58 protein-coding genes (2 of these 58 running past the window's edge) are annotated in these 56,885 nt (G+C 55.4%); 45 read left to right on the forward strand and 13 right to left on the reverse strand.

What is annotated here, in order from left to right:
* From AC1Z3F_RS02395 to AC1Z3F_RS02405, 3 genes are all read left to right on the forward strand, one after another.
* On the forward strand, positions 1-1,168 hold the 3' portion of the coding sequence (locus AC1Z3F_RS02395; RefSeq protein WP_131089953.1) for a peptide MFS transporter. It extends 341 nt beyond the left edge of the window; only the last 1,168 of its 1,509 coding nucleotides appear in the window; its start codon lies off the left edge, out of view; its stop codon occupies positions 1,166-1,168.
* A 215-nt stretch (positions 1,169-1,383) separates the two neighbouring features.
* Positions 1,384-2,844 carry a PucR family transcriptional regulator gene (locus tag AC1Z3F_RS02400; RefSeq protein ID WP_131089952.1) on the forward strand — a complete coding sequence of 487 codons (1,461 nt, stop codon included), beginning with the start codon at positions 1,384-1,386 and terminating at the stop codon, positions 2,842-2,844.
* Positions 2,845-2,983: 139 nt separating this feature from the next.
* On the forward strand, positions 2,984-4,354 hold the full coding sequence (locus AC1Z3F_RS02405) for a M16 family metallopeptidase (RefSeq protein WP_483566517.1): 1,371 nt from the start codon (positions 2,984-2,986) through the stop codon (positions 4,352-4,354).
* A gap of 75 nt (positions 4,355-4,429) precedes the next feature.
* On the opposite strand, the gene AC1Z3F_RS02410 is transcribed toward AC1Z3F_RS02405, so the two are convergent.
* Complete coding sequence (locus AC1Z3F_RS02410; protein ID WP_131089951.1) at positions 4,430-5,176, reverse strand: alpha/beta fold hydrolase; 747 nt, start codon at positions 5,174-5,176, stop codon at positions 4,430-4,432.
* A gap of 81 nt (positions 5,177-5,257) precedes the next feature.
* Positions 5,258-5,656, reverse strand: a complete 399-nt coding sequence (locus AC1Z3F_RS02415; RefSeq protein ID WP_131089950.1) for a hypothetical protein — start codon at positions 5,654-5,656, stop codon at positions 5,258-5,260.
* A gap of 207 nt (positions 5,657-5,863) precedes the next feature.
* On the opposite strand from AC1Z3F_RS02415, the gene dapB reads away from it, so the two are divergent.
* Both dapB and AC1Z3F_RS02425 read left to right on the forward strand, forming a co-directional pair.
* The gene (gene dapB / locus AC1Z3F_RS02420) at positions 5,864-6,622 is read left to right on the forward strand and encodes a 4-hydroxy-tetrahydrodipicolinate reductase (protein WP_131089949.1); all 759 of its coding nucleotides are present in this window, start codon (positions 5,864-5,866) and stop codon (positions 6,620-6,622) included.
* Positions 6,619-7,071: a tetratricopeptide repeat protein gene (locus AC1Z3F_RS02425; RefSeq protein ID WP_131089948.1), complete on the forward strand. Its 453-nt coding sequence runs from the start codon at positions 6,619-6,621 to the stop codon at positions 7,069-7,071. The genes dapB and AC1Z3F_RS02425 overlap by 4 nt, the downstream gene beginning before the upstream one ends.
* Positions 7,072-7,129: 58 nt before the next feature.
* Here the strand turns inward: AC1Z3F_RS02425 and AC1Z3F_RS02430 are convergent, their stop codons facing one another.
* From AC1Z3F_RS02430 to AC1Z3F_RS02445, 4 genes are all read right to left on the reverse strand, one after another.
* A complete protein-coding gene (locus tag AC1Z3F_RS02430) occupies positions 7,130-8,062 on the reverse strand; it encodes a sugar phosphate isomerase/epimerase family protein (protein ID WP_131089947.1) in 933 nt (310 codons plus the stop codon).
* Positions 8,063-8,201: 139 nt separating this feature from the next.
* Entirely contained in the window at positions 8,202-9,401 is a 1,200-nt protein-coding gene (locus AC1Z3F_RS02435) for an ROK family transcriptional regulator (RefSeq protein WP_131089946.1), read from the reverse strand.
* Between the two features lie 513 nt (positions 9,402-9,914).
* The gene (locus AC1Z3F_RS02440; RefSeq protein ID WP_396267960.1) at positions 9,915-11,003 is read right to left on the reverse strand and encodes an ABC transporter permease; all 1,089 of its coding nucleotides are present in this window, start codon (positions 11,001-11,003) and stop codon (positions 9,915-9,917) included.
* Positions 11,000-12,520, reverse strand: a complete 1,521-nt coding sequence (locus AC1Z3F_RS02445) for a sugar ABC transporter ATP-binding protein (protein WP_131089945.1) — start codon at positions 12,518-12,520, stop codon at positions 11,000-11,002. The genes AC1Z3F_RS02440 and AC1Z3F_RS02445 overlap by 4 nt, the downstream gene beginning before the upstream one ends.
* Before the next feature lie 152 nt (positions 12,521-12,672).
* Between AC1Z3F_RS02445 and AC1Z3F_RS02450 the strand changes: the two genes are divergently transcribed.
* The 3 genes from AC1Z3F_RS02450 to AC1Z3F_RS02460 all read left to right on the forward strand — a co-directional run bounded on the left by AC1Z3F_RS02450 (position 12,673) and on the right by AC1Z3F_RS02460 (position 16,005).
* Complete coding sequence (locus AC1Z3F_RS02450; RefSeq protein WP_131089944.1) at positions 12,673-13,716, forward strand: substrate-binding domain-containing protein; 1,044 nt, start codon at positions 12,673-12,675, stop codon at positions 13,714-13,716.
* Between the two features lie 90 nt (positions 13,717-13,806).
* The gene (locus AC1Z3F_RS02455; protein WP_207306520.1) at positions 13,807-14,955 is read left to right on the forward strand and encodes a Gfo/Idh/MocA family protein; all 1,149 of its coding nucleotides are present in this window, start codon (positions 13,807-13,809) and stop codon (positions 14,953-14,955) included.
* A 48-nt stretch (positions 14,956-15,003) separates the two neighbouring features.
* Positions 15,004-16,005, forward strand: coding sequence for a sugar phosphate isomerase/epimerase family protein (locus AC1Z3F_RS02460; RefSeq protein ID WP_131089943.1), 1,002 nt, complete (start codon positions 15,004-15,006; stop codon positions 16,003-16,005).
* 74 nt (positions 16,006-16,079) lie between these two features.
* Here the strand turns inward: AC1Z3F_RS02460 and AC1Z3F_RS02465 are convergent, their stop codons facing one another.
* A complete protein-coding gene (locus AC1Z3F_RS02465) occupies positions 16,080-17,333 on the reverse strand; it encodes a heparan-alpha-glucosaminide N-acetyltransferase domain-containing protein (protein ID WP_483566518.1) in 1,254 nt (417 codons plus the stop codon).
* Between AC1Z3F_RS02465 and dapA the strand changes: the two genes are divergently transcribed.
* Both dapA and AC1Z3F_RS02475 read left to right on the forward strand, forming a co-directional pair.
* On the forward strand, positions 17,332-18,243 hold the full coding sequence (dapA, locus tag AC1Z3F_RS02470; protein ID WP_131089941.1) for a 4-hydroxy-tetrahydrodipicolinate synthase: 912 nt from the start codon (positions 17,332-17,334) through the stop codon (positions 18,241-18,243). The genes AC1Z3F_RS02465 and dapA overlap by 2 nt on opposite strands.
* Positions 18,244-18,262: 19 nt before the next feature.
* Positions 18,263-19,969, forward strand: coding sequence for a ribonuclease J (locus AC1Z3F_RS02475; protein ID WP_131089940.1), 1,707 nt, complete (start codon positions 18,263-18,265; stop codon positions 19,967-19,969).
* 77 nt (positions 19,970-20,046) lie between these two features.
* Here the strand turns inward: AC1Z3F_RS02475 and AC1Z3F_RS02480 are convergent, their stop codons facing one another.
* Positions 20,047-20,418, reverse strand: coding sequence for a hypothetical protein (locus AC1Z3F_RS02480; protein ID WP_262198091.1), 372 nt, complete (start codon positions 20,416-20,418; stop codon positions 20,047-20,049).
* Positions 20,419-20,590: 172 nt separating this feature from the next.
* Here AC1Z3F_RS02480 and AC1Z3F_RS02485 point away from each other — a divergent pair, with 172 nt between their 5' ends.
* The 13 genes from AC1Z3F_RS02485 (at position 20,591) to AC1Z3F_RS02545 (ending at position 33,237) form a co-directional block, all read left to right on the forward strand.
* Positions 20,591-21,415 (forward strand): ABC transporter ATP-binding protein, encoded by an 825-nt coding sequence (locus tag AC1Z3F_RS02485; RefSeq protein ID WP_131089938.1) that lies wholly within the window; start codon positions 20,591-20,593, stop codon positions 21,413-21,415.
* Positions 21,415-22,101, forward strand: coding sequence for an ABC transporter permease (locus AC1Z3F_RS02490; protein ID WP_262198090.1), 687 nt, complete (start codon positions 21,415-21,417; stop codon positions 22,099-22,101). The genes AC1Z3F_RS02485 and AC1Z3F_RS02490 overlap by 1 nt, the downstream gene beginning before the upstream one ends.
* Positions 22,098-22,829: an ABC transporter permease gene (locus AC1Z3F_RS02495; protein ID WP_131089936.1), complete on the forward strand. Its 732-nt coding sequence runs from the start codon at positions 22,098-22,100 to the stop codon at positions 22,827-22,829. Before AC1Z3F_RS02490 ends, AC1Z3F_RS02495 begins: the two co-directional genes overlap by 4 nt.
* A complete protein-coding gene (locus AC1Z3F_RS02500) occupies positions 22,826-23,728 on the forward strand; it encodes an ABC transporter substrate-binding protein (protein WP_131089935.1) in 903 nt (300 codons plus the stop codon). The genes AC1Z3F_RS02495 and AC1Z3F_RS02500 overlap by 4 nt, the downstream gene beginning before the upstream one ends.
* 203 nt (positions 23,729-23,931) lie before the next feature.
* A complete protein-coding gene (mtr, locus tag AC1Z3F_RS02505) occupies positions 23,932-25,332 on the forward strand; it encodes a mycothione reductase (RefSeq protein ID WP_131089934.1) in 1,401 nt (466 codons plus the stop codon).
* A 90-nt stretch (positions 25,333-25,422) separates the two neighbouring features.
* Positions 25,423-25,911: a hypothetical protein gene (locus AC1Z3F_RS02510; protein ID WP_131089933.1), complete on the forward strand. Its 489-nt coding sequence runs from the start codon at positions 25,423-25,425 to the stop codon at positions 25,909-25,911.
* A 107-nt stretch (positions 25,912-26,018) separates the two neighbouring features.
* On the forward strand, positions 26,019-29,027 hold the full coding sequence (locus tag AC1Z3F_RS02515; protein WP_131089932.1) for a DNA translocase FtsK: 3,009 nt from the start codon (positions 26,019-26,021) through the stop codon (positions 29,025-29,027).
* 5 nt (positions 29,028-29,032) lie between these two features.
* Positions 29,033-29,635: a CDP-diacylglycerol--glycerol-3-phosphate 3-phosphatidyltransferase gene (gene pgsA, locus AC1Z3F_RS02520; protein WP_262198085.1), complete on the forward strand. Its 603-nt coding sequence runs from the start codon at positions 29,033-29,035 to the stop codon at positions 29,633-29,635.
* 11 nt (positions 29,636-29,646) lie between these two features.
* A complete protein-coding gene (locus AC1Z3F_RS02525) occupies positions 29,647-30,132 on the forward strand; it encodes a CinA family protein (protein WP_131089930.1) in 486 nt (161 codons plus the stop codon).
* A gap of 193 nt (positions 30,133-30,325) precedes the next feature.
* Positions 30,326-30,739: a helix-turn-helix domain-containing protein gene (locus AC1Z3F_RS02530; protein ID WP_131089929.1), complete on the forward strand. Its 414-nt coding sequence runs from the start codon at positions 30,326-30,328 to the stop codon at positions 30,737-30,739.
* A 111-nt stretch (positions 30,740-30,850) separates the two neighbouring features.
* Complete coding sequence (locus AC1Z3F_RS02535) at positions 30,851-31,075, forward strand: DUF3046 domain-containing protein (RefSeq protein WP_131089928.1); 225 nt, start codon at positions 30,851-30,853, stop codon at positions 31,073-31,075.
* A gap of 240 nt (positions 31,076-31,315) precedes the next feature.
* Positions 31,316-32,368: a recombinase RecA gene (recA, locus tag AC1Z3F_RS02540; protein WP_131089927.1), complete on the forward strand. Its 1,053-nt coding sequence runs from the start codon at positions 31,316-31,318 to the stop codon at positions 32,366-32,368.
* On the forward strand, positions 32,368-33,237 hold the full coding sequence (locus tag AC1Z3F_RS02545) for a regulatory protein RecX (protein ID WP_131089926.1): 870 nt from the start codon (positions 32,368-32,370) through the stop codon (positions 33,235-33,237). The genes recA and AC1Z3F_RS02545 overlap by 1 nt, the downstream gene beginning before the upstream one ends.
* Positions 33,238-33,240: 3 nt before the next feature.
* Here AC1Z3F_RS02545 and AC1Z3F_RS02550 read toward each other — a convergent pair whose 3' ends face one another.
* Positions 33,241-33,468, reverse strand: coding sequence for a hypothetical protein (locus AC1Z3F_RS02550; protein WP_483566519.1), 228 nt, complete (start codon positions 33,466-33,468; stop codon positions 33,241-33,243).
* 236 nt (positions 33,469-33,704) lie between these two features.
* Between AC1Z3F_RS02550 and miaB the strand changes: the two genes are divergently transcribed.
* The 3 genes from miaB to dapF are packed head-to-tail and all read left to right on the forward strand — an operon-like array spanning position 33,705 to position 37,109.
* Positions 33,705-35,234: a tRNA (N6-isopentenyl adenosine(37)-C2)-methylthiotransferase MiaB gene (gene miaB / locus AC1Z3F_RS02555; RefSeq protein WP_131089924.1), complete on the forward strand. Its 1,530-nt coding sequence runs from the start codon at positions 33,705-33,707 to the stop codon at positions 35,232-35,234.
* A 4-nt stretch (positions 35,235-35,238) separates the two neighbouring features.
* Positions 35,239-36,165: a tRNA (adenosine(37)-N6)-dimethylallyltransferase MiaA gene (gene miaA, locus AC1Z3F_RS02560; RefSeq protein ID WP_131089923.1), complete on the forward strand. Its 927-nt coding sequence runs from the start codon at positions 35,239-35,241 to the stop codon at positions 36,163-36,165.
* A gap of 8 nt (positions 36,166-36,173) precedes the next feature.
* Positions 36,174-37,109, forward strand: coding sequence for a diaminopimelate epimerase (dapF, locus tag AC1Z3F_RS02565; protein WP_131089922.1), 936 nt, complete (start codon positions 36,174-36,176; stop codon positions 37,107-37,109).
* 69 nt (positions 37,110-37,178) lie between these two features.
* Here dapF and AC1Z3F_RS02570 read toward each other — a convergent pair whose 3' ends face one another.
* On the reverse strand, positions 37,179-37,784 hold the full coding sequence (locus AC1Z3F_RS02570) for a class I SAM-dependent methyltransferase (RefSeq protein WP_131089921.1): 606 nt from the start codon (positions 37,782-37,784) through the stop codon (positions 37,179-37,181).
* Between the two features lie 421 nt (positions 37,785-38,205).
* On the opposite strand from AC1Z3F_RS02570, the gene hflX reads away from it, so the two are divergent.
* From hflX to AC1Z3F_RS02585, 3 genes are all read left to right on the forward strand, one after another.
* Positions 38,206-39,774 (forward strand): GTPase HflX, encoded by a 1,569-nt coding sequence (gene hflX, locus AC1Z3F_RS02575; protein ID WP_131089920.1) that lies wholly within the window; start codon positions 38,206-38,208, stop codon positions 39,772-39,774.
* On the forward strand, positions 39,767-41,767 hold the full coding sequence (locus AC1Z3F_RS02580; RefSeq protein ID WP_131089919.1) for an ATP-dependent DNA helicase: 2,001 nt from the start codon (positions 39,767-39,769) through the stop codon (positions 41,765-41,767). The genes hflX and AC1Z3F_RS02580 overlap by 8 nt, the downstream gene beginning before the upstream one ends.
* A 92-nt stretch (positions 41,768-41,859) precedes the next feature.
* Positions 41,860-42,915 (forward strand): glycoside hydrolase family 76 protein, encoded by a 1,056-nt coding sequence (locus AC1Z3F_RS02585; RefSeq protein WP_262198074.1) that lies wholly within the window; start codon positions 41,860-41,862, stop codon positions 42,913-42,915.
* 62 nt (positions 42,916-42,977) lie between these two features.
* Here the strand turns inward: AC1Z3F_RS02585 and lexA are convergent, their stop codons facing one another.
* Entirely contained in the window at positions 42,978-43,697 is a 720-nt protein-coding gene (gene lexA, locus AC1Z3F_RS02590; protein WP_131089917.1) for a transcriptional repressor LexA, read from the reverse strand.
* Between the two features lie 257 nt (positions 43,698-43,954).
* On the opposite strand from lexA, the gene AC1Z3F_RS02595 reads away from it, so the two are divergent.
* The 8 genes from AC1Z3F_RS02595 to AC1Z3F_RS02630 all read left to right on the forward strand — a co-directional run bounded on the left by AC1Z3F_RS02595 (position 43,955) and on the right by AC1Z3F_RS02630 (position 50,173).
* Positions 43,955-44,308 carry a LysM peptidoglycan-binding domain-containing protein gene (locus AC1Z3F_RS02595; RefSeq protein ID WP_131089916.1) on the forward strand — a complete coding sequence of 118 codons (354 nt, stop codon included), beginning with the start codon at positions 43,955-43,957 and terminating at the stop codon, positions 44,306-44,308.
* Between the two features lie 81 nt (positions 44,309-44,389).
* Entirely contained in the window at positions 44,390-45,496 is a 1,107-nt protein-coding gene (locus tag AC1Z3F_RS02600) for a histidinol-phosphate transaminase (protein ID WP_131089915.1), read from the forward strand.
* A 22-nt stretch (positions 45,497-45,518) separates the two neighbouring features.
* On the forward strand, positions 45,519-46,139 hold the full coding sequence (hisB, locus tag AC1Z3F_RS02605) for an imidazoleglycerol-phosphate dehydratase HisB (RefSeq protein ID WP_262198073.1): 621 nt from the start codon (positions 45,519-45,521) through the stop codon (positions 46,137-46,139).
* Positions 46,140-46,775 (forward strand): imidazole glycerol phosphate synthase subunit HisH, encoded by a 636-nt coding sequence (hisH, locus tag AC1Z3F_RS02610; RefSeq protein ID WP_131089913.1) that lies wholly within the window; start codon positions 46,140-46,142, stop codon positions 46,773-46,775.
* A gap of 2 nt (positions 46,776-46,777) precedes the next feature.
* A complete protein-coding gene (locus tag AC1Z3F_RS02615; protein WP_165477352.1) occupies positions 46,778-46,927 on the forward strand; it encodes a hypothetical protein in 150 nt (49 codons plus the stop codon).
* A gap of 27 nt (positions 46,928-46,954) precedes the next feature.
* Positions 46,955-47,692, forward strand: a complete 738-nt coding sequence (gene priA / locus AC1Z3F_RS02620) for a bifunctional 1-(5-phosphoribosyl)-5-((5-phosphoribosylamino)methylideneamino)imidazole-4-carboxamide isomerase/phosphoribosylanthranilate isomerase PriA (protein ID WP_131089912.1) — start codon at positions 46,955-46,957, stop codon at positions 47,690-47,692.
* Between the two features lie 221 nt (positions 47,693-47,913).
* Entirely contained in the window at positions 47,914-48,795 is an 882-nt protein-coding gene (locus AC1Z3F_RS02625) for an SseB family protein (RefSeq protein ID WP_131089911.1), read from the forward strand.
* A gap of 40 nt (positions 48,796-48,835) precedes the next feature.
* The gene (locus tag AC1Z3F_RS02630; protein WP_131089910.1) at positions 48,836-50,173 is read left to right on the forward strand and encodes an MFS transporter; all 1,338 of its coding nucleotides are present in this window, start codon (positions 48,836-48,838) and stop codon (positions 50,171-50,173) included.
* 22 nt (positions 50,174-50,195) lie between these two features.
* On the opposite strand, the gene AC1Z3F_RS02635 is transcribed toward AC1Z3F_RS02630, so the two are convergent.
* Both AC1Z3F_RS02635 and AC1Z3F_RS02640 read right to left on the reverse strand, forming a co-directional pair.
* The gene (locus AC1Z3F_RS02635) at positions 50,196-50,732 is read right to left on the reverse strand and encodes a GNAT family N-acetyltransferase (RefSeq protein WP_131089909.1); all 537 of its coding nucleotides are present in this window, start codon (positions 50,730-50,732) and stop codon (positions 50,196-50,198) included.
* Positions 50,733-50,857: 125 nt separating this feature from the next.
* On the reverse strand, positions 50,858-51,223 hold the full coding sequence (locus tag AC1Z3F_RS02640) for a DUF1844 domain-containing protein (RefSeq protein ID WP_131089908.1): 366 nt from the start codon (positions 51,221-51,223) through the stop codon (positions 50,858-50,860).
* A 328-nt stretch (positions 51,224-51,551) separates the two neighbouring features.
* Here AC1Z3F_RS02640 and infC point away from each other — a divergent pair, with 328 nt between their 5' ends.
* The 8 genes from infC to pheT form a co-directional block, all read left to right on the forward strand.
* Positions 51,552-52,208, forward strand: coding sequence for a translation initiation factor IF-3 (gene infC, locus AC1Z3F_RS02645; protein ID WP_242632564.1), 657 nt, complete (start codon positions 51,552-51,554; stop codon positions 52,206-52,208).
* A gap of 166 nt (positions 52,209-52,374) precedes the next feature.
* Positions 52,375-52,569 (forward strand): 50S ribosomal protein L35, encoded by a 195-nt coding sequence (rpmI, locus tag AC1Z3F_RS02650; RefSeq protein ID WP_013348480.1) that lies wholly within the window; start codon positions 52,375-52,377, stop codon positions 52,567-52,569.
* Positions 52,570-52,672: 103 nt separating this feature from the next.
* Entirely contained in the window at positions 52,673-53,338 is a 666-nt protein-coding gene (gene rplT, locus AC1Z3F_RS02655) for a 50S ribosomal protein L20, sunset domain variant (protein ID WP_131089906.1), read from the forward strand.
* 134 nt (positions 53,339-53,472) lie between these two features.
* Positions 53,473-54,342, forward strand: a complete 870-nt coding sequence (locus AC1Z3F_RS02660) for a TrmH family RNA methyltransferase (protein ID WP_483566520.1) — start codon at positions 53,473-53,475, stop codon at positions 54,340-54,342.
* A gap of 2 nt (positions 54,343-54,344) precedes the next feature.
* A complete protein-coding gene (locus tag AC1Z3F_RS02665) occupies positions 54,345-54,791 on the forward strand; it encodes a (deoxy)nucleoside triphosphate pyrophosphohydrolase (protein WP_131089904.1) in 447 nt (148 codons plus the stop codon).
* A 75-nt stretch (positions 54,792-54,866) separates the two neighbouring features.
* On the forward strand, positions 54,867-55,508 hold the full coding sequence (locus AC1Z3F_RS02670) for an LppM family (lipo)protein (protein ID WP_131089903.1): 642 nt from the start codon (positions 54,867-54,869) through the stop codon (positions 55,506-55,508).
* A gap of 141 nt (positions 55,509-55,649) precedes the next feature.
* Positions 55,650-56,729 (forward strand): phenylalanine--tRNA ligase subunit alpha, encoded by a 1,080-nt coding sequence (locus AC1Z3F_RS02675; protein WP_131089902.1) that lies wholly within the window; start codon positions 55,650-55,652, stop codon positions 56,727-56,729.
* A gap of 3 nt (positions 56,730-56,732) precedes the next feature.
* Positions 56,733-56,885, forward strand: partial view of a phenylalanine--tRNA ligase subunit beta gene (gene pheT, locus AC1Z3F_RS02680; protein WP_131089901.1) — the start only. The gene runs 2,388 nt beyond the window's last position; 153 of the gene's 2,541 nt are visible here — the first part of the coding sequence; the start codon lies at positions 56,733-56,735; the stop codon falls past the right edge of the window.

The following is a 56,885-nucleotide window of genomic DNA, read 5'->3' on the forward strand; positions in this document are numbered from 1 at the left end:
CATCGCCGCCGGTCACGTCGCATTGGCCTTCATCTCAGGAATGACCGGCTTGGCTATTGGCCTGGGCTTGATCATCTTGGGTACCGGCGCACTGAAAACCAACATCACTAACATCGTTGGACTCGCCGTTGAAGGCCAAGATGAAGGTCGTCGAGACGTAGGATTTGCCTACTTCTACCTGGCCATCAACATGGGTGCCGTCACCGGACCACTGGCTTCGGGCTTCGCCCAGAACGAGTGGGGATTCCACGTAGGCTTCGGCTTGGCAGCAATCGGTATGTTGGTTTCGTTGGGCGTATATATGGCGTCCATGGCCAAGCTTCCAGCGAAGTCTGGTGTTGTTGAACGCCCCATCGAAAAGTCCAAGCTGGTGCGTCTGAGCATCATTGCCGTGGTGGTCTTGTTGGCCATTATCGTCATCTTGTCTTCGGGATTGCTCCCTGCCTCATCGCTGTCTGCCATCACCACTGTGCTGATTCTGGCTAGCGCCGCGTGGTACTTCATCATGATGCTTGGCAGCAAGGAAGTCACCAAGGACGAGAAGCGTCGTGTGAGCGCCTACCTTCCGTTGTTCCTGGCTGGTGGCCTCTTCTTTGGCCTGCTGTTCCAGCAATCAACCACCATTGCAATCCTGATTTCCGAACGCGTTGACCTCGTCATTGCCGGGTGGAGCGTTCCGGTTGCTTGGATCACCATGCTTGCGCAGTTCGCTGCAGTGCTGATTACCCCATTTGTCACCTACTTCTGGGACAAATCGGGAAACAGCGGTCCGGGTGCACCGTCCAAGTTTGCGGTTGGCATGTTCCACATGGGTTGCGCGTACATCATCATGCTCCTTGTGCTCAAGATGTATGAAGGCGCATTGATCCCGCTGTTGCTCATCGTGCTTGTCATGATGGCTGCCGGTGCTTCGGAAGTCTTCGTTGGACCGATAAGCCTTTCACTGGCTACCCGTATCGGTCCTGAGCGCTTCCGTTCACAAATGGTCGGATTGAACTTCTTGACCCTGTCCCTAGGCTCGGCTTTCTCCGGACTCTTCGGCCAGCTCTACACCGTCATCAGCGATTACTCGTACTTCATCTGCATCATTGGTGCCGGCGTGATTGTCGGTATCGTACTGTGGATCTTCCGCCGGAAGCTACAGGAAAACCTGTACGCCGGGCTCTAAGCATCACAGTCTAAAACCTCCACAGGCTAGAACCACCACAAAGCCCGTTGGATTAATTGATCCGACGGGCTTTGTTGTATCCGCAGATAGTTCGGGTGAAGAACTGCACAGGAATTTTGTCTACTTTTGCTGAGGGGCAAAGGTACGGTTGAAGGCATGGCTTCAGTTGAGAAAGATTGCGCAGCTCTGCGCCCCGGCAGAGGCGGCAGGCTCAGATGATCATTTCTGACCTACTCGCTATGGAAGCCACCGGATGCCGGCTGATCGCAGGATCCGAGGGGATCAATCGAGAAATCCTCTGGGCCCATAGCTGCGAATTGCCAGACCCCTACCGTTGGCTGGGACAGAACGAACTGTTGATGACCATCGGTCACTGTGTACCCAATGATGCGCAGGAACAAGTTGAGTTCATCCGCCGTCTGGAACGCGCTGGCCTTTGCGGAGTGGTGGTCGAGGATAACGACCTAGCACCACAGCTGCATCCCGAAGCACTAGAGACGGCGAACCATCTCGGGCTTCCGGTGATGTTGATGAAACGTGCAGTTCCGTTTGCCAGCATCGTGCGCATGGTCGCGGCAGCCAACAAGAGTAACCAAGCGCAGCAGCTGATGACGCTGAACCATTTGTATCGGGCAGCCCTGGGCGAGTACGAACACCCTTCTGGCTTTGCGCAACAACTGGAGAGTGTCTTCAAGGTTGCCATGACGGCAGTGGATGTAGCTACCGGTGTTGATGTACTTCCTGGATCGCTCACCGTAGATAGTTCAGAGATCAAGAAGTTGGCATCTGAGGTCTTGCCTTATGGGCAAGGGATGATCAACCGCATGGGTTCATTGCGCGGGGGAGAACTTTCGGTGTGGAGCCTTCCGACGCAACGCTCCACGGTGTTACTTGTGGAAGAAAGCCCTGGCTCTATGCTGGATTCTTTCACCATGACCCATCTAAGTCAGGTCATCGCCGGGGAAGTTAATCGCCGGACTCATACCGCCCTTGGATTGGCGCATCAGCGCCGACACTTGCTCCCTGACTCGCTGGAGAGCAGTACTCCGCAAGACCGTTTGGTACGCGATGCCACCCAACTTGGACAACCAGTTCAAGACCTCATGGTGGCCATTACCTCCACGAACAATGAAGAGCTGGTCTTTTCATCCTTGAGCTTGGCCGGTATCGCCCACGCCAGTCATATACAAAATGGTTACTACGCGTCACTCGTACGCTCTGCGGACTTGCCGGTGCTTCAAAGTTTGAGCGAATACCATGGCATTGGAATTGGCATCTCGCCGACCATCACCAACCTTGGTGGGGTCAAAGATGGGCTACTTCGAGCACAGGTAGCCTACGAATCGTCGGACGGCCCGAAAACCGGAATTGTGCGTTATGACGAAGTCAGTTTTTCCTTAGCTCCGAAGTCCGAAAGCCAAGCCAAAGAAATTGTGGAACGCGTCTTGGGGCCGCTACGTCAGGCCGGTTCCTCTGAACAGAGCCTGATCGATACGCTCTGCGCTTACCTCGATGAAAACCGAAACTGGATTGAAACCTCAGCGAAGTTGGGGATCCACCGCCAGACCTTGAGCTACCGAATCGGGCGAATCGAACAGCTGACCGGCAGAAACCTGAAATCGAGTAAAGATCTGGCCGAGTTATGGATCGCAAGAATCGCGCTGAAGCGTAGCTGAAATTCGTGCCGATAGCTGACGTTTCACCGGCAAGTGCACTGCTTGGCGGTTGCTTGCGCCCCACCGTTCTGTGGGAGAATGAGAGCAAAGTTCCAAGCCCTGAACAGGCTTATTTCTGAAGATTTAAGGACGTATATTCGTGGCCATGATTCCATTGCCGTTGCATTCGGTGGAGACAAATCAGTTCTCTCCGACAGACCCGGCGGACCCTACCTTGGTCCACCGCGGAGAGGGCGGCTCTGAAGTCCGGCGCAGTATCTTGCCTGGCGGCGTTCGCGTACTTACTGAAGCCATGCCCGGACAACGCTCAACTACCGTAGGCTTCTGGGTTCCAGTGGGCTCACGCGATGAAGAGGCTGGCCACTACGGGTCAACCCACTTCCTAGAGCACCTGTTGTTCAAGGGAACAAAAAAGCGTTCCGCTCTGGAGATCGCGCAGTCATTTGATGCTGTGGGCGGCGAATCAAATGCCGCAACCGCCAAGGAATCGACCTGCTACTACGCACGGGTACTCGATACCGATCTGCCGATGGCACTAGATGTCATCGCAGACATGGTCACCTCGGCAGTCATTGACCCACAAGAGCTGGAGCAGGAACGCGGCGTCATCATCGAGGAATTGGCGATGGACGCTGATGATGCGACAGACGTAGCCCACGAACGTTTTGTTGCCCGAGTCTTGGGGGAGCACCCACTGGGTCGCCCGATTGGTGGCACCCCAGAAGAAATCAACAACATCAGCCGTGAAGCAGTGATGGAGCACTACCGCGCCCATTATCGTTCGAGCGAACTGATCATTACCGCCGCTGGCTCGCTAGAGCATGACACGTTGTGCACCATGGTGCTTGAAGCCCTGGGTGAAGCTGGCTGGGATCTAGATCCGCTGGCCGTGCCTGAACCGCGACGTGCGGCGCAACCGGCGCAGATCACCTCAAGGGCTGGCATTGAAGTCGTCAACCGTCCAGTGGAACAGGCCAATATCATCATGGGCTGCGCTGGCATCACCGGGCATGACGAGCGCCGTCAGGTTTTGGCCGTCCTCAACGCCGTGCTGGGCGGGGGAATGAGCTCACGTTTGTTCCAGGAAATCCGCGAAAAGCGTGGACTGGTGTACTCAACCTATTCCTTCTCGGCCGCTTACACAGATGCAGGTTACTTCGGCATGTATGCCGGATGCGCACCGGCTAAGGCTGGCGAAGTCATCACGTTGCTCGGTGCTGAATTGGATCGGTTGGCCAGCGAGGGAATCACTGAAGCCGAGCTAACCCAAGCTAAGGGTCAGCTTGCTGGCGGCACTGTACTGGCTCTGGAGGATCCGGGAAGCCGTATGTCGCGTCTTGCACGCGCAGAGATGGTTACCGGCGAATTCCAAGACATCGATGAAGCCTTGGACAAGGTGAACGCGGTGTCCGCCAAGCAAGTTCAAGAGCTCGCTCAGGAACTGGCCGCCAAGGACCGAGTCATCACCGTTGTCGGTCCGTTCGAAGACGAGGCCGCTCTGGGTCTATAGGTCCTATGAAAAACCGCGGTATCCCAGCTAAGAGCAGGGATACCGCGGTTTTTCTTGCTTCAGGCCGTTAGCTAGCTAATTGGCAGCGTCAATAATCCTGGCTATCTCGGGCGCATGAGAAAAATTGAAACCGTGGGCGCCTTGTTTCATGATGGTCAGCTTGGCGCGTTCAATTCCGGCGATCAGACGTACACCAAATTCTGGCGGAGATAATGGATCTCGAGTACCGCAGAGAACATCGATCGGACAGGTGACGGTCTTGAGCAGATTAATGGTGGAGTAACCCAACATCTGCTCGCAACTCTTGGCCCACCACGGAATGCCACAGCGAAGATAGTCAACTAGCAAGATGGCTTTGACCGAGTTCAGCTCGTGAGGAAAGTCTTGGATCAGTCGGCGTGCTTGCCGGAACAGCGTGGCTTCCCGGTCGTAAACCGAGGGGGCTGCGACAAGCAGGTGCTTGACCAATGTAGGCCAGGTTCGCGCAAGTTCGATGGAGACTTGGGCGCCCATTGAATGGCCGAGAACGATTGCCTTTTCAACTTTCAGCTCACGAAGGGCCAGGGCAACTTCGTGGGCAAACCGGGCTACAGTTACCGGACGGCCGTCATCTAAATTCTTGCCGTGACCCGGTAGCTCCGGAACGATGACCCGATATTTCCTCGCAAGGATATTTGCTAGGGGAGTGAAGTATCTGCTGGAAGCTCCCAACCCATGAATGAGAACTACGTCCGGTCCGGTTCCGGCAACCCGAACGGACAGACGGGTATTGAGGGTAGAGGGCAACTGCCCAAAATATTCGTGACGCACGTGGCCTTTCATGGCGCTAGATGTGCGCTCACAAACCTTTAAACAACAGCAGGATTGCTCACCCACCGTTTACTTCATCAACTGCCGCAAAACCTATCCGGTGGCCCCCGTGGCGTGCTGGGTGATGGCCGAACGTAGATCTTCAGGGAAAAGCTTCTCTACGTCCTTCGCATAGTTACCGCCTTCATCGGGGCGACGTAGCTTGTCACCATCGATGCGGAATGGGAAGGCATCTGCCTGGGCGACTGCTTGAGGATCGCTCTCTTCGGCCGGTGCACAGGTGGCCCAGCCATAAGTGGTGGAAGCTTCAATGCGGAAAATTTCGACCTGACAGGATGCGCCATCAATGACGGTTCCCTGCTCTTGAACTACGTTGACTACGTCGGCGAGTTCTTGATCGGACAGCGAAATCGGTTCGGTATCTGACCCGCACGATGTCACAGCGAAGGTGGCAACCAGTATGACACTGATGCCTAGACTTAAACGTCCCATTTTCTGACCCATAGCCCTGCTCACTGTTCGGAGGTTCCTGAAGCTTATTTTTCCCCGAGTTGCGGGGCAAAACAAGCTGGACTGGCCGTAGAGCAGCCACCGATTCAAATTATTTGGATGTTCAATGATCACCGGCATTACGGAATGGTGAGGCGGGCACGTCATTGTTGGCTAGAGGGAGCCGACGAAAACGATAGGCTTAAGCTCATGAGTGCACAGATCAAGGTAGCCGTGCTCGGTGCGGCCGGACGAATGGGAGCCGAAGCGGTCAAGGCCGTTAACGAAGCTGCCGACATGGAATTAGTAGCCAGTTTAGGTCGAGGCGATGACCTCGCTCAGATTCTTGAGGCGGGAGCAACCCACGTGGTTGATCTGTCGGTTCCGGATGCTACCGAAGCCAACGTTCGCTTCGCGGTGGCGAATCACCTGCACGCAGTGGTCGGAACCACCGGGTGGGATGACGAACGCCGGGCTGAGCTTGAAGCGCTACTGGACAAGAGTCCGCAGACCGGTGTGTTGATCGCACCAAACTTCGCTCTGGGATCGGTGCTGGCCAGCGCCTTCGCTGCCACCGCAGCAAAGTACTTTGAATCTGTAGAAATTATTGAATTGCATCACCCGAACAAGGTTGATGCTCCCAGCGGAACAGCAGTGCGTACTGCCGAACTCGTGGCGAAGTCACGTGAAGCTGCCGGAGTTCCAGCCAGCCCCGATGCCACCGAAACTCAGCTTGATGGCGCTCGCGGCTCGGTAGTGGACGGCATCCATGTACATTCGGTTCGACTGCGTGGGCTGGTGGCACATCAGGAAGTACTTCTTGGCGGCCAAGGAGAACAGCTGACTTTGCGTCACGATTCCTTTGACCGTGCTTCGTTCATGCCAGGGGTCTTGTTGGGACTGCGAACCGTAGAGTCGCGCCCAGGACTGACCTATGGCCTAGACGGATATTTGGAGCTCGGACAGTGAAAACCAAGCTTTGGGTCGGCGGGATACTCCTGCTCTTTGCCTTGTACATCGGCATGACCTTCACTCAGGCCTTCCGCTTTATGGGCTCAGGCGTATTGATTGCTCAGCTCATGGGTGTGGCGATCTTAGTCATTCCTGCGCTCTGCGTTTGGATCCTGATTCGTGAAATCCTCTTTGGGCTACGTACCGAGAAGATGGGTAAATCCTTGGCCGCCTCGGGCGAACTGCCTAAGGACCTGCCCCGAAAGCCGTCGGGCCGTATTATTCGTTCCGCTGCAGACGAAGATTTCCCCAATCATCAGCGTGACGTTGAAGAGAACCCAGAGTCCTGGAAATCTTGGTACCGTTTGGCCCTGGCCTACGAAGCCTGTGGCGATAAAGGTCGGGCTCGAACCTCCATGCGCACCGCGATTGGACTATGGCGCGAAGCCGAGAAAGTTAGCAAGTAGCTTTTAGTTTGAAAAGAATTTGGCCAGGCACATAAGTGCCTGGCCAAACGTTTAGCTTCTAGAAACGCAGCTTGCGCAGATAATTGAAACCAACCTCCGCAGTCTGCAGCGGAGTGACATCAGGGCTGTCGTTCTCCACAACAAATTCCTTCGGCCGGTGTGCGGAGAAGATACGCGAGAAGTCGATGGCTCCCGTGCCTAGGTCCGCAAAGTCACCGGAGAGATCGCGGTCTTTGACGTGGTACTGCAACGTCTCTTGCGGAGCCTGCGCAATCGTGTCGATGGCAAACTGGATAGGATCCTTCGCTCCCACTCCGACACCACCGGTCACTGCCCAGTACAGATCAACTTCCAGGTGCACCAGACTTGGATCCAGACGGCTAGTGAAGACATCCCATGGGGTCAGCCCGCCACCAAGGTCGGTGGTGAATTCGTGGGCGTGGTTGTGATATCCGTATTTCAGACCGACAGCTGCAGCGGCAGCTGCTTCCTCATTCATTTGGTCGGCCCAGCGGCGCCAGTCATCTCCATTGCTGGAAACCAGATATGGAACGTTGATGTAGCTCTGTCCCAACGTGAGTGCATCGGCGAGCTTCGTTTCCAGTGCGGCTGGCGAAGCGCTCATGCCGCTGTGGCTGGAGGAGGGCGTGATGCCTAGCGAGTCGAGGGTGCCGCGCAATTGCTCGGCGGTACGTCCATAGAACCCAGCTAGCTCAATTTTGGTGTATCCGTAGTCGGCTAGTGCTGCCAGCGTCTGGTCAACGCCTTCACCATTCATGATTGAACGAAGGGTGTACATCTGGATGCTGATCAGTCCCGGTGGTACTGGGCGGCGCCCGGTCGGTGCCGCAATTGCTGGGGCTACCCCCATTCCGGCCAGACCGATGGTGGCGCCTAGAGCAGCGGCTCCAGTGAGGAATCCGCGGCGGCCCACCTCCTTTTGCTCCAGTGAGCGTTTGAGGGCGGCGGGAGCATTAAATCCGAAGCACATAGTGACGCCTTTCTAGCGTTCCGTAAACGCTAGATGCGACAAGCACCAGCGCATAAATCATGTGACGGAGCTAACACTATTTTTGATCTCTGTCGCCTGTCAAGCAAAAGTTGTCGAAATTCGACGAAAGGTTGTTGATCTAGTCGGACTTAAGTCCGTTGACGAGCGCATCAATATGTTTTGGCGACATGGCATGGTGAATGGCGAGCATGCAGGCACCGAGCACTCCGGCATCGAGCCCGGGTCCTGACTGCACAATACGCAAATGCTGGGTGGCCACCGGGATTGCGCGTGAATAGACCACTTCTCGGATGCCAGCAATAAAGTGTTCTCCGGTAAGGGTCATCGAGCCACCGATGACAATAACTGACGGGTTGATCAGGCTCACGCAAGCGGAGAGAACCTCACCAACGTCGCGTCCAGCTTGTCGTACGGCGTGTACGGCCTCGGCGTTGCCAGAGCTGACCAGTGCAATGACATCGTCGCTGGTGTTGGCGTCATGACCGAGTGCACGCAACTTCTTTGCCACAGCAGGGCCGGAGGCAACGGCTTCGAGGCAGTCTAGATTTCCGCAATGACAAGGGATGCCGGTGCCGTTGTGTACGCGAATATGTCCGATATCGCCAGCAACACCGTCTGCACCACGTTGGAGTCTGCCGCTGGATATTATTCCGGAGCCAATACCGGTGGCGATCTTGACGAAGAGCATGTTATCTACATCTGGCCACGAGGCATTGCGTTCGCCCAGTGCCATGATGTTCACGTCATTGTCTACGAGAACTGGGACGTGGAAGTGATCTTTAAGTAAGCCGGGTACGTCAAAACCGTTCCAACCAGGCATGATCGGTGGGTTGAATGGCCGTCCGGTGCGATATTCAACTGGACCTGGGACGCCCACGCCGACGGACAGCAGATCGTCGGGGGAGTGCTTGGTGTCTTTGAGGAGTTTCTTACCCATCTTTACCGCGGTTTCAAGCACAATTTCCGGGCCCTTAGAAACCTCAATGCTTTGACCATCTTCTTTGAGCCTGTGCCCGAGTAGATCAGTTAATGCCACCCGGACGTGGGAAGCGCCGATATCAATCCCCAGAACAACCTTGCTTCCGGCCTTCAGTGCAATGCGCGTAGAGGGGCGTCCGCCCGTGGAAATGGCATCATCCACGTAACCCACGAGTCCGAGCTCCATGAGGGCTTCGATGCGCAGGGTGACTGTTGAACGAGCCAGCCCCATAATGTCTGCGAGTTCAGTACGAGTGCGTGGGCGCCCGTCGCGAAGGATCTGAAAAAGTTCACTTGCGCCTGAACCGCTGAGGCCACTGAAATTACTTATGTCATTCATCGACTCATTAGACCACGAAAATCGACGAAACACCTCGAAGTCATCCAAAAGTGTCGCCGTAAGTGTTTGCTGAACTACAACCCACGAGTGATCCACCGGCTGCAGGCGCGTCCAAGACAATTGCATGGCTAGCGCGGCTTGCCGCAAACCGAGCCGTGGCACCAGGACGTTAGGTCCGCTAATTGGGCAGGGATGTGTCCATGTATGGGTCTATGACAACGACGGTTTCAGGACTTCAGCGGTAGACGGAGAACTGGCCGAGTGAAGCTGCGCTTAATCCACAACGGGCCAACTAGGGCACGCACTTCCGTGCACGGCGCACCCAGGAACGATTTTTGGACTCGACATTAAAAGGCGCACCACCCACCGACGCATACGCTGGCTGATTCAAGACGTCGCGCATTTGTCGGTGGGTGTATTTGCAGTCCTCCAAGATCCTCGGCCGTTGATCAAGGGCCAGCCCCGATGGCGTGATCGGATATTCCGCGTGGATTGTTGGAAGCCAGGTTGGAACTATACCTTGAGCGGTAGCTTCTTGGCTTTACGGACCTTGCCGGAAGCGAAACGCTGCTGCAGTAGAACTGCCAAGACGATGATCGCTCCCTTGGCCAAGGCCTGAACCGAGGTGTCCATGTTGTTCTGGGTGAACACGTTTGTCAGCGTACTGAAGATCAGGACACCAAATACGGTACCCATGATGGTGCCTCGACCACCCACCAGAAGGGTTCCACCAACAACTACGGCGGCAATGGCGTCCAGCTCGTAGAGGTAACCGTGGGTTGAGGTACCCGAGGTAGTGCGGCCCATCATCATCAGCCCGGCGATACCTGCAGCAACACCAACTAAGACATAGAGCGAAACGATGTGGCGCTTGACCTTGATACCGGCAAGACGCGATGCTTCGAGGTTGCCACCGATGGCTACGGTGCGTCGTCCAAAGGTGGTTCGGTTGAGCAAGAACCACCCTGCGGCAGCCACCAAGGCGAAGATCCACACGAGTACGGGAACTCCGAGGAAGTCCGCGCGCATGAATTTGGTGAAGTCCGTATTGGTCACCAGCAAGGTGCGGCGTTCGGAAATGATTTCTGCCAGACCACGAGCAGCAACCAAGGTCGCCAACGTGGCGATAAAGGCCACCACATTGCCGTAGGCAATGATGACACCGTTGATTAGTCCCGCAATAGCGCCAACAAGTAACGACACCACAACCATGATGAGCCAGGTGGAATCCGAAGCTGCAGCCTGCACCGCGGTGAGGCTACCAACCACGGAGGTCAGGCCCAGTACCGAACCAACCGAAAGGTCAATGCCTCCCGCGGTAATGACAAACGTGACACCAATGCTCAGCACACCAATGATTGATGCGTGCCGCAAGATCACCAACATGTTTTCTGATGAAGTGAAACGATCACCGCTGGTAATCAGGCCGATGAGGACCAGCACTACCAAGGCAACCACCAAGCCTAAGCTCCTGCCAGCCGGTCCGTGCATCAAGTTCTGCACTAGGCCACCTGAACGGTGTGAAGTGCCGGAGTTCTCTGCTTGCTTCTGAGTAGACGCAGCGGTGGGTTGCTCAGCAACCTCGATCTTCTGCTTGCTCACGCGGCACTTCCCTTCATGACGAGGTCGAGCACACCGTGCTCGTCGATTTCAGTTGCTGTTTTTTGTGCGAGAACCTGTCCGTTGTCTATAACCAAGACATTGTCGGAGAGGCCGAGGACTTCTTCAATCTCGCTGGAAATGATGATGATGGCTGTTCCTGCATCGGCCAAGCGTCGGATGAGAGTGTAGATTTCTGCACGTGCACCGACGTCCACACCACGAGTTGGCTCATCGAGCAGTAGCACTTTTGTGCCATGAACTAACCAACGGGCCAATAAGATTTTTTGCTGGTTGCCACCGGAAAGTGTGCGCGCCGGTCGCTGCGGGTCTGCAGGGCGTAGCTCTAGCGCCTCGATTTGTTCGCTGGCCGCACGACGTTCTGCAGCCTCGTCTAACAATCCAGTGCGTGAAAAACGTTCAAACGTGGATAGGGTGACGTTCTTGTAAATGGGTTCATCGAGGATCAAACCTTGGCTTTTGCGTTCCTCGGGGGATAAACCGATTCCCGCTGTCACCGCGGAAGTGACCGAACCAGCTGTCAGCCGCTTTCCATTAACGGTGACCTGTCCGGCGCTGGCCTTTCGGGCTCCGTAGATCGTCTCGATGATTTCGGAGCGTTGGGAGCCGACGAGTCCGGCAAAACCGAGGATTTCTCCGGCGCGTACGCTGAAGCTGAGTTTGTCGAAGTGCCCTGCGAGTTCCAGGTCAGTGACTTCTAGAACCACGGGGGCCGTGACGGAGATTGGAGTGCGTTCCGGGAAGACGTTGGATACGTCGCGACCGGTCATCCGACGGATGAGTTCGGCTTTGGGAGTGTCTGCAACGTCCATGTTGTTGGCGGTGCTCTGACCATCTTTGATCACCGAGATCCGATCACCGATCTCTCTAATCTCTTCAAGACGGTGGGAGATGTACACAACCGCAATGCCTTGAGCGGTTAGTTCGCGGACCACTCGGAAGAGATTCTGGACTTCGCCGGCATCAAGGATGGCGCTGGGCTCATCCATGATGATCAGCTTGGTGTCGCGGGACAGTGCCCGGGCCATGCTGACGATTTGTTTGTTAGCTGCTGAAAGTGTGCCGACTTCGCGCGAAGGAGAGAGGCTGCCGTGGCCCAGTCTTTTTAGGAGTGTGCGGGCAATGGCATTGGCCTTCTTCACATGAAGGACCCCGCCGGTTGCTCGTTCATGTCCTAGAAAGATGTTCTCCGTGATGCTCAGGCCGTCAACGACGTCGAGTTCCTGATACATGGTGGCGATGCCAAGGCTTAGTGCCGCGGTGGGAGTGGAGAGGTCAACCTTTTCGCCGTCCCAGAAGATTTCACCGCTATCGGGCTGGTGTACACCAGACAGTGTTTTGATCAGCGTGGATTTACCTGCGCCGTTCTGTCCCATCACGCAGTGGACTTCACCGGGTAGCACGGACAAGTCGACGCCTTTGAGCGCTTGAACGGCGCCGAATCGCTTTGTAAGCCCGCGAACATCAAGGAGCGGACGTGGATTTTCATCTTTCAGCATGTGATGAAACTAACACATTATGTCGGCAATCGGTAGAAGTTCGTCGATTTTCCCCGAACTTCTGTTATTGTGACACTAGTCACGTTGACGGGCGCCCGAACAGTTCGGTCTGCATGCGGCGTCGACGCACCTAACTCACTGAGGAGATAGACATGTTTGCAGTTCCATCCGGACGGAAAATGCTCGTCACAACCGGTGCCCTTCTGGCGATCGGCGCACTGATCACCGGCTGCTCGTCGGGTTCAGATGGCGAAAGTGCACAGCCATCAAATGCCTCCAGCGAAGGCAACGCCGCAACTGGCGACAAGGTAGTCATCGGTTTTTCGGGTCCGGCTGCGGATCACGGGTGGCTCGGTGCCATCAACTCGGCCGCCATCGCGCAGGGCGATTCCTTGGAAGATGTTGACCTGCGAGTTGCTGAGGGCACCAACGACGCCAACCTGCAGATCAGCCAGGTTGAACAGTTCATCAACGACAAGGTCAACGCGATCGTTCTGCTGCCAACTGACGGCGCAGCACTAACTGCTGTGGCAACCAAGGCCATGGAAGCGGGCATTCCGGTCATCAACGTGGACCGTGAATTCTCCAGCCCAGCTGCCGCTCGCACCACCATCCTGGGGGACAACTACGGAATGGGACGCAGTGCCGGTGAATACATCTGTGAACGATTGGGTGATAAGCCTGATGCCGTTGTCGCAGAAATTCCCGGTGTTGATTCTTTGCCACTGACCCAGGAACGCAGTAAGGGATTTGAGGAAGCACTCAAGGTCTGCGGACTCGACGTTGATAACCGCGTGCCAGCAGACTTCACCGTTGCAGGCGGCGAAGCAGCCGCTTCCCAGCTACTATCAGCCGCACCAAAGATCGACGCTATCTGGAATCACGATGACGACCAGGGCCACGGTGTCCTAGCTGCCATCGACAGCGCCGGACGCGACGAATTCTTCATGGTTGGCGGTGCAGGTTCAAAGAACGCTATGGACCTGATTAAGGGTGGTGAATCGGTGCTTGAAGCCACCGTTCTGTACCCATCCACCCAGGCCGCCGATGGAGTGCGCCTTGCGCGACTGATCGCCCAGAACAAGGCCATGAGCGATTTGGTCGAGGTCGAAGCTCCGAAGCGCATCGTTTTGAACGCTCCGGTAGTTACCAAGGACAACGTCGACCAGTATCTGCCGACCGCATTCACCTCCTAAACGGAGCCCGCAGTGATTCGGGGTGGCTAGCCACAGCAGGCAGGCCATCCCGAACATGACCCCCACAAGATCCATCGCAGGAGGAAGTACATGCCCAACCAAAAAGCAGTCTTAAAAGTAGCCCTGATTGGGCATGGATTTATGGGGGCCGCGCATTCACAAGGGTGGCGCGTTGCGCCTAGATTCTTTGATCTTCCACTACAACCAGAGATGACCCTGCTCGTTGGTCGCAATGCTACGAACGTTCAGGCGGCTGCCGCAAAATGGGGTTGGGCCGAAACCTCTACCGATTGGCGTTCGGCCATTGAACGCGATGACATCGACGTGGTCGACATCGTCACTCCCGGCAATTCTCACGCTGAGATCGCCATCGCTGCACTAGCCGCAGGAAAGCATGTGCTCTGCGAAAAACCGCTGGCCAACACCCTTGAAGAAGCCAAAGCCATGGCCGAGGCTGCGCAAAGCGCCGGCAATGACATTCAGGCGATGGTCGGCTTCACCTATCGCCGGGTACCTGCGGCCACTTTTGCTCGCGAGCTGGTGACCAGCGGCGTCATTGGGCAGGTGCGTCAGGTGCGTGCAGCCTATCTACAGGACTGGCTAGCTGACGCTAACTCTCCATTAACCTGGCGGTTGCAGAAAGAACATGCGGGAACCGGTGCGCTGGGTGATATTGGTGCCCATGCTGTGGATCTATCCCAATTCATCACCGGACAGAAGATCGTCGGGGTGAGTGGTGTGATGGAAACTTTCGTTCACGAACGCCCCCTGCAGGATTCACCGTCACAACTCGGGCAGGTCAGCGTGGATGACGCGGCAGCGTTTACGGCCCAATTTGATGGGGGAGCGCTAGGCACTTTCGAAGCCACCCGCATGGCCACGGGGCGCAAAAACTCGCTACGCATTGAAGTCTCCGGTTCAAAGGGTGCAATTTCTTTCGACCTGGAGAACTACAACTCACTGGGTTACTACGATGCCACCGCGCCTGACACCAGACAGGGCTTCGCCCAGATCATGGTCACCGAGCCAGCGCACCCCTACATGTCAGCATGGTGGCCCACCGGCCACACGCTGGGCTACGAACATGGATTTGTCCATCAGGCCAAGGACTTTATTGATGCCATTGGTGCAGGCCAGCAACCTGAGCCTTCCTTCGCTGATGGCCATCAGGTACAGCGTGTTTTGGACGCGGTCCAGAAAAGCGCGGCCAACAACAGTACGTGGGCAACCACCATCTAGGAATCACTGCAGTACAGTACGACGGAAGCAATCACAAGGAGTCAACGGATGGCACGCGATTTCACTCTATTCACTGGCCAATGGGCAGACTTGCCCTTGGAGGAAGTGGCCCGACTAGCTGCTGGTTGGGGATACGACGGGCTGGAGATCGCGGTCTCCGGTGAACATCTTGACGCTTGGCGTTGGGACGATGATGACTACATTGCCGAGCGCCTTGGCATTTTAGAAAAATATGGGCTGAAGGTCTGGGCGATCTCCAACCATCTGAAAGGGCAGGCGGTGTGCGATAACCCGATCGACTTCCGCCACCAAGCAATTGTGGGTGAAAAGGTTTGGGGCGACGGTGACCCGGAAGGGGTGCGTCAGCGAGCCGCCGAGGAATTGAAGAACACTGCGCGACTGGCCAAACGTCTAGGGGTCAAGACTGTTGTGGGGTTCACCGGATCCTCAATCTGGCAGTACGTAGCGATGTTCCCGCCGGTACCGGCAGAGGTCATCGACGCTGGATATCAAGATTTTGCTGATCGATGGAATCCAATTCTGGACGTCTTTGACGAATGCGGTGTGCGCTTTGCTCACGAAGTCCATCCGTCAGAGATTGCTTATGACTACTGGTCCACCGTCAAGACCCTCGAAGCCATTGGGCATCGTGAGGCCTTCGGGCTGAACTGGGACCCGAGCCACATGGTGTGGCAGGGTATCGATACGGTCGCGTTCATTTCAGACTTCGAGGAGAAGATCTATCACGTGGATTGCAAGGACACCCGCATGCGTATGGGCAACGGTCGCAACGGTGGGTTAGGCTCCCACCTTCCGTGGGGAGACCCGCGACGCGGCTGGGACTTTGTCTCCGCTGGCCGTGGGGACGTGCCGTGGGAAGACGCGTTCCGCGCCCTAACTGCCATTGGTTACGACGGCCCGATTTCAATTGAATGGGAAGATGCCGGCATGGATCGCCTGTTTGGAGCGCCGGAGTCACTTGCAGCGTTGAAGAAGCTGGATTTCCCCGCCTCCTCAACCTCTTTTGATGCAGCCTTTAAGCAAGACTGATACGAAGCAAAAGACCAACCCGCTGTAGCGCCCGACTCACAATCAGAGAGAGTCGGGCGCTACAGCGCTGTTTGTCATTTGTTATTCGGGGTGGACTTCTGTGTCCCGGAAGTGGCATCGGCACCACTCAGTATCCGTATGCAGAATTCCAAAGGGCCCGAAGCTTTGGTCAAGCCCAACCAGAGGCCAAAACCTGCGGTGACGGTAATCAAGATCCACCAAATCACGACCGGTTCAAGGAAATACTGCAGGGCTGGCAGCAACACAATATGTCCCGCATAGAGGGTTAGCGGTGCCCGGCCGGCCCCGGCGAGGATCCTTCCAAGCACGCCAAGGTGAGGGATGACAAGCAAGAGCAGACCAATGACTGCCACGGCGCAGCCGGCCGCATGCAGTGTGGCCAAGAGCGAGTTGCTGTGGCCGGTGGGCAGCCACAGGTAGTCGATGTTTGTCAGGTAGGGATCAAAATTGATCCCCGGTAGCCGGCCTGCCGCGATGAGCGTAGACACGGTCGAGGACGGTGTCCCTACGGCCTGGGAAATTTGCTCTGTATGCCCCAAACTCACTGCACCGCCAACAAGGTAGGTGCCAAGAGCTACGAGGGTGCCAATGATGCTTAGGCTGGCCGCGATCTTTTGGCTACGCAAATTGCAACGAGCTAGACAGATCCCCAGCAACCCGTAACCGAACCAAATCATCAGTGGGTAGTATCCGGTAACTAACAAATCTTGGAGCAGTGGTGCTGGAAGTAGGAGGTCAAAGTAGGTTGGATTATGGCCCAGAGATTGCCCCAGCCAGGCTGCTGCGAGTGGACGCCATAAAACCGGCATAACTATCACCCAAGACGCCGAGACTACCCAAATGGTTATTCTCGGGAGCCTGAGGGCTAGTGGAAGCAAAAGAAACAGTAGCCCATAGTGGACAAGAATGACTGCGATACGTTCATTTGCCGACCCAATTAGCATTCCGAGGCCTGCAATTATTAATGCTCTCCGTGCAAGGACTGAGTAAATCTTAGGGTACGAAAAGCCTTTACGAGCTAGCGATTCATGCATAAGACTCAGTGATAAACCCGCCAGCACCATGAACAAAACTGAAGCCCGCCCAGAAGCCACAGATCCGGTAAATGTAGGGGAAAATCCGCTGTCGCCGTTGGCCTGATAGAGCGCAAAAATGTGTGCCGCAAACATGCCAAGAATGGCAAGTAGACGTGCTGCATCAACGCCTAACAGACGCTGTTGCTTCCCCGAAATTTGCATAAAGTTATCGCACCACGGATTTGTCTGTGGATGCCATCTCAACATGCGCGCGTGTAGATTTAAAACCATGGCTACAAGTGCAATTGATAATCAGGCATACCCATTCGGTACTGTGCTTACCGCAATGATCACTCCCTTCGATGACGCGGGAGAGGTCGACTACGCGTTGGCAACAAAAGTGGCACAGAAGCTTGTCGATGATGGCTGCGACGGTTTGGTGGTCACTGGTACCACCGGTGAGACCTCAACCCTGAGCGATGAAGAGAACATCAAGATGTTCCGCACCGTTGTTGAAGCAGTTGGAGACCGTGCAGCAGTGCTGGCCGGTTCCACCACCAACGACACCCGCCACTCGATCAAACTGTCGCTGGCCGCCAAGGCAGCTGGCGTAGACGGTGTGCTGTTGACCACCCCGTACTACAACAAGCCAAGCCAAGCAGGCGTCATTGCCCACGTAAAGGCCATCGCTGAAGCGGTAGAGCTGCCAATCATGCTCTACGACATCCCAGGACGAACCGGAATCGCACTGGCTCCTGAGACCATTATTGAACTTTCCAAGATTCCTCAGGTCATTGCCCTCAAGGACGCAAAGTCGGACTACCAGTCAACCACCACCGTGCTGGCCAACACCGACCTTCATGTCTACTCGGGTGACGACGGACTGACCTTGCCATTGATGGCAGCAGGTGCTGTCGGCGTGGTTTCGGTTACGGCTCACGTTGCAGCTGCTAAGTACCGTACGCTTGTTAATGCAATGCATGCAGGGGATTTGGCTACTGCACGCACCACACACTTTGAGCTGGACGCGATTCAGCGCGGCATCATGGGCCACATACAGGGCGCCGTGGCCGCAAAATATGGACTTCACTGGCAGGGTGTCCTGCCGAACACCGTCGTCCGACTGCCGCTTATGGCACCGTCGGACGCAGAGCTCGATGCTATCCGCGCGGACCTACGTGAAGGCGGATGGGATCTGTAACGAAAGGGACTAACTACACATGACTGAGAGTTCAGTAGGTAAGGCTGATTCTGCACGTTTGCAGACTCCAGCCAGGCTGAAGAAGGGAACAATGCGAATTGTTCCCCTCGGCGGTTTGGGCGAAGTCGGCCGAAACATGACTGTATTCGAGCTCAACGGGAAACTGTTGATCATCGACTGCGGTGTGCTGTTCCCAGAAGAACACCAACCTGGCGTGGATTTGATCCTGCCGGACTTCTCGTACATCAAGAACCGCTTGGCTGACGTGGTGGGCGTAGTGCTCACCCACGGCCACGAGGATCACATTGGTGCTGTTCCATACCTGTTGCGTCTGCGCGAAGATATTCCAGTATATGGGTCGAAGCTGACCTTGGCCTTCGTTGAAGCAAAACTGGCTGAACACCGGATCAAGGCCAACACCAACATTGTGGTGGAAGGCGAGGTCGCGCAGATCGGCAACTTCGAATGTGAATTTGTCGCTGTGAACCACTCGATTCCAGATGCGCTGGCAGTGTTCCTGCGTACCGAAGCCGGTACCGTGCTGCACACTGGTGACTTCAAGATGGATCAGCTGCCACTAGATGGTCGCATCACTGACCTTCGCCACTTCGCCCGTTTGGGTGAGGAAGGCGTGGACTTGTTCCTGCCTGACTCCACCAACGCTGAAGTTCCAGGCTTCACCGTGGCAGAGCGCGAAATTGGCCCAGTGCTTGAAGCCAAGTTCGCACGGGCACGTCGCCGCATCATTGTTGCTTCCTTCTCCTCGCACGTTCACCGCGTGCAGCAGGTATTGGATGCGGCAGCAATGCACGGTCGCAAGGTGGCCTTCATCGGCCGCTCGATGGTTCGCAACATGGGCATCGCCGAACGTCTTGGCTACCTAGATATCCCGCAGGGTGTGCTGGTTGATCTTAAACAGATCGATTCGCTGCCAGACCACAAGGTCGTGCTGATGTCTACCGGTTCGCAGGGCGAGCCAATGGCTGCGCTGTCGCGTATGGCCAACGGTGAGCACAAGGTTCAGATCAACCCAGGCGATACTGTGATCCTGGCTTCCAGCCTGATCCCAGGTAACGAGAACTCGGTCTTCCGTGTGATCAATGGTCTGATGCGTCTTGGCGCCGAGGTCATCCACAAGGGCATGGCTAAGGTTCACGTTTCCGGTCACGCTTCGGCGGGCGAGTTGCTGTACTGCTACAACATCCTGCGTCCAAAGAACGTGCTTCCGGTCCACGGCGAAACTCGCCACCTGATTGCCAATGGCCGTTTGGCTGCGCAGTCCGGCGTTCCAGAAGAGAACGTCTTGCTGGCTGAAGATGGCTCGGTCATCGACATGAAGGACGGCGTCGCTCAGCTGGTTGGACAGGTTGAATGTGGCTACGTCTATGTTGACGGTTCAAAGGTTGGCACCATCACCGATGATGACCTCAAGGATCGCGTCACCCTGGGTGAAGAAGGTTTCATCTCGGTGATCACCGTGATCAACCGCCAGAATGGCACCATCATTTCCGGCCCAGACATTCACGCTCGCGGTGTGGCTGAAGAAGACTCAGTCTTCAACGAAATCAAGCCAAAGATTGCAGCTGCCATTGTGGAAGCGGTGTCGAATAACCCGAACCACTCCACACACCAGCTACAGCAGATCACCCGTCGTGTCATCGGCTCGTGGGTCTCGCGCAAGCTACGCCGACGCCCAATGATCGTTCCGGTAGTGCTCGAAGCCTAAGCTTTGTGACTAGAAAACTAATACCCCAAAACCACCGTTGCGTGGTTTTGGGGCATTAGTCGTTTTTGAGCAATTGTTTAGTTCCAGCCCAACAGCCTGTTCGGGGTTGAGGTAAATGACGGCGAGAGGGACTCGGGTGTTGCAATCATTGCGGGCGACGATTCAACAACTTTGCCAGCGCGGAATTCTGAACCGGTAGCCTCGGGCCAGTTAGTGCAATCCACCTGATCCAGCACCTTGCCTGTGTGCACTTCCATCATGATCACCGATGTGGTCTCGGGCGCTTCCAACCGCTGGAGTACTTTTCCGGTACCAACTTCCATGACCACCACCGAACCCCACTGCGGTGAGCTGTCAGCTGGCGTCTGGCTAGCCGAAGCTGGGGAAGCCAGCGCTACCGCTGTGACTAGTAGTGGAGCGCTGAGCCAGGCAAAGGTTCGAAGCTTCATGAGGATCCTTATAATCGGTGAAGAATCCGTCTAAATCCTACTGGTGACTAGAGCATTATTTGGCATTGATCGAGAGAATCAGCAGTAACGCAGAAAGATCCGTGCCGTACCAGTGTTCTTCGAGGTCCTTTGAGGCAGAATTATCTTCAAAGCCATCTATAGGAGTCGGCACATGATTGAATTCGAGAACATATCCAAGCACTACCCGGATGGTACGACGGCAGTCAAGGATTTCAACCTGCAGATTCCTGCACACAGTTCCACAGTTTTTGTTGGTTCTTCCGGTTGTGGCAAGACTACTTTGCTACGAATGATCAACCGGATGGTGGACCCAAGCTCCGGAACGGTGCGAATCGATGGGGAAGACATTTCCACTAAAAATGCAGTGGAGCTTCGCCGCAGTATTGGCTACGTTATGCAGAACTCAGGATTACTTCCGCATTTCACCGTGGCCGATAATATCGCCACCGTTCCACGTCTAATGGGGCAATCGCGTAGGGACTCACGCCGCAGAGCGTTGGAATTGATGGAGACCGTGGGCTTGCCTACTTCAATGGCAGATCGGTACCCGCACCAGCTCTCCGGTGGCCAGCAACAACGTGTCGGTGTAGCCCGAGGCTTGGCTTCGGACCCAAATATTTTGCTGATGGATGAGCCCTTTGGCGCAGTAGATCCCATCGTGCGCTCCGAACTGCAAAGCGAACTATTGCGGCTACAAAAGGAACTCGACAAAACCATCGTTTTTGTCACCCACGATATCGACGAAGCGTTTTTGCTGGGGGACCAAGTGGTCATCCTTGCTGCGGGTGCCCAAAAGCTTCAGGTAGGTAGCCCGAGCGAAATCATCGAAAATCCAGCCAATGATTTTGTCTCTTCCTTCATTGGGACAGACCGTGGCGCTCGCGCCATGAGCGTCAAACAAACACCACAAGGCCCGGTACTGGTGGATTCGCAGGGCCGAACTCAGGGCCGACTCGTTGAAGACGGGCCGCGGTAATGAGTTGGATTTCTGAGAATTTTCAACTGATAAGTTCACTGTCGATAGAGCACTTGCGACAGTCCTTGATCGCCATTGTCATCGGATTTGTGCTCTCCCTTCCCTTGGGTTGGGTGGCGTGGCGATACAAACTCGTTGGCGGACCGTTGGTGACCCTGACTGGCCTGCTTTACACGATTCCTTCGCTCGCGTTGTTGATGATTCTTCCGGTGATTACCGGAATGAGCGCGATTAGCGAAGCCAACCTGATCGTAGCTTTGAGCCTTTATGCTGTGGCCATCATGGTTCGTGGTGTTGTTGACGGTCTAAACTCTGTTGACCCCGCAGCTCGTTCGGCAGCTACCGCAATGGGGTACGGAACAACCCGCCGATTCTTCGCTGTTGACCTGCCACTAGCTGGTCCAGTGATTCTGGCGGGACTTCGGGTCACTGCAGTGAGCACGATTTCGCTGGCCACGGTGGGCATCCTGGTAGGCGTGACAAACCTGGGCTACTTGTTCACCAATGGTTTGCAGCGACGCATCATCGTTGAGGTATTTGCCGGCCTATTGGCGGTGGCGCTGATTGCTTTGGTTGTTGATCTACTGTTGATGCTGATCGGCCGTTGGCTCATGCCATGGAGCAGAACAGATAACCGGCGAAGCCGTTCGGTACAAGCTCAGGCTACTGCAGCGGTGGCCTCATGAACCTACTATCTGACGCATTCAAGTGGCTGGTCGCCCCAGAACAATGGGAAGGCAAAGATGGGCTGGCCGTACTACTGGGACAGCATCTGCTGTTCACCTTCATCTCGGTCGTGATTGCCGGGGCTATCGCGATTCCTGTCGGCTGGGCCATCGGGCATACCGGTAAGGGACGAGAGATCGCGGTGGGGGCAGCTGGTATTGCCCGTGCGGTACCGTCTTTTGGATTGTTGATATTGCTGGTGTTGCTTTTGGGCGTCACCCACAAACCAGAAGCGGCTGTCCTAGCATTTGTCGTATTGGCTATTCCGTCATTACTGGCCGGAGCCTATACAGGTTTCGAAGCGATTGACCGGAAAACCATCGACGCGGCCCGAGCTATGGGAATGACTGAATGGCAAATTTTGTTCAAAGTTGAGATACCTCTTGGGCTCTCACTATTAGTTGGCGGTATTCGAGCAGCAGTGTTGCAGGTAGTCGCTACGGTAACCATCGCAGCGTATGTAAACCTTGGCGGTCTCGGCTTGCCGATTATTACCGGGCTGAATCTGCGTCGCTTCGACATGGTTCTCGGTGGCGCTCTGCTTGTAGCCGTGGTGGCCTTGCTGCTCGACATGCTCCTTGCCATGGGACAGAAAGCGGCAGTGCCTCGCGCACTAGGATCAAAGCAGAGAAAAGTTAGAACTCAAGATTCGAAATCTTCACTCGCACAAGAGAAAGAACTGACATGAGAATAAAGCAGGCATCACGCGTTGCTGCAGTAATCACAGCTGGAGCACTAACCTTGGCTGGTTGCTCTAGCTCGGATCCATTGGCCACGCAGAGTGGCTCGGAAAACAGTGGCTCCGAGAAAATCGTTGTAGGTTCACAGGCTTACTATTCCAATGAAATCGTCGCGGAGATCTACGCGCAGGCTCTGGAGAATTCTGGGCTTGAAGTTGAACGAAAGTTCAACATTGGCCAGCGCGACGCATACATGCCGCAGCTCGAAAACGGCAGCATCAACGTGTTCCCTGAGTACACCGGTAACCTGCTGCAGTTCTTCAAGGAAGATACTAAGTCTCGCTCATCTGCGGATGTGTACAAGGAACTAGAAGGCCAGCTGCCTGACTCGTTGGCTGTTTTGGATGAAGCGGAAGCCTCGGACCAGGACTCCTACACCGTCACCCGCAAATTTGCCGACGACAATAATCTGAAAAGCATCGAGGACTTGGCAAAGGTCAAAGATGAATTGACTCTTGGTGGTCCACCAGAGCTTGCCGAACGTCCTTACGGCCCGAAGGGATTGGAAAGCACTTACGGAGTGAAGACTGATTTCTCTGCCACTGGTGATACGACGGTTGAAGATCTTGTGGCTGGCACCGTGAACGTGGCTAACGTATTTACCGCGGATCCTCGCATCAAGACCGAAGACCTAGTGGTACTTGAAGATCCTAAGTCCCTCTTCCTTGCCTCGAACGTTGTTCCTGTCGTTACGGCGGATCAGTCTGAAGAGCTTGGGAAGGTCTTGGATCCAGTGAGCAAGAAGCTCACCGCTGAAGAGCTTATTGACCTGAACGTGCAGAGCACCGTTGATAAGAAGTCAGCTGCGGACATTGCAAAATCTTGGTTGTCTGACCAAGGTCTTTAGGTCCTAAAGCGCTAACTTATTTACTGTTCACTTCAACGGTCATCTTTACGGGAGTAAATCCTCAAGGATGACCGTTGACGTGTTTTAACGCACAATCCAGATACCCAGAGGTCTTCAGCAAAGTGATAGCCTCCCGATAGGTAGTGAACGCCACCCTGTTCAGTTACCTGTTCAATCAGTCGCCGCGAAAGGGACCAAGCAAGATGACATCCGAAGCAGTAAAGGTAGACAAGCACTACGACCTGATCATCCTTGGCACCGGCTCGGGTAATTCAATTCCTGGACCCGAATTTGATGACAAATCAATTGCCGTCATCGAAAAGGGTGCGTTCGGAGGTACCTGCCTCAACGTTGGTTGCATTCCCACCAAGATGTACGTCTACGCAGCTGATACTGCTTTGGAAACAAGGGAGTCATCGCGTTTAGGGGTTGACTCCCAAGTGAATTCCGTCGACTGGTCAAGCATTGTTGACCGGGTATTTGATCAGCGGATTGATCTCATCGCCAAGGGTGGGGAAGAGTATCGACGCGGAGATAAGACTCCAAATATCGACGTCTATGATCAGCATGCACGTTTTGTATCCGAGCGTACTTTGCGAACAGGGCAAGGATCAGAAACCAAAACGATCAGCGCGGACCAGATAGTCTTGGCCGCTGGATCACGTCCGGTGATTCCCGAAGTGATTGCCGAATCAGGCGTGCATTTCCACACCAATGAAGACATCATGCGCCTAGCGCAGCAACCAAAATCCATCGTGATCGTTGGTGGCGGATACATTGCCATGGAGTTCGCTCACGTCTTTGAAGCGCTAGGCACCAAGGTCAGCATCATCGCGCGCTCGCAGTTACTGCGCCACCTCGATACCGAGCTTCGCGAATCCTTTAATGAATTGGCTGCGAAACGCTATGACGTGCGTATGGGGCGAAACATCACCGGCGTGAGCCAAGGGGACTCAGAAGTAACGGTGGAAATGGATGATGGATCCACAGTGAGCGGGGAAGTACTACTTGTGGCAACAGGTCGCACTCCTAACGGTGACCAGCTGGATCTGGAATCAGCCGGCATTGACGCTAAAGATGGGCGCATCAGCGTAGACGAATATGGTCGCTCCACTTCGGCCGAAGGCATCTGGGCGCTGGGGGATATCTCCTCGCCATACATGCTCAAGCATGTTGCCAATGCTGAAATGCGCGCGGTACGTCATAACTTGCTCAACCCTGACGCGCTGAAGAAAATGCCACACGAGCACGTCCCGGCGGCGGTCTTTACGCACCCGCAAATTGCCTATGTTGGCATGACCGAAGAAGAAGCCCGCGAGGCAGGGCACGAGGTGACCGTCAAGGTGCAGAAGTATGGTGATGTCGCGTACGGCTGGGCCATGGAAGACAAAACCGGCATCGCCAAGCTCATTGCTGACAAGCACACCGGAAAGCTGTTGGGTGCTCACTACATGGGGCCGCAAGCCTCATCGTTAATCCAGCAGATGATCACGGTCATGGCTTTTGACCTAGACGTACGTGAAGTAGCAAGCAATCAATATTGGATCCATCCAGCATTGCCGGAAGTCACCGAAAACGCATTGCTCGGGTTGGACTTTTCCTAGCTCAGCAAGCGCGGCAACGGTGTCAAAATCGTTACGAACAAATCAATAAAACTACTAGTGAACGCCACCTGAGCAACCTAGACTGAAGCCATGAACCAGATGACCGCTGCGCCAGTGTCCGACATGACCAAAACAATGTTCATGATCTCTGGCGCGGTGGGCATGGTCCTTGGCATAGTAGCTTTTTCTGCGATGTTCGGATCATTTGCAGTGGACGAGATTTCCAGCAGTGGCCTTTGGGCTTGGATCAGTGGCGGCATCTGGCTATGGGTTCTAATTGCAGCGTTGAGCGGAATAGTCATGGGAGTACTGTGCTGTTCCGCGATGTATGTGGCCATCGAGATCCACGCCGTGAAGTGCGCGTCAGATACCTCGGCTACACAATCAGTGGCTGCGGGCTTCGGCGCCGTAGTCGCAGGGGTTCTGCCAGCAGTATTGATTATTGGTCTAGGAATCAACGCGCAGGATCCGTGGCCGTCTACGTTGACTGCACTGGGATTCTTGCTTGTCTGTTTTGCTGTTGGTTTTGTGATCGTCGCCGGATTGAACCTGAACCACTCGCGTAGCCAGAGGGCTTAGAGCGCTCGGGCGAAGACTAGGTACGTGATCCTTCTCTAGCCCCTGCCAAACCCCGAGCAGACGTGTAAATTCGGGGTGCATACAGCCATTGGCGATACTCTAGAACTATGGCCCCACGTACTCAGTCTCAGGGGACGAAGAAGCCGACGACGCGCAAACCCAAAGCGTCCGGTACTTCGCCCTCCAAGAAAACACCCGAGAATCCGGAACAGGAACTCGCCCTACCCTTACGCGCCCTGCGCAGCGTCTGGATGGGGATCGCTCGGATCTTTGGTGGCGCATTCCGCCGTATCGGTGGAACGGTGAACCCTGACTACGAACTTCGCCGTGACGGAACCGGGCTCTTCCTTGCCCTCATCGCGGTCACCGTAGCGATCATCGAATGGTGGGGCCTGCGAGAATCAGGATGGTTCGGTCAAGGTGTGCATGCCGTTGCCGGTGGCACCCTGGGCTTCATGGCAGTCTTATTGCCAGTGATTTTGTTCGTCGGTGCCTTCCGACTGTTCCGCTACCCAGAAGCAGTGACCGCCAACAACCGTATTGGTATTGGCCTGCTGATCATGACCCTTTCCGGTTCATCCATTGCATCGTTGGCTAAGGGCTCTCCTTCAGTCTCGGATGACTTTGAACTTTTGTGGAACGCCGGCGGTATGGTTGGCTCCATTTTGGGTACGCCACTGGGCATGCTGATCACCGTGCCAGGGGCCATGGCAGTGTTCATCTTCTTGGCGTTTATGTCCATTCTGATTGTCACCGCAACACCCTTCACCCAGATCCCTGAACGGATCCGCGGTGGTTACAACCGTTTGCTGGGCCAAGACCCGAACGCTACTCGTCCGGCACGTCAGGCGGCTGTCCCTGAGCTTGACTCAACGCGCGAGGACCACGACCAGTCCTACCTCTACCCAGATGAAGAGGCCCAGACGCCAGCTCCAAAAAAGAAGAAGCCTGGCTTCTTTGAACGCCGTGCTGCTGCGGCCCGCCAGGTGACCGAGGTTTACGACGTAGATGGTCACGGTAGCGAGAGTACGGACCGTCCAGGTGATGTCGCCTACGACAAGGCAGTGATCGATCCTGCTGATGTCTCGGAAGCATCAACCACCTCATTGCCTGTAGCTCAGCGCAACTCGGGCAAGATCTTTGATGCCGATGAAGCGGCCACTCAGGCTATCGCTCGTCCAACCTTTGACGATGAAGCAGAAGACGCTTCTGAAGCTGCGACTCAGGCCATTGCCGAAACGTCGATTCCCAAGCCAGCTGGCCCACCACCTGGGGTGAAGCGCCCGACCAAGGCCGAAAGCGAAATGGCCGAGATCATGGCCAATATCGGCTTAAACGCTGAGCCGGAAGCTACCACTTCCGCCATGGATCAGGTGTCCTCGCGCGCCGCTGGCCTTTCCGCCGGCCCGCAGTCACCGATCCCTGCACGCAGCGAACAACTGCAGCTCTCCGGGGATGTCACATACACCTTGCCAGAGGACCACTACCTGCCTGCCGGCCCGCCGGCCAAGGAAGCGTCCGAAGCCAACCAGGTAGTAGTTGATGCACTGACTAATACCTTGCAGCAGTTCAAGGTTGATGCTCAGGTCACCGGCTTCTCCCGCGGACCTACGGTCACCCGCTACGAGATCGAACTTTCCCCGGGCACCAAGGTGGAAAAGGTCACCGCGCTGGCCAAGAACATCTCCTACGCCGTTGCTTCCTCTGACGTTCGTATCCTTTCTCCGATCCCGGGCAAATCCGCTATCGGTATCGAGATCCCGAATACCGACAAGGAAGTTGTCGCCCTCGGTGATGTGCTGCGCAGCAACAATGCGCGCAAGACCGAACACCCAATGGTGATGGGCGTGGGCAAGGACGTTGAAGGCGGCTTTGTTGTAGCGAATCTCGCCAAGATGCCTCACCTTTTGGTGGCAGGTGCTACCGGTGCAGGTAAGTCTTCGTTTGTGAATTCGATGATCACCTCCATCCTGATGCGCGCCACCCCTGATGAGGTGCGCATGGTGATGGTTGACCCTAAGCGCGTGGAACTTACCGCCTATGAGGGTGTGCCTCACCTGATCACCCCGATCATCACCAACCCGAAAAAGGCTGCCGAAGCCTTGGGCTGGGTGGTGCGTGAAATGGACACCCGCTACGACGACTTGGCCAACTTCGGCTTTAAGCACATCGACGACTTCAATAAGGCAGTTAAGGCTGGCAAGGTTCACCCGCCCGAAGGTTCCAAGCGAGTGCTTAAGCCCTACCCTTACCTTTTGGTGATTGTTGACGAGCTCGCAGACTTGATGATGGTCGCTCCACGCGATGTGGAAGAGTCCATCGTGCGTATCACCCAGCTGGCACGTGCTGCTGGTATCCACCTGGTGCTCGCTACCCAGCGTCCATCGGTGGATGTGGTGACTGGTCTGATCAAGGCCAACGTACCTTCGCGCATGGCCTTTGCAACCTCCTCGGTCACCGACTCCCGCGTGGTCTTGGACCAGCCAGGTGCCGAAAAGTTGCTTGGTCAAGGTGACGCCCTGTTCCTGCCTATGGGATCTTCCAAGCCGATGCGTGTGCAGGGTGCTTGGGTGACCGAATCTGAAATTCAGCGCGTGGTTGAACACGTCAAGACCCAGCTTTCACCTGAATACCGTGAAGACGTGATTCCGGTCGCCGAGAAGAAGAAGCAGATCGATGAGGACATCGGAGACGATCTGGATCTATTGCTGCAAGCCACCGAGCTTGTAGTGACCAGCCAGTTTGGTTCCACCTCGATGTTGCAGCGTAAGTTGCGTGTTGGTTTTGCCAAGGCCGGACGGCTCATGGACTTGATGGAATCGCGCGGCGTGGTTGGTCCTTCTGAAGGCTCCAAGGCCCGCGATGTACTCATCCAGCCCGATGACTTGCCGATGGTCCTTGCCGCTATGCGCGGCGATGATCCAGCCAACACGACCATGTCGGCCAGCGAGGCTGCCTTGGTCCAGGAGGCCAACGTAAACCACGCTGATCCGGTGGCGGAATACGCCGAGGATCTGGTGGCCAAGGACCTTGATGATCGAGAGCAAGCCGTGGACTACTTTGACGGCTCCGACGAACCTGGCGAAGACGCCTGGGACCTGACAGGAAGAAACTAATACCCATGAGCGAGCAAGCTGGCCCAGGCGCCCAGCCACCGGTACCGACGCTGAACATCGCCAACGTGCTCACCACCATCCGCATTATCATGGTGCCCTTCTTTGTGTGGGCACTGCTGGCCGATGACTCCGAGCAAGGCCTGTGGCGCTGGGTTGCTCTGGTGCTGTTTGTGCTGGCTATGTACACCGACAAGCTCGACGGGGATCTGGCCCGTAGTCGTGGGTTGATAACCAACTTCGGCAAGATCGCTGATCCGATCGCGGACAAGCTACTGACCGGTGCAGCGTTGGTTAGCTTCTCGATCTTGGCGGAGCTGCCTTGGTGGGTCACCATCGCGATCCTGGTTCGTGAGTGGGGCATCACCCTACTGCGCGTTGTGGTGATCCGTTACGGGGTGATCGCGGCCAATATGGGCGGCAAGATCAAGACCGTATTGCAGTCCGTGGTTATCGGACTGTACCTGTTGCCGTGGACTCAAGAGATTGCCTGGTTGCACACCGTGGCTTGGTACCTGATGCTACTGACCCTGGCGGTCACCGTGGTGACTGGCGTCGAGTACATCATCAAGGCCGGGCAGCTTGTTGCTGCCGCTAAGAAGCAGAAGTAAGGCGCCGGATCATGCTCAAGGCACAGGCACCCGCGGTGATTGCTGCCGCGATCGAACAAGGCGTACAGCTGGCCACTGCGGAGTCGTTGACCGCGGGGATGATCGCGGCGCGCTTGGCCGAAGTGCCCGGAGCTTCCGCAGTCTTGCGTGGGGGAGTTGTTAGCTATTCCTCGGACGTCAAGCGCGAGCTACTGAACGTGGATGCATCCTTGCTGCAGAGCAACGGCTCAGTGGATCCTGAAGTTGCACGCCAAATGGCCGTGGGTGCGTTGCGCGCATGCGGTGCGCAGCTGGCTATCTCGGCCACGGGCGTCGCCGGGCCAGAGGCTCACGATGGGAAGCCGGTAGGCACGGTCTTTATCGGATGGGCATGGGGTGCTGAGTCCGGGACTAAGGAGCACCACTTTGTGGGGGATCGCTCGCAGATTCGAGAGCAAAGCACTCAAGCGGCCATCCACCAGATGGCTGCCATGTTAGATAAAGCTTCTTCACAGTAAGACACGCAATACTATTTCTCCCGAGATATTTAGCAAAAATCGCCTTTTATGTGGCACGCGTCGCATTTTTCCGATTAGGCTGAGTTTAGGGAACAAAATCGTATGACCCACCGTTGTACGAATTACAGGGTCGCAAGGTTGGCCCCGTATTGAACAGATCTTCGAGATGGACCTAGGAGCAAAGGCTAAATTTATGGTCAAGCAACCCTTTACTGTCAATGGTGTTGTCCGTTGGCGCGATATGGGAGAAGCCCATACGGTCCAGCCCGAGAAGGAGGAGCACAAAATGGTAGTACTCCGTCATGAAATCGGCGATGTTCTGCGTGACGTCCGTCAACGCCAGGGTCGTACGCTTCGCGAGGTTTCGCATAGCGCCCGCGTATCCCTCGGATATCTTTCCGAAGTTGAGCGCGGTCAGAAGGAAGCCTCTTCTGAGCTGCTTTCCTCGATCTGCGTGGCACTAGAAATTCCACTGTCCCTGATGTTGCGCGAAGTTTCTGAACGCGTAGCCCTAGCCGAGGGTATTGCTATCCCAGATACCGTGCCAATGGACATGGCGAACGAATTCGCCGACAAGAGCACCGGCAAGCCATTGGCTTCGGTCTAAATTCAACAAGTCTTTTGGTTGCCGCAGCTCAGTAATCGGGTTACCGGAGCCACGCAAGGAGTCCACGTGTATTGCGTGGGCTCCTTGCCTATGTCATGGGAGAATAACTAGGTGAAAATCAGCGATTTCTGGCGCAATATGGAAGCCGAGTTCGGCCAGCGGTACTCGCATGTATTGGCCGACTCCATGGCACTGACCGAGTTGGACAGCCTGACGGCGTCTGAGGCAATAGACAAAGGGATCAAGCCTAAGCAGGTCTGGGAAGCATTGTGTCTGGCCCAGGACGTTCCGGCGGAACGCTGGCTTGGTATCGACATCGAACCCAAGGAGTCCTAGGAGGAAAATTCGAAAATTCTATTTTCGATCCTTCGAAAACCCTGTGTTGAATTTCGAACATCTGTTCGGATATGCTTATCCTAGAAGCAACGCAGGAAACTGCAACAAAAACTTACGCACTGAGATTGTCCACACTTGAGGGCTATCCGAGTCCAAAGTGTCGGTGGACGAGCATACTGTCTACAGCAGGACATAAATCATGAGCAGGTCGCTAGAGGCTTGCACGAGCAAAGGTGAACCATGGCAGCAAATAATGATCGAGAAAAGGCTCTAGAAGCTGTCCTCGGACAAATCGACAAGGCCTATGGCAAGGGCTCGGTCATGCGTTTGGGCGATGAAACCCGTGCACCAATTGAAGTAATTCCTACCGGTTCGGTCGCATTGGACGTCGCTCTGGGAATTGGCGGCCTGCCACGCGGTCGCGTGGTGGAGATCTATGGTCCAGAATCCTCGGGTAAGACCACCGTTGCCTTGCATGCTGTAGCCAGTGCGCAGCGGGCCGGCGGCGTTGCAGCATTCATCGATGCTGAGCACGCTTTGGATCCTGAATACGCCAAGAAGCTCGGTGTGGACACCGACGCCCTGCTTGTTTCTCAGCCAGATACCGGTGAGCAAGCATTGGAAATCATGGATATGCTCGTGGGCTCAGGCGCACTAGACATCATCGTCATTGACTCCGTTGCCGCCTTGGTTCCCCGTGCAGAAATTGAAGGCGAAATGGGCGACAGCCACGTTGGCCTTCAGGCTCGTCTGATGTCGCAGGCACTGCGTAAGATCACCGGCCGCCTCTCGCACTCGAAGACCACTGCAGTCTTCATCAACCAGTTGCGTGAAAAGATCGGTGTCTTCTTCGGCAGCCCAGAAACCACCACCGGCGGTAAGGCACTGAAGTTCTACGCTTCGGTTCGTATTGATATCCGTCGAATTGAAACCTTGAAAGAGGGCACCAACCCAGTTGGTAACCGCACTCGTTGCAAGGTTGTCAAAAACAAGATGGCTCCTCCTTTCAAGCAAGCAGAATTCGATATCCTTTACGGTCACGGAATCTCGCGTGAAGGCTCCCTCATCGACATGGGTGTAGAGCACAACCTGGTCAAGAAGTCCGGTGCTTGGTTCACCTATGACGGAGACCAGCTGGGACAGGGTAAGGAAAACGCTCGTCGCTTCCTGCGCGATAACCCAGATCTGTCTGATGAACTAGAACGTCAGATCTTGCAGAAGCTTGGCGTCATACCTAAGGACGAAGCTGAAGAAGACGAGACAGAACTGCGAGTTGTCGAGGGCGACAAGTAGTGAGCTCAAGCTTCCAACGACGTAGCGTCCGACCCGGATACAAATCCGGGTCGGACGCTACGTCCGTTTCCAAAGAGTTTCAGGGTGACTTTGAGGACATGCCAGACTGGGCCAAGCCTGATCCGGAAGAAATCCAATCGAAGCTTGCTGCCAAAGCCAATGAGCCGCGAGCTAGCACAGAGCAAAAGCCTGTCATTATTGCGCCTTTGCCTCAGGAGGATGACAAAAAACCTGAGAGCATCGACGAAATTCGCGAAGCCATGCAACGCATCGTTGCGGCACCGGTAACACCTGCGCCAGCAATACCTTCAAAAAAAGAACGACGCGAGACGCGTGCTGCGCGTAAGGCAGCTCGTGAATCGGGAGAACCCGAAGAGCTTAGCGATGATCAGTGGCGAGAAAAAGCTCGCGGTATCTTGCTTCGCCAACTAACGGCTGGTGACAAGACTGCCAAGCAGCTCAAAGATAAACTGCTGGACAAGGAATGCCCAGAAGAGATCGCTGATGAAGTCATCGAGCGCTATGCAGAGATCAATTTGGTTGATGACCAACGATTCGCCAAGTCCTGGGTAGTCACTCGTGCCCGTTCACGCGGACTTGCCCGCGGAGCCATCAAACACGAGCTACGTTCTAAAGGCGTGGACGATGAACTTGCGGCCGAGGCGCTCGAACAAATTGACGACGAGGCTGAGGAACAGCGAGCTCGTGAACTTGTCCGTGCCAAACTACGCCCAGAATCGATGGGGGTAGATCGAGATAGGTCGCTGCGCCGGTTGGTAGGAATGCTCGGGCGTAAAGGTTACAACGGCGGTATGGCCTTTAAAGTTGCTCGCGAAGAATGGGAAGAGCGCTTCGGATCTGAGATCTAGCGGTCACTCTCGCCGTTTGGAATGCCTGCTCAACCGGAAGATCCAATCATCCACGCTCTGGAAGACCCAGATGCTTATGACGCACACGCCAACAAGCACCGAGATCAGCCCAATATTAAAGAGCAATTTATCTGTTTTGTAATCGATCGGCGGGATGACACCGATCGTAATCGGTACGACCAGCACGAGTAGAGCCGTTAGCGAAGCCATCCACCAATGAAATTTTTTCATGCCCCGCGAGAGATTTGGCCGCGGTGGAGTGGAACTTGTTGACCGCTTTCGGGAGCTACGCATGCCCAAGTTTCCTCGTCTTAGATGATCTTGTACCCGACTACTCTGATTTATCTTATCTGGAAGATCAACGCAGGCGACGGCCCGACAAGATCACCGCCGTAGGTGGGGGAGCCGGGGTTCACCCTAGGGTTACCTATATTTCTGTACCACCGAAGTTTCGGTAATCTTAACGGGTGACTGAGCAACAAACCAATAGCAACTCGACCGCTGAAGAAGCGACGCGAACCTATGAAGTGCGTACCTTTGGCTGCCAAATGAATGTCCATGACTCTGAGCGTCTTTCAGGTCTGTTAGAAAACGCGGGACTGAACCGCAAACCAGAAGAGCGCGAAGATGAAGTCGCCGATGTCGTCGTCTTTAACACCTGCGCAGTTCGCGAGAATGCGGACAATAAGCTTTACGGAAACCTCGGTATTCTCAAAAACATCAAAGCAGAACGTCCAACCATGCAGATCGCTGTGGGCGGCTGCCTTGCCCAGAAGGATCGAGACTCGATCCTCAAAAAGGCACCTTGGGTAGATGTCGTTTTTGGCACCCACAATATTGGTTCTCTACCCACGTTGCTGGCTCGTTCAGAGCACAACAAAAAGGCGGAGCTGGAGATCCTTGAATCGTTGGATGTCTTTCCATCCACTTTGCCTACGCGACGTGAGTCGGTTTACGCCGGGTGGGTCTCCATTTCGGTGGGCTGCAATAACACCTGCACATTCTGCATTGTTCCTTCCCTGCGCGGTAAGGAACGAGACCGGCGACCAGGAGAAATTCTGGCGGAGATTCAAGCACTCGTTGATGATGGTGCCATTGAGGTCACTCTTTTAGGTCAGAACGTAAACTCGTACGGAGTCGAATTTGGTGACCGTCTAGCTTTCGGCAAATTATTGCGTGCCTGCGGAGAGATCCAGGGACTGGAACGCGTCCGGTTCACCAGTCCACACCCTGCTGCGTTCACTGATGACGTCATCGAGGCGATGTCCCAGACTCCCAATGTCATGCCACAGTTGCACATGCCACTGCAGTCCGGTTCAGACAAGGTGCTCAAGGATATGCGCCGTTCCTATCGCTCCAAAAAATTCTTGGGCATCTTGGACAAAGTCCGCGAACAAATTCCGAATGCAGCGATAACTACCGACATCATTGTTGGATTCCCCGGAGAAACCGAAGAAGATTTCCAAGCGACCATGGATGTTGTGGAAGCGTCGCGATTCGCCTCCGCCTTCACCTTCCAATATTCCAAGCGGCCCGGGACACCGGCAGCAACTTTGGAAGATCAGCTGCCCAAAGCAGTGGTCCAAGAACGCTACGAACGTCTCACCGCTTTGCAAGATCGGATCTCCAAAGAGGAGAACGCCAAGCAACTTGGCCGTACTGTTGAGGTTATGGTTACCGAACAATCCGGACGAAAGTCTGAAGAAACGCACCGCATGGCCGGTCGGGGACAGGACCAGCGTCTTGTTCACTTCTCAGTGCCGGCCGGTGCACCAACCCCTCGACCCGGAGATTTAGTGACCTTACCAATTACCGAAGTAGCTGCCTTCCACTTAGTCTCAGATCCGAGCCTGGAACAGTTTGAACTACGTCGTTCGCGCGCCGGAGATGCGTGGGATCGGGCGCAGGCAGAAAGCTGCGGTGTACCGAGTATAGGAACTAGCTCTACTGCTGGCCGTGCAAATTTGGGTATGCCAACTTTGAAGGTGCGCAGCTAGCCGAATGAGAAATTCTCAATTACCAGTCATCGCAGTAGTCGGTCCCACCGGCACCGGAAAATCCGATCTAGCCATCGCCCTCGCCCAGGAACTGGACGGGGAAATTGTCAACTCCGATGCGCTTCAGTTTTACCGCGGCATGGATATTGGAACAGCAAAACTTCCTGTGTCCGAACGTGGCGGAGTTGCGCACCACTTGATGGATACCTTGTCCATTACTCAGGAAGCTTCCGTGGCTACCTTCCAAGCCCAAGCACGAGAGCATTTTGCGAATATCCGGGCACGCGGAAAAGTCCCGGTTATGGTGGGCGGTTCGGGCCTCTACGTGCGTGCTGCCTTGGACGTGATCGATTTTCCGCCCACCGATCCTGATGTTCGTCAGCGCTTGGACGCAGAAGTTCAAGCTATGGGCGACGGAGACTTGCGCCGTAGACTAGCTGATGTTGATCCCATTTCAGCTGCGCGAAATCTTGATGTGCGTCGAGCTGTCAGGGCATTAGAAGTTTTTGAAATCTCGGGCCGACCCTTCAGCTCATACATGCCACAGCGCGAGTATTTTGCTCCCGCCATTCAGATCGGACTAAATTACGATCGCTCGGCGTTGCATGAAGCATTGGAATCACGCGTACACAAAATGGATGCGATGGGACTAGCCGAAGAAGTTGCAGGACTGCTCGAACACGGGCTACGTGAGGGAAAAACTGCTTCACGCGCCATCGGTTATCAGCAGTACACCGATTATCTCGATGGAGAAATCAGTAGGGCTGAGGCAATCAACCAGACTGTTATCGCCACCCGTAAATTTGCCCGTCGTCAGATCACCTGGTTCAACGCTGACCCGCGGGTGAGCTGGCTGAATCCCACTGAACCGGACCTGATTGGTAAAGCACTTTCCCTCGTTGGCTCGGCCAGCGAAGCACCAACACGCTAGGAGTATCGATGTACACCACCGAACTAGAACAATTAGCTGGGCAACCTTTCGCTAAAGGTCACGCCACGGGAAACGACTTTGTTTTGATCTCGGACCCAGAAGGCCAGCTAGACCTGAGCGAACAGCAAGTAGCAGCGCTGTGCCATCGGCGCTTTGGCATTGGTGGTGACGGATTGATCCGTGCAGTTCCCACCGCTCAGGTCTCTGGATACCAGACACAGGCCGTGGAGAATCCAGACGCTTATTGGTTCATGGACTACCGCAATGGCGATGGCTCGATTGCTGAAATGTGCGGCAACGGTGTACGCGCTTTTGCTCACTTTCTTATTGCAGAGGGATTAGTCGATCTGCAGGTAGGTCAGAGCATCCAGATCGGTAGTCGCGCAGGGATCAAAACCATTACCCGGATTGTCGATGGTTATGCAGTGAATCTTGGACCATGGGGATTGATCCATGAAGAGAAAGCTACGGCAGAGTCCGTCGATTCCATGGTTAAGCCTCGCGGCTGGGAGCAGGCCCTTCCAGCTTTGAGCATCACTATGGGTAACCCGCACACCGTGGTGGCATTACCTGACCTCGACATGCTTGAAAGCCTTGATCTATTCCAGGCCCCAGATGTGGCTCCAACACCACCTAACGGCACCAACGTTGAATTTGTGGTGCCTAGTGATCCGTTGATCGAAGAAGACGGTGTAGCTCAAGTGCGCATGCGAGTACATGAACGTGGAGTCGGAGAGACGCTGTCATGTGGCACTGGCGCGTGTGCGGCAGCAGCTGCCGTCCGCTACTGGGCTCGCGGCACAGCATTGATCAACCAATGGGCGGTGGCAGTTCCCGGAGGCGTAGTCGGCGTAGAGTTCCGTGAAAATGCGGCCGGGGGAGAAGACACGATTCTTTCTGGCCCGGCTGAGCTTGTGGGCCGCGGGGTAATCGGCGCTGCCTAAAGGTCTTTGAGCAAAGCAAAAAACTGCAGGACCTAGTTTCAACTAGGTCCTGCAGTTTTTCTGTTCAGCTTAGGCCGGACGTGAAACCTTCAGTACACGGAACGCTTTGGACGTCGCTTCGCGAGTCACCGACCATTGTGCTGGCAATTGCTCAACAAGCCACTTTTGCAAGGAATCACTGCCCAGGTTCTTTTGGACTACCAGCCAGGCATCTCCGCCCGGTGCCAAGCGCGGAAGCCACAGCAGCAACAGCTCGTGTAGTGCTTCCTTGCCGATGCGAATTGGGGGATTGGACCAGATCGTATCGAACTGAAGCTGAGGGTCAACGGAATCGGGGGTACCGACAATGACATTTTTCAGCCCCAAACTCTGCGCATTCAGTCGCGTCAGTTCGATGGAACGTTCATTAACATCTAAGCCATAAACTTCGGATTCGGGAGACTGCTCCGCCGCAGTCAAGGTAATCGGTCCCCAACCGCAGCCAATGTCCAATACGCGTCCGCGCGGGGTCGGGACGTATTGCAAGAGAACAGCAGTGCCCTTGTCTAGCCCGGTGGGTGAGAAGATCCCAGAAGCCGTCTGAACCTTGCGAGTCGAGCCATTAAGCTCAACCTCAATGGTGCGACGTTCGTCTGCCGAAGCCGGGCTGGCGGTGAAGTAATGATCCGAGGTCATGACCAAAGTTTATCGTTGTGCGTCGTCGGGCCAAAGACCAGCGCATTCAACGTGATCAAAGCGATATAGGCAAGCAGAATTTTCACTGATAGAGTTTTCCGTATGACTTTCGTATTCGTCTAAGACGTAACCGCTGTGGTTACCTCGTGATTTCCCTGAAGCAGGCGTGCCGATTTGGCGTGCCCGAACAGCGAATCAGTAGACGGCGAAGTCTTTTTTGTTTTCCGTAAGTTGTGCATCACACTCCTTGCCAATCGACTTTGCGCCTCGGTAACCCAGCATTCACCTGACTAACTGCAGATTTGATTGCCTTTGCAAAGGATTACGAATGAGTGATGAAACGACTGACTCCCAACGCGCCACGTCGCGAAGTGGGGGTCCTCGGCACTATTCTGGAAAGCGAAGTACTTCTAAGGAGACCATGACTAACTCCGAGTCACACGAGCACGATTCGGCATCAATGGATGATGCCCAGATCCAGGCCGCTATCGACCGGATCCTCGAAGCTGATGAAGCCCAGAGTCCACAAATCCAGCACTTCGGCGAGGAAGATTCTTCAATCTTCTCCGGCCAAGCTACAGCGCTGAACCGTTTCTCTTCTGGCCTGTCCCAGTTCGACGGAGACCAAGACGATCTAGCTGAGCGACGCGCTCTGCGTCGTGTTGCCGGCCTGTCTACCGAGCTGGAAGACGTTACCGAGGTTGAGTATCGCCAGCTGCGCCTAGAACGCGTAGTCCTTGCCGGCATTTGGAACGAAGGCACAGTTACTGATGCCGAAAACTCCCTGCGTGAACTAGCTGCACTGGCTGAGACCGCTGGCTCTGAGGTTCTTGACGGCGTCGTTCAGCGACGCAGCAAGCCAGACCCTTCGACCTTCCTTGGATCAGGCAAGGCTGAAGAACTGCGCGGAATCGTTGCCTCAACCGGCGCCGATACCGTTGTTGTTGACGCCGAACTGGCACCTTCCCAGCGCCGTGCGCTGGAGGATATCGTCAAGGTCAAGGTTATTGACCGCACCAGCTTGATTCTCGATATCTTTGCACAGCATGCGGCATCCCGTGAGGGTAAAGCTCAGGTCGAGCTTGCTCAGCTTGAATATCTTCTGCCACGCCTTCGCGGTTGGGGTGAGTCGATGTCTCGTCAGGCTGGTGGCCGTGTTGGTGCTGCCGGTGGCGGTATCGGTTCGCGTGGACCTGGTGAAACCAAGATTGAAATGGATCGCCGCCGTATTCGCGACCGCATGGCCAAGCTTCGCCGTGAAATCAAGGCGATGAAGCCGGCTCGTGAGGCCAAGCGCGCCAACCGAAAACGCAACGAAGTTCCGGCTGTAGCTATCGCTGGATACACCAACGCCGGGAAGTCCTCGTTGCTTAATCGCCTGACTAACGCTGGGGTTTTGGTGGAGAACGCACTGTTCGCCACCTTGGATCCAACCGTGCGTCAGTCCTCCACGGAAGACGGTCTGACCTACACCCTGGCCGACACGGTCGGTTTTGTGTCGAACCTTCCAACACAGCTGGTGGAAGCCTTCCGCTCAACCTTGGAAGAAATCGCGGATTCGGATCTGATCTTGCACGTGGTTGACGCTGCGCATCCGGATCCCGAAGGACAGATTCAAGCGGTACGCACGGTGCTCGGCGAAGTTGACGCACTGAACATCCCTGAAGTTATTGTGCTGAACAAAGCCGATGTTGCTGACCCATTTGTCATTGAACGTATCCGTAACCGTGAATCGAACACGTCGGTGGTTTCGGCGCACACGGGTGAAGGAATTGAAGAGCTGCTTGAAAAGATCAGCGCCTTGATTCCACGACCCGGAATTCAGCTTGAAGTTCTTATTCCTTACAACCGTGGGGATTTGATCGCGAAGCTACACCAGAGTGAATCTGAAATTCTGGAAAGTGAATATTTAGATGATGGCACTCGGATGATCGTCAAGGTACGTGATTCCTTGGCTGCAGAGTTGGAGAACTTCAACATTCATGGATAAGCAAGAGCAGGCCCTGGAACTTCTCGAGGCCGCGGTCACTTCCATGGGTGGTGCCATGCGCACGGGCCAACAGGAAATGGTCAAGCATGTGGTGACCGCCTTGGAAGATGAAGAACACTTGCTGGTGCAGGCCGGCACCGGAACGGGTAAGTCCATGGGCTACCTGATTCCGGCGCTGGCTCACGCGCAAACTAGCGCTAAGCCAGTGATTGTCTCCACCGCTACGCTGGCACTGCAGGCGCAGATTGTCGGTCGTGACGTGCCACGGTTACTCGAATCTCTCAAGGGCAAGCTCTCGCGTCCCATGGATGTCGCCCTGCTCAAGGGGCGCTCAAATTATCTGTGCCAATATAAACTCGGCGGCGGATACCCAGATGATGAAGGCACGCTGTTCACTATGGATGAGCCGGCCGTCCCTGCGGGCACGACCTACTCACCGCTAGCCAGCGAAGTCTTAAAGCTTCGTGAATGGGCTGATCGTACCGATACCGGTGACCGTGACGAACTGGTTCCTGGCGTCAGCGACAAGGCATGGAAACAGGTTTCAGTTTCAGCAATGGAATGCCTGGGATCTCAAAAGTGCCCCATGGCAGACGAATGCTTCTCCGAGATGGCTCGCGCGCGGGCATCTGAAGCAGACGTCGTGATTACCAACCACGCCTTGCTAGCCGTCTCAGCTTTCGAAGGCCTGTCGGTACTTCCAGACTTTGAAGTAGCAATCATTGACGAGGCCCACGAGCTTCAAGACCGAGTGACAAGCTCGGTCTCTGGAGCATTGTCGGCGCGTACCGTAATGACAGCCGCAGGCGGTGCTAAACGCCATTGCGGAGTCAACGTAGATGAGATGGTCAAGGCTTCCAACCGGCTTGAAAAGTCTTTGACCGGAATTCCTACCGGCCTGCTAGAACAGGGTCTGCGTGAGGATATGGGCATTGCCCTCAACGACATTGTGGAGCAGGCCCGGCTCATTCTTGCATTGTCCAAACCGGAAGCCAATGCACCAGCAGATGGCGGACGGCAGACCGCTCGATCCCAGATGCAGGCAGTGATGGATGATGCCATCCGTATGCTTGAATCCGAAGAACGCCGAGAAGTCCTCTACACAACTCGACCACGCGAATTTGTGGAAGGCCGCGGATATGTTGAAGCTGACGATTCGCAACCGGCAACACTCAACGTGGCACCATTGTCGGTGGCGGGAAAGCTCCGAGAGGGGCTATTCGACGGCCGCACTGTAGTGCTGACCAGCGCAACACTGGCTATCGGTTCGCAGTTTGATGCGGTAGCGGGTTCCTTGGGATTGATGGGTGCAGGAGCTCCGACCTGGACCGGCGTTGACGTAGGTAGTCCATTTGACTACCCAAAGCAGGGCATTCTCTACGTTGCCAAGCACCTACCCAAGCCGGGCCGGCAGCTAGCCGCGGAGACCTTGGACGAAATCGAGGACCTGATCAAGGCCTCGGGCGGTGGCGCACTGGCGCTATTCACTTCCAAACGCTCAGCAGAGGAAGCTGCCAGCATCCTTCGGGAACGATTGGACGTGGAGATTCTGTGCCAGGGCGAAGCAAGCATGAAATCCTTGGTTGAACAGTTTGCAGCTGAACGCGACACCTGTCTCTTTGGCACGATGACCCTGTGGCAAGGTGTCGACGTACCCGGAGATTCCTGCCGACTCGTGATCATCGACAAGATTCCCTTCCCGCGTCCGGATGACCCGATTTCTAAAGCCCGCACCGAGGATGTTGCTAAACACGGCGGCAATGGCTTTATGCAGGTCTCAGCGACTCATGCTGCCATCCGGTTGGCGCAGGGTGCAGGACGACTCATTCGCTCTATCAATGACCGCGGAGTTGTGGCGGTTTTGGATTCACGCATGGCCACTGCACGCTATGGCAGCTTCTTGAAGGCCACGCTGCCACCGATGTGGCCCACCGTGGATAAGAAGGTTATTACCGGTGTCCTAGAGCGGCTCAAACCCGAAGAAGAGAAGTAGGCGTAAGCACCTACGGTGCGCCATCTAGATTCATTTACGCCAGATGCTAATGTCTGTGCCAAGTAGAGGAATCTTTATCTCCGGAAGGCACTATGGAGTCTTGGAAGACACTTGCCCGCACCGCCGCGCAAGACACCCACTCACGTTTTGGGCAACGTCTTCTTGGACTGCCCGGAACGTGGATTGGGCTGCCGTACAGCAAGGCGCACCAGCTTCGTGACGGCAGCATGCTCAGTGACCTCAACGGGATTTCGCATCCGCTACGCGAGTGGAATTACTGGTGGCAGGCTCATTACCTAGATGCCATCATCGACGACGGCTATGCCTACCTGGCTGACAATGACTTAGATGCAGCGCACCGGGAACTTCAGCGAGCCGTCGAGCTATTGCGGGGGATCCGGCTGCGGAACTTCGGTGTCTTCCCAAACTACTTTTTTGATGACATGGCTTGGCTAGCTTTGGCGAGCCAAAGATTACTTTCATTCTCACGTCGCCTTGATGGTCACAGCTCAGCTAATGCCAAACAGGCTGTCACCACTTTGAGAAAACAGCTCAACGGAGCCATTGACGATGTCCTAGATGGTGGAATGTATTGGTCCCGGAAGAAGGACTTCAAAAACGCGCCGGCTAACGCACCAGCCGCTCTATTTTTTGCCCGGAATGGTGAACGCGACCAATCACGGAAGCTACTTAGCTGGCTACGGGCAAGACTGTTTAGCATTGACAGCGGGCTGTACTTGGACGGGCTGCGGTTGGTGCCGGACGGGCACAGGATCGAGGACGCGCTCTATACCTATAACCAAGGGCCGGTTCTAGGCGCTTTGCTGGAGTTGGGATCAGATGCTGATTTAGAGCACTCAACAATGCTGATCCACGCCAGTGCACAATACTTGACCGACAGCACCGGTGCGCTTTCGCTGAACGGCGGTGGCGACGGCAACTTGTTTGCTGGAATCTTGGTCAGGTATCTGGCCCTGGCCGCTAATGATGTGCGCCTTGATGGCAGGACGCGGTCGACAGCACGCACGATGGTCGTGGCGACCGCCAACAGTTTGGTAGATCAGGAACCACGCAGGCTCTCGGCTGCAGTCCAGCGCTGGATGATATTCAGTGCAGCTGCTGCTTGTGAGTCCGACAGTCGAAATTGATTTAGCTAGACGATGTGGGGCAGATGCCAATGGCATCTGCCCCACATTGATCAGATCTCTATTTAGAGCGAACGCATTACCGAAACAACACGGCCCATGATCGTGGCCGCATCACCAAGAATAGGCTCGTAGCGGGAGTTCTGCGGCAACAGCCAAGTGTGACCGTCGCGCTGACGGAAAGTCTTTACAGTCGCTTCTTCGTCCAGTAAAGCGGCAACAATGTCGCCATTATCTGCAGTCTGCTGACGACGAACAACTACCCAGTCACCGTCGCAAATCGCAGCGTCGACCATTGAGTCGCCTGAAACCTTGAGCATGAACAGTTCTCCATGACCCACTAGCTGGCGTGGCAACGAGAAAACATCTTCCACGGACTGATCGGCAAGGATCGGACCACCTGCGGCAATTCGACCAACTAAAGGAACCATGGTGGTGTCGGCTGAAGTACTGAGCTCGATCACCATGGCATCGTCGGCAGCGGCAGTAGCGGGTACTTCCGTTGTCTGTGACTCGTCCTTATCGTCAGCCAACTGCAGCGGAAGAAGGATTTCCATTGCGCGGGGACGTCGAGGGTCGCGCCGAATGTATCCGAGCTTTTCGAGTTGGCTCAACTGATGAGTGACGCTAGACAAGCTCTTGAGGCCAACGGAGTCACCAATCTCACGCATCGATGGTGGATAGCCGTTCTTTCCGATAGACCGTTGGATCGTTTCCAGGATCTTCTTTTGGCGAATCGTCAGCGAACGGGCATTCGATCGCGGAGTGCGTTGTGAAGCTGACATGAGAGTTTGCCTTCCCTAGCAAGCAGTCGAAAGTTCGTGAGTCCAAACTGTCGGAGCTAGATGGTGTGATGTTTTCATTGCTCGTCTACTTCGAAATCTTAGTAGATAAGTTCCGTTCTTTCAAAGATTTGTTCGAAAACTTCTGGACAAGTTCGACAAAGCTCTGTTAGAACAGATGTACTAGATTCGAACAAGTCTTCGAATCTAAATCATCGAACACAACTTCGCATCACAACTATTTCTGAGGAGACATAGTCATGGCAACTGTCGCACTTGACTCAAACGAAACCCGTTCACCAATGAAGATCCGCATCAACCGCCGGGGCTGGGCCGTCCTTATCGGGATTCCAGTGTTCGCCTTAACTGTCGCCGCGGCCTTCTTCTTCTCGATGTTCGCGTCGGATGCTCACGCATCATCGGAAGTACCTGAGGGAGTTGAAACGGTAGACGTAACCGTCATCCCTGGCGATACGCTCTGGAGTCTGGCCAGCGAATACGCTGAAGGTTACGACGTCACCTCAGCCGTTAGTCACATCTCGGAAATGAACTCGCTTGATGGCACTCAGATTCATGTCGGCGACTCGCTGTCGATTCCAGTGCTTGCTGGCTAAAGGTAAAACGTGGTCAAGCGATTGTTACCTTGGTTCGTAGCGGATTCACTGCCCAAGCCCGTCCACACGTAGACTTGTTGCGTGAATGACCGCAGTGAACTTTTGAGTCAGCTGCCCTTGCGTGAGAATCTCCGCGGGCTATCCCCATATGGCGCACCACAAATCGACGTGCCCATCCAGCTGAATGTCAACGAGAACACCCATCCATTGCCAACTACGGTCGTGGAAGCCATCGCACAAGAAGTCGCCAAAGCTGCGACAACTCTTAATCGATACCCTGATCGCGAATTCACCGAACTTCGTGAATTGCTGGCCGACTATCTTGGCCACGGACTAACTGCAGAGAACATGTGGGCCGCCAACGGTTCCAACGAGATTCTGCAACAAATTTTGCAAGCATTCGGTGGTCCGAACCGAAGCCTAATGAGCTTTGGCCCAACCTATTCCATGTACCCGTTGCTGGCCAGCGGTACTGACACCGCGTACATCGCAGGAGAACGGGCAGAAGACTTCACGCTCTCTGCGCAGTCCGCCGCCGAACAGGTTCGCAAAAACAAACCGAACATCGTTTTCCTTTGTTCCCCCAATAACCCAACCGGCACCGCTCTCGGGCTTGATGTCATCACCGAAGTGTACGACGCAATGAGCGAACACAATGGTGTAGTCATCGTCGATGAAGCGTACGCCGAGTTCTCCCTGGCAAGTACTAAATCAGCACTCACCTTGCTTGAAGGCCGACAGCGTCTGATCGTTTCGCGGACCATGTCCAAGGCCTTCGGTCTGGCTGGAGCCCGCGTGGGTTACCTAGCGGCAGCGCCAGAAGTAACCGATGCGATTCGTTTGGTTCGATTGCCTTATCACCTCTCGGCAGTCACCCAAGCAACGGCCATCGCGGCCCTGAAAAACATTGAATTGTTGCTTGCTCAGGTTGAGGACATCAAAACCCAGCGTGACCGAATTGTTGATCGTCTCAAGGAATTGGGTCTCAAACCCTCAGTCTCAGACTCCAACTTTGTCTTTTTTGGCGGGCTCGCTGATCCCCACTCCATCTGGGAGGGGTTGCTGGAAGCTGGCATCATTGTCCGCGACAATGGGATCCCGGGTACGCTGCGCGTAACTGCCGGAACCGAATCAGAAACTACAGCATTCTTGGATCGTCTCGCCGAACTGCTCGGCGCGGACAACTAATCAGGATCAAGCGAAGGAAGACATGTCTGCCGAATTGATTGGCGCACGTCGCGCCCGCATGGAACGCGTCACCAGCGAATCGTCGATTTTTGTTGAGCTAGATCTCGACGGAACTGGCGTTTCTGAGATCAGCACCTCTGTGCCGTTTTACGACCACATGCTTACGGCGTTGTCTAAGCATTCGCTGATCGATCTCACCGTGCGAGCCACGGGTGACACTCACATCGATGTGCACCACACCGTTGAAGACACCGCGATCACCATCGGTGAGGTTCTGCGTGTAGCCCTTGGTAATAAGGCGGGAATTCGTCGGTTCGGCACCTCGTACGCGCCACTAGATGAGGCGTTGTCTCGTTCAGTGGTCGACGTTTCCGGTCGTCCGTACCTGGTGCACTCCGGTGAACCAGCTGGTCAGGAATACCACCTTATTGGTGGTCACTTCACCGGATCGATGACTCGCCACGTATTTGAAGCCATCACATTCCACGCTCAGATTTGTGCACACATCGAGGTCCTCTCTGGCCGCGACCCGCACCACATCGTTGAAGCTCAGTTCAAGTCATTTGCTCGTGCACTGCGCGAAGCAGTCGAACTTGATGAGCGCATGGGCGACAAGATTCCATCCACGAAGGGTGCCCTTTAAGTGGCAAAGAAAAATGTAGTAGTTCTCGACTACGGTTCGGGCAACGTCCGATCTGCCGTTCGTGCGCTGGAAGCTGCTGGCGCGTCGGTTGAACTCACGGCGGATCCAAAGAAAATTGTTGCTGCTGACGGTCTAGTCGTTCCAGGCGTAGGTGCCTACGCATCGGTCATGGAACAACTCACCGCTACCGGATCGCTTCGCTGGATTGGTCGCCGCATTGCCGGAGGACAGCCAGTCTTGGGTATCTGCGTTGGCCACCAAGTGTTCTTTGAACAAGGCGTGGAGCACGGGGTGAAAACCGAGGGCATCGGCGAGTGGCCGGGAACTGTGGAGCGTCTGAAGTCCGATGTTATCCCGCACATGGGATGGAACACCGTACAGCCTCCAGAGGGAAGCAAGCTTTTTGCTGGCGTTGAAAACGAACGATTCTACTTTGTTCACTCATACGCAGTGCAGAAGTGGGAATTTGACGTTACTCAGCCTGCCATGACACCACCGCAGGTCACGTGGAGTACGCACGGAACTCCGTTCGTCGCTGCAGTCGAAAACGGTCCGCTGTCGGCCGTTCAGTTCCATCCCGAAAAGTCTGGCGACGCTGGAGCCCGACTGTTGCGCAACTGGTTGGACACCCTCTAAACATGTGGACTATCGTGCTTGGGTTCGTCGGTGCTTTCCTCGCAGGTGGCGCCATCTCCCTCAAAAGCCAAAAGGCCCATATCTCTTGGGTTATCGCACTCTGGGTACTCGCAGGCATGAGCATCATCGCCGCGTGGATACTGACCCTTTAGAACATTCGCTACTTCACTAAGGACATTATGAGCGAGCAACCAATCCTCGAACTTTTGCCTGCCGTAGACATCGCCGGAGGACAGGCCGTGCGCCTAGTTCAGGGCGAAGCGGGCTCCGAGACTGGCTATGGCGACCCGTTAGAAGCCGCACTTTCATGGCAGAACGCTGGAGCTGAGTGGCTCCACCTCGTTGATTTGGACGCGGCATTTGATCGTGGCAGCAACGTCGAGATTGTCCAGCGCATCGCACAGGAACTGAACATCAAGGTTGAGCTCTCCGGCGGTATCCGCGACGATGCGTCCTTGGACCGTGCGTTGGAGTTCGGTGCCACTCGCGTGAACCTTGGCACCGCGGCACTTGAAAACCCTGAATGGACCAAAAAGGCGATTGCTCGCCATGGCGATAAAATTGCTGTGGGCATGGACGTGCGAGGCACTACGCTTTCAGGCCACGGATGGACCAAAGACGGTGGCGATCTATGGGAAGTTCTGGCACGTTTGGAAGACGCAGGATGCGCCCGCTACGTCGTAACTGACGTAACCAAGGACGGCACCTTGCGCGGACCAAATGTTGAATTGCTTCGCGAGATTGCTACTAAGACCAATAAGCCTGTTGTAGCTTCCGGCGGAATCTCTTCGCTAGAGGATCTGCGGGTATTGCGCGAACTTGTTCCTGAGGGTATCGAAGGCGCAATTATGGGCAAGGCTTTGTACTCTGGTCAGTTCACGCTTCAAGAAGCGCTGGACGTTGCCGGTCGTCGCTAACGCGAGCTGATCTTCACTATTGACGGTTTGAAAGCCTAGGCTTTCAAACCGTCAATTTTTTGTTCTGAAATTGAACTCACTGCAGCTGACCCAAATGACGGTAACTAGCTAGCGAATTGGGCAATTATTGACTGACGTCATCGACAAGTGGTGTTCAAGCTCATGAATGAAGAATCAAAACTACCCTGCACCAACATCGATTCCCCAGATAGCATGGACTTATGAGCACGGAGCACAACGAATCAGCGCCTAAACGCCACCTGCCGGGACACATCGTCGCCGCGCTGGCGCAGGCCGGTTCACCCGCCGACTCGGCAGGTCAGAGTTGGGATGGACGCGACCTTAGCGGTGAGGGCAACCCGCTACATAACTTTGATAAAGACGACGGCAGCGCCGACGCAAAAGTCATGGCGGCACTGACTGAGCTACAAGCCGGTCGCGGTTCCGAGCTGGAAGTTCACAAGGCCATGTCCTCAGCCCGAGTGTTTGTTGCCGTTGTAGCTCAGCTAGGCGAAGAAGCTATGGGTGACCACGGCTTCGCCGCTGATAAAGAAGCCGACATGGCACTGGTGAAAATCAAAGCACCGGATGGTCGTATGGCGCTTCCAATTTTCACCACGGTGGAACGACTTCAGGCTTGGCATAAGGAAGCTCGTCCGGTGGCAGTATTTGCTCCCCGCGCAGCACTCTCAGCGGTCAGCGAAGATTGCCAACTACTAGTTCTAGACCCTGGTAGCGAATTTACCTTTGTCCTTCGACGACCCGGGGTCTGGAACCTAGCCAAACAGATCGAATGGATTCCGAGTTATCAGAATCAGCAGATCGCCAACCTAGTCCAAAACGCCACCGAAGGTTTCACGCAGTTGCAGGCAGTGAAGCTGGCGCCGGGCAGGGGAGTAGGCTCAAGAACCAAGGACGGCCAAGTCGTTCTTGGCGGTGGTTCCGGACCAGAACTTAATTTACAGTTTGTTTTCGCACAGGGGACAAGCCCTAGCCAAGCGCAGGAAATTACCAGCGCAATTCAGGGACGACTGTCCCAAAACTCCGAATTCACCGAAGCGGTGGATTCTTTAGAACTTAGTTTGCACAGCGCGCCTAGCTAGACTCGGCGGGCTCCTTACCTAGCAAAGGAACACTTCGGGCATGAAAAGCTATTTGCAGATTTTGCGTCAGCCGCAGATTGCGCTGTTGTTGCTGATCGGCATGATTGCCCGACTTCCTCACTCGGCATTGAGCATGTTGTTGCTCTTGCACCTAGTAAATGACCTAGACCAGTCATGGGTATCAGCTGGCCTTGTCACCGCATTGATGACTGTTGGTATTGCTATCGGTGCGCCATGGCGTGGTGCTCGCGTTGACACCTGGGGCCTGCGCCGAGCCATGCTTCCCTCGGTGATCGTTGAGACCATCGTTTGGTGCACCGTACCGCACGTGCCGCTGGTCTGGGTTTATCCTTTGGCTTTCATCGGTGGCCTTTTCGCTCTGCCGGTATTCTCCGTGGTGCGTACAGCTCTGGGAATCATGACCACCGGAGAGCAACGTCGCACGGCCTTTGCTTTGGATGCCACCGCTACGGAACTCGTATTCATTGTTGGACCTGCCAGCGCAGGGATCGTCGCTACCCAGATCAGCAGCGTTATCGGACTGAGCGTTATTGGTGTTACCGCATCTCTAGCCGGTTTTGCCTTGATGATCCTGAATCCTCCAACACGAAGTGATGACCCGAAGGCCATAGCCTTGCGGTCTAACGCTCATGAAGAACGTCTCGGTGCGGAAGCCAGCTTTATCGCCGCAGCACCGATGGGTGTTCAAGAGGTTGAAGGCGAGCTGATCTTGGCCGGCTGGAAATCGGCGCGATCCCGCATCAAGAAACGTGGGCGGGCATTTAAAAGCCGGTTCAACTGGGTTAGCGCTTCGGTCCTGGCCGTATTCATTGCCTCGGCCGGTGCTGGCATGCTGTTGACCGGAACCGAAGTATCGATCGTCGCGGAGCTTGATGCATCAATGCAAAGCAACCAGTTGGGTCTGGTCTTCTTCTTCTGGTGCGGGGCCTCGCTGATCGGTGGACTCATCTACGGATCCATGAAGCGCGTTGTCTCGCCACTATTGCTCTTGCTGTTCATGGCGATCTTGACCATTCCCATGTACTTCGCGTGGGATACATGGTCCTTGGCTTTGCTCTCCGCTTTGCCAGGCTTCCTTTGCGCCCCGACATTGTCCGCTGCCTCAGAATGGCTCACGGATCTGGTGGCAGAAAAGCGCCGTGGCGAAGCCATGGGTTGGTATGGCTCTGCCATGACCGCCGGTACCGCTTTGGGCTCCCCGGTCACCGGACTATTTGTCGACAACGTCGGTCCTGATTACGCCTTTGTCGCCATTGGTGTCATGGCCGCAGTGGTTGTGCTCGTTGCGTTGGCTGCCCAGCAGATTCGTCGCCGGGTACGCCGTGCTCAGAAACGTCGTTGGGAAACCACCGTCTAATCGGCGGCATGACCGAAAGTTGTCAGCTCAGTCGTGAGTACATGTAGAGGTCCTTGGGTTTGCCGTTGATAATTTCCCAACCGCGAAGTAATCCCTCCCGTTCAAAGCCGCAGGCTTGCGCTGCGTGCCATGAAGCCAGATTCCACGGCTCTACATAAAGTTCGAGGCGATGAATGCCCGGATGCGCCAAACCCCAGATGCTGAGGGTTTCTAGTGCGCGAGTGATGATGCCACGGCCACGATGCTCCTTGGCGATCCAATACCCGATACTGGCCCGACCCCGGTCAGCGTTGCGTAGCCATAATCCAATCTGACCGACAACCAGATCAGATCCTGCATCGGCAATGGCGAAGGAATAGCCGGTTTTGTCGATGACCCGTTGGCGTTGGCGCTGAATAAAGCTCAGAGCTTGTTCACGCGTTGATTCAAAGGCAAGGGTAGTGATGTGTGAAATGTACTGATCTGCTGAAGCTTGCTGAACCGCCACAACGTCGTTGTCCAAAAAGGGACGCAAACGAAACGAGTTGGCATCGAGTGTTGGCTGTTCAAGGATCTTCATAATCCAACACTAGCGCTCACGCATTTGCAGGAAAGGCCGATTCGACGTGGCGGAGACAACAATGGGCCCGCTCCAAAGTGGAGTCGAGCCCATGATGTTAATCTCTTAAAAACTGCGAAAATTTCTTAGTTGACAGCGCCGGTGTACTTCTCGCCTGGACCCTTGCCGGGGGCATCTGGGATCAGTGAAGCTTCGCGGAATGCCAGCTGGAGGCTGCGCAGACCGTCGCGCAGAGGAGCTGCGTGCTGCGAGCCAATCTCCGGTGCGCCAGCGGTGACTAGGCCTGCAAGCGCGGTGATGAGCTTGCGTGCTTCGTCTAGATCTTTTAGTTCTTCGGCGTCTGCGCCTTCAGCAAGGCCGCATTTAACTGCTGCGGCGCTCATCAGGTGAACAGCTGCGGTGGTGATGATTTCTACGGCCGGAACTTCGGCGATGTCGCGCACCTGCTGATCGACGAGGTGCTGATGCGAGTTGGTGTCTTCGGTACTCATACTGCTAAGCTTGTCACAGACCGACTCGATGCCGGTACTTCTCATGACGTTCAGTTAGTTCTGGACAAGAGATTCGTACTAGTATTGAGCCATGCAAGTGGAGGCCATCTCCCACCCGCTGTCGCCGTTTCCAGGCTTCCGGGTACCTCGGCAGGATCGCAGTAATGCAATCTGAAAACGCAGGCGCAAATATTTGCGCCTATCGTTATGTCGTTTCTCTTTTGGCCTTCGCCTGCAATCGCAGACGGGGGCCTTCTTCGTTTGCGGTTATGATTACGAATTTCAGGAGTGACACATCAGCGATCCACGCATTAATGAGCGCATTCGCGTGCCAGAGGTACGTCTCGTCGGCCCCAATGGTGAGCAGGTAGGCATCGTCCGCATCGAGGACGCGCTTCGTTTGGCTCATGAGTCCGATCTGGACTTGGTCGAGGTGGCACCCAACGCCAAGCCTCCAGTGTGCAAACTGATGGACTTTGGCAAGTACAAGTACGAAGCCGCTGTCAAGGCTCGTGAAGCTCGTAAGAACCAGACCAACACGATCTTGAAGGAAGTACGCTTCCGTCTAAAGATCGATACTCACGACTACGAGACCAAGGTTGGGCATGCACTGCGCTTCCTGGGCGCTGGTGACAAGGTGAAAGCCATGATCCAGTTCCGCGGTCGTGAACAGCAGCGTCCAGAGATGGGTATCCGCTTGCTAGAAAAGTTTGCAGCAGACGTCGCTGAGGTCGGATTGATCGAATCCAGCCCACGCATCGATGGCCGAAATATGGTTATGGTTGTTGGTCCGCTGAAGAACAAGGCAGAGGCTCGCCGCGAACAACAGCAGCAGCAGAAGTCCGGTGGCCGTGATTCGGCTAAGCGCAAGATCCGCACCGACGCTCCAGCTGAGACCGAGGGCCAGAACGTTGCCGCTTCAATGGATGACGAAGCCCGCGCCAAGTTGGAGCAGGCGCGTCAGGCAGCTGAAGGCGACGCCTAGCCAAGCCTGTTGGGCTTTCGAGCCCGTCACCGTTTATGGTGAAGGATCTTCCTTTTCGGAAGATCCAACTACAAGAGAACAACAGCGGTCACCTCAACGGGGCCCGCTTCGGATGATCCCCATTCGGTAATTTTGCCGGATGGAGCACGTTAGGAGAACGGCAGCTATGCCGAAGTTCAAGACTCACAGTGGCGCCAAGAAGCGCTTCAAGCTCACCGGTAGCGGTAAGCTCGCTCGCCAGCAGGCCAACCGTCGCCACTACCTGGAGCACAAGTCCTCGCGCGTTACTCGTCGCCTGGCTTCTGACCAGATCGTCGCTAAGGCCGATGTAAAGACCATCAAGCGGATGCTGGGCCTCTAAGCTCTCCCTTTCGCAACACGGGGAAGTTATAACCCCACCACCATAGATTTCTCCCACCTTGCATAGTGCAAGCACTGGGGAACCGACTTGAAGGAGTACACACGTGGCACGTGTGAAGCGGGCAGTAAACGCCCACAAGAAGCGTCGCGTCGTTCTGGAACGCGCAAAGGGTTACCGCGGTCAGCGTTCGCGCCTGTACCGTAAGGCTAAGGAGCAGTTGCTCCACTCGTTCGTTTACAGCTTCAACGACCGTCGTAAGCGTAAGGGTGACTTCCGTCGCCTGTGGATCCAGCGCATCAACGCTGCATCCCGCGCCAACGGCATGACCTACAACCGTCTGATCCAGGGCCTGAAGGCTGCTGAGATCGAGGTTGACCGTCGTATGCTCGCAGAGCTGGCTGTTTCGGACTCGAACGCTTTCGCTACCTTGGTAAAGCTTGCAAAGGAAGCTCTTCCAGCTGACGTCAACGCTCCACGCGGTGCTGCTGAAGTTGCTGCTCCAAAGGCTGCTAAGGCACCTAAGGCTGCAAAGGCTCCAAAGGCTGCTGCAAAGTCCACCGAGGGCGAAGGCGTATTCAAGGCTGTTGAAGGCCAGGATGCTCCAGAAGGCTTCGTAATCAAGGGCAATGCCGACTCGAACAAGTACCACGTTCCAGGTTCGACCTGGTACGAGCAGACTGAAGCAGAGTTCTGGTTCAACTCGATCGAAGCTGCTAAGGCTGCAGGCTTCGAACCAGCTGGTGGAGAATCCCGCCAGCAGATGAAGTAAATCTTTTCTCCCTTTGAGCTAAGGCTCAGGTAGGACAGATCACACCGATGGGTGGGTACCGCGTTTACGCGGAACCCACCCATTAGTGTTTCTACCGGTATTCTCGATATATGAGCAGTTTTTCCGCTGAAGTGATGACCAATCCGCGCGCCGAGAAAGTAAAGGCCGTGGCCCGCCTGGCCAACCGCAAGGGGCGTGAAGCTACCGGGGAGTTCCTCGTCGAAGGACCCCAAGCGGTGCGAGAAGCACTTAAGGCCCACCTTGAGGACGATAATCTCGTCCAGGCTGTCTATGTAGTGGGCGGTTTCCTCGAAAGCCACGAGGAGTTTGATCAGCTTCTTGATCAGGCCCAAGTACCTACCCGGATTGTCACCGGCGAGGTACTGCACGCCATGGCTGGTACCCAGACCCCACAGGGCATATTGGCCGTTGCTGCCATCGCGCAACCACAACTGAGTGAAGTGCTGGCCACCAAACCAAAACTCATCGCAGTTTTGTGCCGCGTGCAGGATCCAGGCAACGCCGGAACCGTACTTCGTGCTGCAGACGCAGCCGGAGCCGACGCGGTAATCCTGACCAAGGGCAGCGTAGATATCTACAACCCCAAAGCCGTACGATCCACCGTTGGTTCACTGTTCCACCTGCCGGTGCTGAACAACATCGAATTTGAGCACCTCGTTGAAGCCGCTAAGACTACCGGAAGCCAAGTGCTAGCAGCCGACGGTTATGGTTCCCTAGACCTGGATGCCTTGCAAGACGCCGCCGTCTTGCGTGCACACGGCACCGGCGCTGCCCCGGCAGCTGGTGAGCCAGCTTTGGAAGCACCAACCCTATGGCTCTTTGGCAATGAAGGTCAGGGCCTAGACGAGGGCGAAAAGCAGGCAGCAGATCACAGCATTGCTGTGCCACTCTACGGAGTCGCTGAATCCTTGAACGTTGGCACCGCAGCCACTGTTTGTTTGTATGCCTCGGCTCGTGCGCAGCATTCAGCCAAGCAGGACTAAGCATGGATAGAGCACAAAACCTGAAGCAAATTGTCGCCGTAGCCATCGTTGATGACCTGCACTCACCAACCAAACTATTAGCTGCTAGGCGCAATCGCCCCGAATCTTTGGCCGGACTATGGGAATTCCCTGGCGGCAAAGTGGAACCGGGGGAGAGCGAAATCGCAGCCGTGCACCGAGAACTGCACGAAGAGCTAGGCGTAAAGATCCAGCTTGGTGCTTTGATTCCCGGACCGCACGCCCAAGGTTGGCAACTGAACGATTCGGCGGCCATGCGCATGTGGTTCGCTCAGATTATCGAAGGTGATGCCCAGACTCTGGACGGTCACGACCAGCTGGCCTGGTTGGACCTAGATCAGAGCATGCAGCAGCTGGTCCCATGGATCCCTGCTGATGCCCCAATCGTCACGGCATGCCTAGCCCAGGCCCGTCGAGGGCCCGTTGGCTAAAGACGCGTAAGCTTGAATGAATGCCCATTGAGACATTGCAACAAACTACCAAAAAATTCTGAGGAGCCCTTTTCAGTGAAGAAAGTGTTCAGCGTTATCGCGCTGGTCTTTACCGCAGTCCTAGCCCTGTCCGGTTGCGTCAACATGAACGCAGAAATCAACGTTGTTGGTCAGGACAAGACCACCGGCGTTGTTGAAGTAACCATAAACAAGGAAAATCTTCAGGGTCAGAGCCTGGACGAAGTGCTCGCTGCCACCGTGGACACCGCTGCCATGGAAAAAGAAATTGAAGGTCAGTGGACCTACAGCAAGGTCGAAGAGGGCGAGAACGTGGGCCTGCGCTTCGAAACCGACGGCACCAAGACTTACACCCAGTTGGCTGATGCCTTTAAAATCTTCGGCTTCCAGTTCGGCCTAGCCGACGACGGTAAAGAAGTTACCTTCTCCATGCCAGGGGACAAAGCCACCGTTGACCAAAACTTCACTGAAGCAAACTTGGAAGTAAATTTCCCCGGCGAAGTGACCTCTAACGGTCCAGGCGTTGTACATGGCAAGGCCGTCACCTTTGACCTGGTCAAGGGCGCCGAGGTCTACCAGGCCACCGGCAAATTTGATCACAGCCTGCTGTACTCGCTGGTCTTTGGTGGCGCATTGCTGGTCTTGAGCCTCATCTTCGTGGTGGTCTTCGCACCAAAGGGTGTCAAAGAGTCGCACTAAGCGAGCAAAAAACGCTTCGAGGTAAGAAGCTTCACGCCAAGGGCCCGTCATCGGTGAAACGATCACGGGCCCTTGGCAATAGAATGGAACCAAAGTGTTCTACGCGTAAGTACAAGATAAGAGTAAGGATCGATCGATCCCATGTCTGATCAGACAACTGGACAAGTTCCCGACGGGGAGTCAAATGTTCCGCATCCAACCGATGAAGCAGGAATTCAGCAGGCCGTTGAGGCTGCTCTAGCTGCCATCGAAGCTGCTGGAGACCTGAACGAACTCAAAGATGCCCGCCTTTCGCACACCGGCGAAAAGTCCGCACTGTCACTGGCCAACCGCCAAATCGGCAAGCTGGACAAGACGGAAAAGGCAATCGCAGGCAAGCTGGTAGGTTCAGCTCGCGGACGAGTCAACAAGGCCCTAGCGGCCCGCACCGTGGTGCTCGAAGAAGCCGAAGCTGAGCGCATCCTCGTTGAAGAGACCGTTGACGTTACCGCCGCACCGCGCCGCCGCTCGGTTGGCGCACGCCACCCACTCTCGGTGCTCCAAGACCGTGTGTCCGACATCTTTGTTGGCATGGGCTGGGAAATCGCCGAAGGCCCCGAGGTTGAATCCGAGTGGTTCAACTTCGACGCGCTGAACTTCAAGCCGGATCACCCGGCCCGCGAAATGCAGGATACCTTCTTCATTGAGCCTGCCGACGCACACCTGGTGTTGCGTACCCACACCTCACCGGTACAGGTTCGCTCCATGCTCCAGCGTGAGGTGCCAGTGTACGTATTGTGCCCTGGACGCACCTTCCGCACCGATGAGCTGGATGCCACCCACACCCCGGTCTTCCACCAGTTTGAAGGTCTGGCCGTGGACAAGGGCCTGACCATGGCCGACTTGCGCGGCACCTTGGAGCACTTCGCTCGCCAGATGTTTGGCGAAGAAGCCCAGATCCGTCTGCGCCCAGCGTACTTCCCATTCACCGAGCCATCGGCCGAGCTGGACATCTGGCACCCAGGTGCCAAGGGTGGGCCACGCTGGATCGAATGGGGCGGTTGCGGCATGATCAACCCGAACGTATTGCGAGCTGCAGGCATTGACCCTGAAGAGTACTCGGGCTTTGCCTTCGGCATGGGCATTGAGCGCACGCTCATGTTCCGTAACGATGTCCCGGACATGCACGACATGATCGAGGGCGACATCCGTTTCAGCCAGCACTTCGGGATGGAGATCTAAGTAATGCGTATTCCACTATCTTGGCTGCGCGAATATGCGCAGGTACCGGCCGACGCATCGGCCGAAGACATCATGGCGGACCTGGTAAAGGTTGGCCTTGAAGAAGAAGACGTGCACCGTCCCAGCGACGAGCTTTCGGGCCCGATCGTGGTTGGC

The sequence above is a fragment of the Glutamicibacter sp. MOO4 genome (genome assembly GCF_056934395.1).

Coding starts and splice junctions, on each gene's coding strand:
- dapB (WP_131089949.1), top strand. CDS start 5,864: ATGAGTGCACAGATCAAGGTAGCCGTGCTCGGTGCGGCCGGACGAATG.
- AC1Z3F_RS02465 (WP_483566518.1), bottom strand. CDS start 17,333: ATGGTTTTAAATCTACACGCGCGCATGTTGAGATGGCATCCACAGACA.
- AC1Z3F_RS02435 (WP_131089946.1), bottom strand. CDS start 9,401: ATGAATGACATAAGTAATTTCAGTGGCCTCAGCGGTTCAGGCGCAAGT.
- AC1Z3F_RS02660 (WP_483566520.1), top strand. CDS start 53,473: ATGACCAATCCGCGCGCCGAGAAAGTAAAGGCCGTGGCCCGCCTGGCC.
- AC1Z3F_RS02585 (WP_262198074.1), top strand. CDS start 41,860: ATGGAGTCTTGGAAGACACTTGCCCGCACCGCCGCGCAAGACACCCAC.
- AC1Z3F_RS02500 (WP_131089935.1), top strand. CDS start 22,826: ATGAGAATAAAGCAGGCATCACGCGTTGCTGCAGTAATCACAGCTGGA.
- AC1Z3F_RS02480 (WP_262198091.1), bottom strand. CDS start 20,418: ATGAAGCTTCGAACCTTTGCCTGGCTCAGCGCTCCACTACTAGTCACA.
- pgsA (WP_262198085.1), top strand. CDS start 29,033: ATGAGCGAGCAAGCTGGCCCAGGCGCCCAGCCACCGGTACCGACGCTG.
- lexA (WP_131089917.1), bottom strand. CDS start 43,697: ATGTCAGCTTCACAACGCACTCCGCGATCGAATGCCCGTTCGCTGACG.
- rpmI (WP_013348480.1), top strand. CDS start 52,375: ATGCCGAAGTTCAAGACTCACAGTGGCGCCAAGAAGCGCTTCAAGCTC.
- AC1Z3F_RS02615 (WP_165477352.1), top strand. CDS start 46,778: ATGTGGACTATCGTGCTTGGGTTCGTCGGTGCTTTCCTCGCAGGTGGC.
- AC1Z3F_RS02595 (WP_131089916.1), top strand. CDS start 43,955: ATGGCAACTGTCGCACTTGACTCAAACGAAACCCGTTCACCAATGAAG.
- dapA (WP_131089941.1), top strand. CDS start 17,332: ATGGCTACAAGTGCAATTGATAATCAGGCATACCCATTCGGTACTGTG.
- AC1Z3F_RS02400 (WP_131089952.1), top strand. CDS start 1,384: ATGATCATTTCTGACCTACTCGCTATGGAAGCCACCGGATGCCGGCTG.
- AC1Z3F_RS02475 (WP_131089940.1), top strand. CDS start 18,263: ATGACTGAGAGTTCAGTAGGTAAGGCTGATTCTGCACGTTTGCAGACT.
- AC1Z3F_RS02515 (WP_131089932.1), top strand. CDS start 26,019: ATGGCCCCACGTACTCAGTCTCAGGGGACGAAGAAGCCGACGACGCGC.
- AC1Z3F_RS02410 (WP_131089951.1), bottom strand. CDS start 5,176: ATGAAAGGCCACGTGCGTCACGAATATTTTGGGCAGTTGCCCTCTACC.
- AC1Z3F_RS02635 (WP_131089909.1), bottom strand. CDS start 50,732: ATGAAGATCCTTGAACAGCCAACACTCGATGCCAACTCGTTTCGTTTG.
- recA (WP_131089927.1), top strand. CDS start 31,316: ATGGCAGCAAATAATGATCGAGAAAAGGCTCTAGAAGCTGTCCTCGGA.
- AC1Z3F_RS02580 (WP_131089919.1), top strand. CDS start 39,767: ATGGATAAGCAAGAGCAGGCCCTGGAACTTCTCGAGGCCGCGGTCACT.
- AC1Z3F_RS02530 (WP_131089929.1), top strand. CDS start 30,326: ATGGTCAAGCAACCCTTTACTGTCAATGGTGTTGTCCGTTGGCGCGAT.
- AC1Z3F_RS02455 (WP_207306520.1), top strand. CDS start 13,807: ATGCCCAACCAAAAAGCAGTCTTAAAAGTAGCCCTGATTGGGCATGGA.
- AC1Z3F_RS02445 (WP_131089945.1), bottom strand. CDS start 12,520: ATGCTGAAAGATGAAAATCCACGTCCGCTCCTTGATGTTCGCGGGCTT.
- AC1Z3F_RS02525 (WP_131089930.1), top strand. CDS start 29,647: ATGCTCAAGGCACAGGCACCCGCGGTGATTGCTGCCGCGATCGAACAA.
- AC1Z3F_RS02625 (WP_131089911.1), top strand. CDS start 47,914: ATGAGCACGGAGCACAACGAATCAGCGCCTAAACGCCACCTGCCGGGA.
- AC1Z3F_RS02550 (WP_483566519.1), bottom strand. CDS start 33,468: ATGAAAAAATTTCATTGGTGGATGGCTTCGCTAACGGCTCTACTCGTG.
- miaA (WP_131089923.1), top strand. CDS start 35,239: ATGAGAAATTCTCAATTACCAGTCATCGCAGTAGTCGGTCCCACCGGC.
- AC1Z3F_RS02510 (WP_131089933.1), top strand. CDS start 25,423: ATGAACCAGATGACCGCTGCGCCAGTGTCCGACATGACCAAAACAATG.
- hisB (WP_262198073.1), top strand. CDS start 45,519: ATGTCTGCCGAATTGATTGGCGCACGTCGCGCCCGCATGGAACGCGTC.
- hflX (WP_131089920.1), top strand. CDS start 38,206: ATGACTAACTCCGAGTCACACGAGCACGATTCGGCATCAATGGATGAT.
- AC1Z3F_RS02415 (WP_131089950.1), bottom strand. CDS start 5,656: ATGGGACGTTTAAGTCTAGGCATCAGTGTCATACTGGTTGCCACCTTC.
- AC1Z3F_RS02640 (WP_131089908.1), bottom strand. CDS start 51,223: ATGAGTACCGAAGACACCAACTCGCATCAGCACCTCGTCGATCAGCAG.
- AC1Z3F_RS02450 (WP_131089944.1), top strand. CDS start 12,673: ATGTTTGCAGTTCCATCCGGACGGAAAATGCTCGTCACAACCGGTGCC.
- AC1Z3F_RS02495 (WP_131089936.1), top strand. CDS start 22,098: ATGAACCTACTATCTGACGCATTCAAGTGGCTGGTCGCCCCAGAACAA.
- priA (WP_131089912.1), top strand. CDS start 46,955: ATGAGCGAGCAACCAATCCTCGAACTTTTGCCTGCCGTAGACATCGCC.
- AC1Z3F_RS02570 (WP_131089921.1), bottom strand. CDS start 37,784: ATGACCTCGGATCATTACTTCACCGCCAGCCCGGCTTCGGCAGACGAA.
- AC1Z3F_RS02630 (WP_131089910.1), top strand. CDS start 48,836: ATGAAAAGCTATTTGCAGATTTTGCGTCAGCCGCAGATTGCGCTGTTG.
- dapF (WP_131089922.1), top strand. CDS start 36,174: ATGTACACCACCGAACTAGAACAATTAGCTGGGCAACCTTTCGCTAAA.
- AC1Z3F_RS02430 (WP_131089947.1), bottom strand. CDS start 8,062: ATGTGCTTCGGATTTAATGCTCCCGCCGCCCTCAAACGCTCACTGGAG.
- AC1Z3F_RS02490 (WP_262198090.1), top strand. CDS start 21,415: ATGAGTTGGATTTCTGAGAATTTTCAACTGATAAGTTCACTGTCGATA.
- AC1Z3F_RS02485 (WP_131089938.1), top strand. CDS start 20,591: ATGATTGAATTCGAGAACATATCCAAGCACTACCCGGATGGTACGACG.
- mtr (WP_131089934.1), top strand. CDS start 23,932: ATGACATCCGAAGCAGTAAAGGTAGACAAGCACTACGACCTGATCATC.
- AC1Z3F_RS02460 (WP_131089943.1), top strand. CDS start 15,004: ATGGCACGCGATTTCACTCTATTCACTGGCCAATGGGCAGACTTGCCC.
- AC1Z3F_RS02665 (WP_131089904.1), top strand. CDS start 54,345: ATGGATAGAGCACAAAACCTGAAGCAAATTGTCGCCGTAGCCATCGTT.
- AC1Z3F_RS02675 (WP_131089902.1), top strand. CDS start 55,650: ATGTCTGATCAGACAACTGGACAAGTTCCCGACGGGGAGTCAAATGTT.